The sequence below is a fragment of the Bradyrhizobium sp. BRP23 genome (assembly GCF_020194135.1).
Taxonomy (GTDB): domain Bacteria; phylum Pseudomonadota; class Alphaproteobacteria; order Rhizobiales; family Xanthobacteraceae; genus Bradyrhizobium; species Bradyrhizobium yuanmingense.
This window is the reverse complement of the sequence record NZ_JADYVW010000021.1, coordinates 1-57671: the sequence shown is the minus strand read 5'-3', so window position 1 is coordinate 57671 and position 57671 is coordinate 1. Positions and strand designations below refer to the sequence as shown.

The window sequence follows — 57671 nt, the reverse complement described above, 5'->3', positions numbered from 1 at the left end:
TGAAGCCGTGGCAATATCCAAGGGAAAAATACTCGCCGTTGGATCTTGGGAGGCCGTAAGCCGTCACCGTGGCTCGCAAACAACTCTAGTCGATATCGATGGGCGCACGATGTTACCCGGCTTCGTCGAAGCACACGGTCATCCCCTGCTTAGCGCTTTGTGTTGGGGCGACCCCGTGGTCGATATTCGATCGGTGCACACGCCCACGTACGAGGCGGCTCTCGCTAAGATAAGAAGAAGAGTTAGCAAAGCAAAAGATGGTGAGTTCCTCTGGTTCCTGGGGCTTGACCCCCAGCTCCACGTCGGCGCCAAAGAGCCTAGCAAGGCCGACCTGGACGAACTCTCACCGAACATTCCGATCGCGGTGCAGGTGTCAAACATGCACGGAATTTACCTCAATTCGGCGGCCCTTAAGGCACTTAAAATCACACGCGAAACCCCCGTTGTTCCTGGCGGGAATGTTCGTTGCGATGAGAATGGTGAACCTTGGAAATTTGAGGAGCGCTCGCGCGAATACGTCATCGAGAGTTTCTATGCTCTCTGCGGCGAGCAGCGGGGCGTCGACTCCTTACGGGATTGGCTGTGGAAGTTCTCAAAGTCTGGATATACGACCAGCTCCGAAATGGGCGTGACGCCCATGACCAGCCTCTTCTACAAGAAGACTTTGGAAAGAGAGCAAATGCCCATTCGGGTCTTTTGCTATCAGAGAGCAGTTCCCGAAGGAATCGAGACAATTTCCTTTGAGGGAGGAAACGATCGGTTTGCAATGGCCGGCATCAAGGTGTGGGGTGATGGGTCCGTCCTTATGGGCAACGTGTGGCTGACAAAGCCATACCTCAATAACGAAATCACCCTTACGAGCATGGGTCTACCGCGCGACAGCGTCGGTCACATGAACTACAAGCCCGAAGAGTTGAACCGTATCATACGAGCTTACGCCGCCCGCGGGCATCAAATGTCCGTTCATACGCATGGCGATCGGACTATCGACGCGGTTCTGGATGCATATGAGGCGGCACTCAATGAGTTTCCCGAAGCAAAGCGACCGTTCCGGCTCGAGCATTGCGGAACGTTGCGCGAAGACCAAATTGACCGCTGCAACACGCTCGGAGTGGTGTGTAGCTTCTTCTTACCTTACCTTTATTACTGGGGCGAAGCACTCCGCGACGCGCTCCTTGGACCGGAAGCGGCCGCAAAGTTTGTGCCAGCGGGGAGCGCCGTCCGAAAGGGGATGCGGAGTTCGCTCCACTGCGACCCACCGATGACCTGGCCGCACGCGCTCCTTTGTCTACATCTTGCCACCACTCGCCGAAGCCGCGCAGGAAACGTTATTGGCCCAGATCAGATCATGGATATGGATTCGGCCTTGCGGTCCATAACAATTGACGCGGCCTTCCATCTTAGAAAGCACAACGAGATCGGAAGCATTGAGGTTGGCAAATATGCGGATTTTGTAGTCCTCGACAAGAACCCGCGCGCCGTCGATCCAGAGCACGTGCTTGATCTCAAGGTCCTCGGCACGTACGTCGAGGGAGAAAGAATTTGGGAGTGCTCGGCCGAAGAAGCGCCGAGTGGGCGACAGGCTGCATAGCACAGACGACCATTCCTAGCTGCCGGCCATCAACCCTTCTTCACAGCGAGCAGCTAACCGAAGCAGTAGCGGCAACGATGCGTCGTGAATGGTGGTGCCGGGTGCACGTTACCATCACGAGCAGAATGAACCTTGAGCAGCCGTTGGCTGGCGATCGCATTTGTGACCGCGCATAGTGAACCGGCTCTAACTCGGCGTTGTCATGGCACGGGCTTGGCCATTCCCAACAGATCTTCGGAAGGATTCCAAGGTGGAAAAGACGACCATCTACAGGGCGAAGACCATCCGGACGATGAACCCGTCATTGCCGGTCGCCGACACCGTGGTCGTTCGAGGGTCTCGCATCCTCGAAGTTGGTACGGAAGAGTCAATCCGGCCGTGGTTCCCAGGCCAAACACCTGAGATCGACGACAGGTTTCGAGATGCCGTCCTGATGCCCGGCTTCATAGACCCACATGTGCATCCTGCTCTGGCTTCTATACTCCTTCCCATGCACTGGATCACTGGCGTGGATTGGAAATTGCCTGGGAGATCGCTCGTCTCCGTTCGTGGACAAAACGAATTTCTCAACCGTCTGACCGAGATCGAAAGCCAGCTCTCCGAGGGCGAACCGCTCGTAAGTTGGGGCTATCACGAGTTGTGGCACGGCCCGGTAAGCGGAGGACTTCTGTCACGCATCTCCAATAGACGGCCGATTGTCGTGTGGCACCGCGGCTTTCACTCGCTTTACCTCAACGACGCCGCGATGGCATGGGCCGGAATAACGCGGGAGGATGCCGAAAGGCATCCCCAAGTCGATGCCGAACGACAGCTGTTCTACGAGAGCGGCATGGCCATGGTGCTGGCGCGTTTACGGAGCTATCTCCTCGAACCCGAACGTATCAAGGCTGGATATCGTTCCTTCAAAGACGTCATACGTGCGGGCGGCAACACCACGATCGGTGACATGGCCTTTGGCAAAATCGGCGGCGAAGAGCTGGAATGGCAGCTTTGCCAGGAAGCCTTCGATGAAAACACGCCGTTCAGAGTGCAAATGACTCCCGTTGGAGTTCCCTTCGGAGCGGACTCCGTCGACATCCCTGCGCGTATGGCTCATCTCGAAGCTCTGCGCGCAACGAAAACCGAGCGCGCACACTTCGGCAAATCGGTCAAGTTGTTTGCTGACGGTGGATTCTTCTCCAACCTGATGCAACTTAACTGGCCGGGTCGGATCGAGGGCCAGGATGGCCACTGGATCACATCGCCCGAGATCCTACGCCAGGCTGCCGAAGCCTATTGGGATGCCGGAAACGTCATTCATATTCATACCTCCGCCGACTTGGGTCTAGAACTCGTCCTCGACACGCTCGAGCATCTCCAAGCTCGCCGGCCGCGATTTGGACGCAAGCTCGTCATCGAGCATCTGGGAGTTAGCACACCGGAACAAATTCAGCGTGCGGCCGAGCTGGGCGCCAATGCTTCGGTCAACGTCTACTACGTTCATGAGCTCAGCGACCGCTTTTATAAGCGCATACTCGGTTATGAGAGGGCATCGCAGATGTCCCGGCTAGGCACTTTGACGCGTAACAATATTCGCTTCTCCTTGCACTCAGACTTCAGCATGGCGCCCGCAGCACCACTGGTGAACGCCTGGGTTGCAGTAAACCGCCTGTCTGAAACGGGTAAGGTCATGGGAGAACTCGAGCGCATTTCAGTCGAGCAGGCGATGAAAGCCATCACTATCGACGCCGCCTATATACTCGGAATGGATAGCGAAGTCGGTAGTATCCGCTCGGGCAAAAAAGCGGACTTCGCTGTGCTGGATAGTGATCCGTTCGAAGTGCCGCCGGAGCGCATCCGCGAAATCAAGGTTCTCGGCACCGTTTTTGAAGGAAAGTACTTTCCGAACAGCTTTTAGAGCGCGTCAATGAGTGTGGACGTCATCATAATTGGCGGGTATCTCGGCTCCGGCAAATCAAGCCTTGTCAATCACCTCTTACAAGCGTGGGGCTCCAAAGAGACAGGCGTTATCGTAAACGACCTCGCGCCTATCAACATCGATGCTCAACACGTGATTAGCGAGGCTGGGCTGACGCTCGGCATTCAAGATGGTTGCGTCTGCTGCTCCGTCACCGATCGACTCGGAGAAGCCTTCGATTGGATGACTGCATTTCGTCCGCGACTAAAGCGCATTCTGGTCGAAGCCAGCGGAGTTGGCGACCCTCGCCGCATTTCATATTACAGCCGAGGCCTGCGAGAGTTGAGCCTCAGCGCCATGATTACAGTGATCGACGCTTCAAGTTTCGTCGATCGTTTGAACGACAGGTTCGTTGGCAAACTGGTCCAGCGGCAAATCGAAGCGGCCGACCGGCTGATCCTTAACAAAATAGATCTTGTACACGCAAGTCGGGTGTCCAAGGTCGAAGCGATCTTACGCGAACTCAACCAAGAGGCAGTCGTTGTACGCACCCGTCATAGTCAAGTCGATGCGAGTGCAATCTACTTGCGGGATGGCATACCGATTCTGACGCGCCTTCCCTCAAAAGTTCTTCCTGCCGCGAGCGACGCTGAGCTCTCCGGAACCGCGTTCAGCACCATGGTTCTGCGCACGAAGGATTTGGTCGACCAGTTGGGAATGCGCGAATCTTTGAGCCAGCTGGCAAAAATAACAGAGCGAATCAAGGGTGTCATAGTCACGTCCGAGGAAGCAAACAACAGGTACCTTGTTCAAGTCGCGGCCGGTGACGTTCAGCTAAGCCCCGCCAATCCGTTGGCCGCGTACCCTGAGACTGTGCTGGTGTTTGTCCTCAGCGGTGACAATCCGACTCTTCAAAAAGAAATAATTGAGACGTCTCTCTCCAAGCGCGCCTGTTGGACCAGCTCGGTTATAGGCTAGATTGTCGTGCGAGAGCCTTGCTCATGACGATGTACTTATGATCTGGGCCCATCTTCAGGAGCCGATGCACCGGAATTCCTGGCACCATTTTCCGCATGCGCTGGACAGGCTTTCTCGCTAGGCACTCGTCAGCGACGTTTGCGCTCCCTTCTCGACTGCAATATGAAGTCTAGCCTATTCGATGCATCCGTCTGTGCGTCTGTCCATCTTACTCCGATACGAATGAGGCCCTCTCGGCCTTCACGGATCTAGAGATAAATCGATGCACCTCTTGAACTCGGCGTGTCTCATGCGTATCAGGGTGAGAGGTGATCCAATAATTGCGCACGAATCGAACTGCCGGCAGCACGCGCTTCAACTCCGGATACCGTTGCGCTGCATAGTCGTGAAGGATTCCGACTCCATACCCGGCGCGAATTGCCTCCATTTGCGCGACCACGCTGCCGCATTCGTATTTACGTGACTTAAGGCGACCGAGTACAGAAGCATAGTCTAAGGCGGGGCTGTAGGCCATGTCCTCAACATGCGTTACGAACAATCGGCCGTCCAGTTCGTGCTGGTTTGTGATCGGGCCCTCTCGCGCAAGGTACTTCTCCGCCGCATACACACTTAGTGTGTAATCGGTTAGCTTCGCCAGGATCAGTCGGCCCTGTTTGGGGCGATCCAACGTGATCGCTATGTCGGCCTCTCGCCGCGATAGCGAGAATGTTCGTGGCAGCGGAACCAGTTGGATGACGAGCCTTGAATGTTTCGCAGCAAGCATACCGAGGCGCTCTGCAAGGAAATAGTTGCCAAGGCCGTCAGGTGCACCGACGCGCACTGTACCTGTGATAGCCTGATTCGCGCCGCTGATGCTCGAACTCATTCTGATAAATTCGCTCTCCGCGCGCTCCGCCGCGACCATCAACGACTCGCCTGCCGCAGTTAGAGTGCATCCAGACGTATGTCGTTCAAGCAGCTTAGTGTTCAAACTTCGCTCAAGAGCGGTAAGTTGTCGAGCTACCGTGGAATGATCTAACCTAAGAGTCTTCGATGCCTTCAGGATTTGCCCTGCTCGCGCGACCTCCAAGAACATGCGAACGCGTTCCCAATCCATCGAATATAATTTTTGCACAACGGGCGGCAAATTCGGTCGTCGTTGCACGAATTTATGCGCTGCATACGAACCTCGATCAAGCCCTGTTTAGAGCGATTTTCAATGCAGGTGGCCGTACTGCGGTTGCTTACAATCTCGCGACCGGCGGACAATCGGAAGCACTTGGATTGGCTTCGGCTGAAGACGTCCGTACGGCGGCAGCGGAGGCTCAAGAGCGTTTCCGGCCTCGGCGAACACCCCTCCCTTGCACCGCACGTGAATTCTAGTTGCTTCGCTTAAGTTCTGAAAGATCGGATTGAAGCGCTCGCCGAAGCGAGCGCTGCCGAGCACGGCAAACCGTTCTCGACCGCAAACGAATCCCGAATTGTTCAACCTCAGGATCGACAGCGAAGCCGCGAGAGCCTGCCATCCGTCACGATTTCTAATCGCTTTGGCCGCCGCGCGGCCCTTAGACAAGGTGCGCCGTGAATGGTTTCGCTCCCGGACATTAAGTCGGACTTCCCGAATTGGCCCGACGACGTCGTCGACAATGGCTCCTGAAGCTCGCAAACCAACCGGGGATGGGTTGGCCTCCGCCCGACCCGATGACCGGCCACCGTTGGGAGCTGCTGCTTACGCATCCGATCTCCTGGTGGAAGGACGTGACCTGGACGCGGGAGACCCGAGACTGCAGTTTCGACAAGCTTTCAATCGATGCTCGAAAGACAATGAAGAGCATGTACAAGGCGCTGATCGAAGGCGAGGACAACGGACTCGGCGGCGACAACAGCCTCGCTCGATTTCAACGTCAGCTCGTCATCGTGACACGCACCGGCAAATTCGAAAGGCCCCCGGTGCTCTTTCCGATCGCCAGCGGGTTGAGCCCGCTGGACGGCAGCGGCCACTGCCGGACGGCACGCTGCGGATCGTCGCCCGTGGCGTCAAGGAGGTCTTGTGCAGCTTGGTGATGATGTCGGCGATCGCATCGCCGACGCCGGGGATCTCCGTGAGCCGCTCTTCGGCGATGAGCACATGAAGAGGCATCGCAAGGGCGGCCAGGCTGTCCGCGGCCCGTGAATAGGCTTTTGCCCGGTAGGGATTGCCGCCGCGCTGCGCGTATTCTCGCAGGAGGCTCGCTACCGTGGGACTGTCGAGAGAAGCCACTCAACGAGCCTCCCGACCCGCGCTCGACGATCTCGATTTAGCAAAATGACTTTGAGCGGCCGGGCCATCGCCCGGCGGACAATCGAGGGATCTCTCGAGTTTCTGCGCTGCGCGGAAGTCCTCCAGATGCTGCGTGTTCGGGCCGTAAGCGGCCTCTTTCTTGAGGAGATTGTATATTCGCCCGGCCACGAGCTGCAGATGCTTCATCTTGCCCTGCGGCATAGACCGGGCCCTGCAGAGAGCTCGTACGGCATAGGCCCGGAAGTAGTCGAATGCGTCTGACATGATGTCGGTAAACGCCGGCTCGAGCCTATGGTTCGGTCGAACTCGGTGGGGGGAGGTCCGCGGGCTCAAATAGGAACCTGTGCGCGGCGTTTGGACCGGTTCTCGGGGCAACGCGATGGCCTTGGTGCGCTTCGGAACACGTCACAGCCTCCGAAGTTGGAGGACTCGTTGAGTAAGGTAGGTAGACCGCCCGCCGTCGGCCCAAACCCGGCGGTGGGTTTTTTATGAGTTGTGTAGCGTGGCGAAGCGTACCAAGAAGCCGGCCAGAGAGCCGCAAGCCTCTCGGATGCCGGGGTTCATCTTTCTCCAGCTTGCGGCCCTAAAGCTGAAGGCACCTTCGGGCTCTAGGTGGATTCACGAAATCAAATACGATGGCTACCGTATTCAGCTCCGCATCGACGGGGAGGATCGCCGTGCCTACACGCGCAACGGCCACAACTGGATCAGCAAGTTTTCGAGGATAGCCGGCGCCTTCGACATCGAAGGACAGGCGATCGTAGACGGCGAGGTCGTGGTCATTCACGACGAGCGCACGAACTTCTCCGAGCTGCAGGCAGATCTAGGCAGAGGCGACCAGGACCGGCTGATCTACTTCGCCTTCGATCTGCTGTGGCAGGACGGCAGAGATCTGCGCAAGGAGCCGCAGATCGAGCGGAAGAGGCTGCTCAAGCAGTTGATGGAGGAGCATAAGCTCAATGAGCCCATCCTTTACAGCGAGCATCACGAAGGAGATGGGCAGGCGCTCTTCTCGGCCGCCGGCAAGTTGAATTACGAAGGCATCGTTTCCAAGCGCGTGGACGCGCCCTATCGGTCGGAGCGGGTGGAGGCCTGGCAGAAGATCAAGGTCGTTCAGAAGGGCAAATTCCCTGTGGTCGGCTTCATCAAGGACCCCTCCGGCGTGGCCGCCCTCTATTTGGGCAAGAAGGAAGGCAAGGACTTGGTCTACATGGGCAAGGTCGGCACGGGATGGAGCCGGACCACGTCAGCGCAGATCCGGAAGGCGCTCGATACCGTGGTAAGCCCGAAGCAGAAGCTGACGAAGACCATCAGAAAGCCAAAGGCCACCTGGGTCGAACCCAAGTTCTACGCCGACATCGAATATCGGGACATCACCTCCGAAGGCCTGCTTCGCGCCAGCTCGTTCAAGGGTCTGAGCAAAGGAACGCACCGTTCATAGCTGCGTTTGCCTCCGAGTACGTGGAGTACCGGTCATGGATCCGGAGGAGCGGGTGCCGAGGGCGGTGGCGGAGGCTCAGGCGTCCTGGCTCGCCATATCGAGCCTGGCCCCCGGAGATTGCGAGCAAACCATCGATCGGCTGCTGGGCGTGCCCGATGACGAATGCAGGCCGTCGAGGAATCGAAAATGGAAAAGCCCACCGCGGAACAGCTCGCCGAGCTGAAGAGGCTCAGCGCGATAGCGAGAGCACCTGATGAATCGGAGATCGTGACCTCGAAGGAGGAGGCTGAAACACGAATCCGCGACCTGAAGTACAAGGCCAGGATGGAATGATGCCCGACAAGCCGATGAATGGCGTGGAGCCCGAGCGTTCGGAAGACGATATCCAGCGCGAAGAGCTGGGCCCGCGCGGTGTCCCCGGAATAGAAAGCCCCGCGAGGATGGCGCCTCAGCGGGAGAAGAAGACGCCGAAGGATGTCGATCCCGGACATACCGCATGAACCCGATGGACACCTTCGATCCCGAAATGCCGTGTCGCATGCACGACGGGCTCAACGACCAGATGGTCGAATGGAAGCCTCAATGATCACCAAGGACATGCTCGATCTCGCCCGGCACATCGTCGAACAGAAGTCGGGCAGCTTCGAGCCGGACAAGTTCGAAGACCAGTACGAAACGGCGCTGGTCGAACTCATCAACCAGAAGCGGGCTGGCAAACCGATCGTTCCGAGGACCGGCCGAAGGGCGAGAACGTCGTGGACCTAATGGAGGCGCTGCGGCGGCGCGTCGGCGGCGCTGCGGCCCAGGGCAAGGCTCCGCAGAAGCCAGCCAAGAAGTCGAAGAAGGCCGCCGCGGGTCAGAAGGAGATGCTGATGCCGATCCCCGGCAAGAAACCGGCCAAGGAGGCAGTCGCGAAGCGCGCGCCGGCGGGGGCACGGCGGAAATCGGCCTAGGTCTGCTCCTTCATGTAGAGCAACTCATCGACCCGGCATGCGGCCCGGTAGATGGCTCCCCGACGATTGCTGCTCCGCGGGTCCGATTCCTGAGCCCGGTCCAGGCAGTCGATCAGGATCTTCCGGATCTCCTCCAGATCCTTCGTGTTCGTCGTAGCGGGCAGAGCTTGGACCGCTCCGGCAAAGACGACGTCCTCGTCGACGTCGGTCGGCGCGGTGATCTCGCCTCGGACCAGTTTGGTACGCAGGGCTTCGGCCTTCCCGCTGGATTGTCGGAAAGCCGCGTCCTTGCCCGCGAGCCTGTCGACGAGCGCGTCCCGCGACGACGGGTAGGTCGCGACCTGCTTTCGCAGATCCTCGGCGATCTGCTCGGCCGTCGACTGCGTCTGGTCGATGTAGAACCACACCGGAAACCACTTGCGCTGGGCGTGGGCTTTGAAGAGGATATACTGCATCGGCTCTGCGACCTTCTCGTTCCGCAGGAAATTGCGGACCACCGCGTCGGGCGTCACGTTTTCGCGGATGATTCTCGTTCTCTCCCGTTCGACTTCCGAAATCGGCTCGACGTCGCCGATCAGTCTCAACGCCGGCGCGCCTTTCATTTCGTTGAATTCGCCTTCGCGGACGAACTGGATGCTCGGGAGCAGGGACTTGTCGATGAGAAATTTGCCGCTGGTGCCGGCGAACTCGCCGGAGTCGAGATCAATCGTCGCCTCCTTGCCGACCGCGACGCGATTCATGCGGGCGCTGAACTCCGCGACCGCCCGCTGTTCGCGCGCGGCGATGATCTGCCTGAGCTCTCCGGGTTTGATCAGGCGGGTCTCTCCGACGTACCGGAAATAGATTCCTCCCTCTTTGACGTCCTGACCGACGTTCTTGATGGCGATGACGGGGCCATGATCGTGCTTTTCCACGTACAGCGCGCCCACCTGCTTTCCGCCGAGCTCGATGAGGCCCTTCGTGACGTGCGGGACGAGATCGAGGGCGCCCGCGAGGATCCTGTTGACGAGCGAGATGCCCGATTTCGTGAAGGCGTCGTCCGCAAGTCCCTCCGCTACGAAGGTGGCATCCGCCACACCGAACAGTAGGTAGCCCCCCTTGTTGTTGGCCAGCCCTGCGATTGCGCGGAGAGCCTTCGAGAAGCGATCCTCCGGTCGCAGCCGGAAGCCCGCCTTGCATTCGGTACGGTCGGTCTCGCCGCCGGCCAGCCGCCACGTACCGGTTTCGCGGACGAACATTGAGCGGAGGATGCGCATAGCGACCGGAGACGGCGCAGGGAGCGGCTTGATCTCCGCATCTTGTCGGGCCGACAGGAAGACCTCGAGTTCTTCCGGAACGGCCTCCTCGACGGAAGCCCCGTACACCCCCTTCTTGATCTGCGTAATGCGTCCGGAGCTGATCAACCGGTCGGGCTTGTTGAATTGGTAATGGATGACGTCGTTCCCCCGCCCCGGTCGCCGTGCAGCACGGCCTTGAGGCGGTGCCGCACTCGCAAATTACGTTCGACCGTTGTTGCTATCGGAGGATGTCGGGGCGGCGCAAGGGCGCACATGTCCGGCTGGAAGGCGGGGCCGACGCTAAGCGCCGAATCTGGCGGGCACTCGGGACACGTGTCGCCGATCGAATCCAGGACGTCACGAATCTCCTCAACGGCATCGTCCGCAGAGACCCCGGTTGGCGGATCCTGCGTGGCCACTACGAAGGCCCGTTCGCGCGCGTGCGGATCGGCGCGGTCTTTGACCCAGCCATGCTCCTCGCATTCGTTGATGGCGCCGGCTTCCTGCAGGACGCCCATCGCCCAGCCTCTCAACGTCCGGATCGCCCGCGGTCTTTCCTTCGTCATCAGCATCGAGATCGCTCCTGCCGGGACGAATCCTCATGACCGCCGGCGCGTTCCCGGCGGATAACACGGGACAGGGATTCGAAATCGGGAGAGCTCCGGTTGTCCACCTGTTCCGACCTGCGCGGTCGACGCGTGCCCACACTTGAGCAGACAAACGAGACGTTGGCCTCCGAAGAATTTTGACGCCATCCATCTGCGCCTCCTCGTGCGAAATCCCGGCTCCCAATCCGTCGGGGAGTGGGAGAAGGGGTATTGACTTTCGTTGATGTCTTCGAACAAAAGTAGAACAACCGAATCCCGATGCCTGAAGGTCCGCGTGGCCAAGCTCCCGGTATTGCCCGTCTACTATTACCTCGACCATTTCGTTGAGATGCTGGCGTTCGTCCAGAAGACCTACGGTCCGATACTCGCCGCCGAGCATCTTGCCTTCGTCGCACGCTTCGGAGGTCATTCCAAAGATGCCCAGTGCCTGTTGGTCGGGATGGTCAACCGCCGTGGCGCGATCTTCGACCGGTCGCTGTTCAGCTATCCTGAGATAAAGGACGTCGATCAGGCCGCCGCGGAGCTGATGGCGGCCGGCCACGCTCGCGCGCTCGGGGAAGCCGACTACGCGGCGTTCATCGCCTGCTTGCCGAAGGAGGTCCTGATGACCGGCGCGCAAGCGGCCGGGCGCGGAGACGTGCGCAAGTCTTGGTCGAAGCCGAAATTCATCGACTACTATCTCGAGCGGATACCCTACTCCGTGGCCGCGCAGCATTGCGGCGCCCACAAATTCATCGCTCTCGACGGCACGAGGCCGATCGAGTTTCTGCTCTATCTCTACTTCGGCAAGACCGAGGTGGACCTCAAGAACTTTGCTTTGCGCTACCTCGGGATCCTCCGGACCAACCAGGAAACTGCGTTCAGCGCGCGCTTCACGGACGGCGACGAGGCTTTGGCATCGTTCCACTACAGCCAGATCCTCGATCGGTTGGATGCGAAGTCCGAGTCCGTCCATCGCCGGGCCGCGATCGACGTTCTTGCCGGCCCGACTTGCGGCGGCGAATACGCCGCCGAGCTCCGCAGCCGGGCGGCGCATCAGACGGGACTATTCTTCGAGAAGGCCGGCGAAAAGGACCTCACCCGCCAGCTCTATCGCGCAGGTTCGTCGCCCGAATGCAACGAGCGTCTGGCGCGCCTGCTTTACGGCCAAGGCGAACGCGCCGAAGCCGAAGAGCTTCTGCAGCGGATGATCGACGATCCCGCGAGCGATGGCGAACACCTCTTCGCCACGGATTTCTACGCGCGCAAGTTCGGCGGCCGGCGCACGGGCCTGCACACCGAACTGCTGCGGGCCGGGCGCGTCATCACTGTCGACGACACGCACCGCGGCAACCCCGAAGCGGGCGTCGCCGGCGTCCTGCGGCGCGAGGGCGCCAAGGTCTTCCACGCCGAGAACGGGCTCTGGCACTCGTTGTTCGGTCTTCTGTTCTGGGACGAGCTCTTCGAGCGCTCGCAGCTTCCCAGCGGCTTCGACTGGCTGCCGCAGTGCCTGAAGGACCGCAGCTTCCGTCGGTTGTTCGCGCCGTCGATCGACGAGAAGCTCGAAGCCATCGGCTCGCGACGGGCGCTACCGTCGCTGCTGCGCACCGTTGCGCAGCGCTGGGGACGAGCGAACGGCATCTTCGCCTGGGACCACGTCCAGGTCGAGGCGCTTCGCGCGCTGCTCGATGGTGCCGATCCCGCCGGCGTCGCGAAGATCGTCGGCGCGATGTGCGAGGACTTCCGCGGCATGAGGGATGGTTTTCCCGACCTCTTGGTGGTGCGCGGCGGCAACGTCTCGTTCATGGAGATCAAGACGGAAGGCGACGCCATCCGCCGCAATCAGCTGACCCGTCTCCGCCAACTTGGTGCGGCCGGCATCGTCGCCGAGATCGGGCGCGTCGATTATCGCTTCGATCCCGAGCAGGACTACGTAGTGGTGGACATCGAGACCACCGGCGCTTGGTCGAGCGGGGACCGCATCACCGAGATCGGCGCGGTCAAGGTCCGCAATCACCAGGTCGTGGACGAGTGGCACAGCCTGGTCAATCCGCAGCGCCCCATCCCGGCCAAGATCGTTCAACTGACCGGTATCACGAACGAGATGGTGCGCGGCGCTCCGCTGTTCGTCGAGTTGGCCGACAGCTTCATGAACTTCATGGGCGACGGAATCTTCGTGGCCCACAACGTGAACTTCGACTACGGCTTCATCGCCTACGAATTCGAGCGACTGGAGCGGCGTTTCCGCTTCCCGAAGCTGTGCACGTGCACCGGGATGCGCCGCCGCTTTCCGGGCCTCAAGTCCTACGGACTCGGAAGCTTGTGTGAAATCTACGGGATCGAGCTCGACAATCATCATAGGGCGCTCTGCGACGCGCGGGCCTCCGTTCACCTGCTCAATCTGATCAACCGAAAGCGCGAAGAGGAAGAGGCGCCGGACGCAGTGGCTGCCTAGCGGAGGCGCGGCTTCCGAATTTCTGCTGCGGATCCGGCTGTCCACCTGCAAGCTCGCGACGCGCATTCGACGTCGCCGCACGAGAGCCGGATCCGATGCCGCCGAGCGCACTCGGCGCAAATCCTCATTGCGGTCGATGATTTCGGACGTTGGTCGAGGAGACCGACCTGCGCAGGACGCTACGGCGGCGCGATATCCTCCTTCTGGCCGGTCGCCACGATCTTCAACGCACCGTCGGGCAGCGGGCGCTGCAGCGCCTTTGCTTCCTCCCACGGCGCCCGCATCCAGACCTCGCACTCCTCCGTCGTCGTCAGGATCACCGGCATCGCCTTCGGATGCACGCGCTTCACTTCCTCGTTCGGTTCGGTCGTCAGGAACGCGTAGATGTCGGCTGTGACCTCGCCCTCCTTGGCCTTCTGGACGCTGGTCCAGTTCGTCCACAGACCGGCGAATGCGAGCAGCGGCCGGCTTTCGTCCGGAGCGAACCAGACCGGCGTCCTTTTGCCGTCGATGGTATCGTACTCGCTGAACGAGGTGAAGGGGACCAGGCAGCGGTGCTCCGTACCCAGCCAACGCTTCCAGTGCGCGCTGCCGACGTTGCGGATGTTGGTGGTCCCGGAATCCGGCTCAATTCCTTGAAGTCGACGATCTTTCCCTTGGCCTGCAGCTTTTCGGCGCGCTTCTTGGTCGCGTCCATCCGCACCATTGCGCACGATCGGAGCCGGATAGTCGGGGAAGATGTTGCCGACCTTCTTGACCGCCTTCTTCACCGCCGAGGCCGAGCGGCCGGTCTTCTTTGCTTCTTATCGCACTTCGTAAGCCTGTCCCTTGGCCACGCGGGCCCGATCCTGTTTGCGTCCACGCCCGGTCCTCTTCTTCGCTGCGGCCATCGGCTGCTCCCTTTACCAATCCAATGGTGGAGCAACGTTGAAGGGGTTCGCGCGGTTCCGGAGCGGTCCAAAGAACGACGAAGCGGCCGCAGAAAAGTGAGCGGATACCCGTCTGCTTCACTGTCGAGGATATCGCGGAAGGAATACGTCAAGTCCGCGAAAAACGGTCGATGGCCGCTGGGATGCCCTTGCTGGAAGCCCATCCGTCGAGCCGCAGACCGTCCCAAGCAACGACGCCTTCATCCCATTTCACGCCGAACTCGCGATAGATCGGAGCCACAGAAGGATTTGAACAGTGGTCGCCCGCGAATTACGGCGCTGAGCTGATCCCGATGCTGTTGCGTGTCGTTGACACCAGGCAGAAGCAGATAACTCACATGAACTTTGCCGAACTCCTGTTCCGCGTAGCGGGTCATTTCAGCTAGTAGCTCGTTGAGCGGGTAATAGCGAGCAATCGGGATTACCTGCCGACGCGTTGCGTCATCGGGGCCATGCAAGGATACGTAAAGCCGGTCTTTACGGCGATCTCTCCGCATACGGCTGATCTGTCGGTTAGAGGAATGGCGCAAGCTATTTTCCTTCATGGGCATCGATCCATTGCAATGGCGTCATCGAGACGCAAGAAGAGAGGATCGCCTTTCGCGACGGACTTCCGCCCTGCGTCGTCGACCACTTCTTCGTTCCTCTGCCGATCCACACCAATGGTGCGAATGGGCCGCCGAGCGCTTTCGCGGCAAGCTCTAAGCGCGCAGATACGCACGAAAGTTCGCTTCGGGAGTGACATGACGGCATTCGACAAATCCAAGTTCACCTGGGATGGCATGTATCTCGAGTACGAGGGACGCTTCGTGGCCAGGTTCAAGTACGTGCGATCGAACGCGGCGGGATTCAGGAGGTTCCTGATCAAGAATTTCACCGTCGAGGAGTACTTCGCGCGACGCGACCGAGACGAGCAACATATCTTGGAATCCAAGGGGTACGTCCCAGGTCATATCCGGAAATGGCTCATCGAGGCCGGGCTCCCTCCCACTCCCGAAGGCAGGGCTGAATTTTCTCGACGTCAGCGTTGAAGCCCGCGAGGCCAGGCGGGCAGACGATTGGATCGGGACCACTGTCGAAGCAGGCCCGCCCCGCGAATGCGCGTGGACTTCTTGATCGCGGTTGGACGCAGTTCGCGCGTTCGCCGCAGATTGCGGTAGACGAGTGATCCTGACATCATACATCTCCCAGTGGAAAGGACGACGGCATGGCGGGGCAGGAGCGAAATTGGGGTTCTCTACAGGCAGTCGAGGACCTAATTGGCTGCCACTTCGACGTTGATGAAGCTGAAAAACTTTCTGGAGCTCCAGACGACCAACTGAGCGATTTCCTCGCCAGATTCGCTCCTGCTTGGTACGATTGGCTGGAGAGTGACGGTATCGCGGCGAGGGCGATTGCGGACAAGCCACTCTACTTGCCGTCTGGCGCGGACCAGTTTGGCGAGGAAGGTCCGCTCCTGATGTCCAGTGCCTCATATAAGCGAGCGGCACTTTGTTTCAGTTCAATCGCCGTTCCCGATCTACTTGCCGCTGCGATGCACCCGTCCGTAGAGACTGGACAGCTGATTGGTTCTTTCTCGCTCGAAGAAGCCCGGACCGGCTTTCGCGCCGGCTTGATGAGACTGGCTGAGATAGCCCCTCTAGTCCGCGCTGGCGCCTTCGCTGTCGTGCCACATGGCTTCGGAGGATTGCACCCTATCTTGCAGGCGCACGCTCGCGAAGAGCTGAAGAACGTGTCTAGCGAAGATACGGAATTTTGGGCCAAGCTTGTTCGAGATGCCAACCCGGGGGCTCCGGAGGACAGCATAAACTTCGGAATCCGGTTCCTATCCGATGAAGTTGCGCTTGCCTTAGCCTGGGTCGCGACAACCGGCGCTTGGCCGATCACTACCGCGCCTCATGTTTTTGAGCGTATCGAAAAGGGTTTGGCTCAAACGGCGGACAAGGGAAAGAGCATGGGCATTGAAGTAGCCCGCGCGATCACTACGTTCCAACTGCTCGATGCCAGCGGTGTCGACTGGGAGCTACTATCAAAAATCCGGGCTGACGATCATCGCTTCGCCGATTTTCGCGCGAATTTGGACCTTGCTATCGTGCAAGCATCTAAAAATGCAGGTCAAAGTCCGCAACTCTTTGCGGCTTTCCTGAAAGATCTCCTGCAGGATTCTGCCGACGAGTGCAGCAAGGCAGGCGGGTTTTCTTCGTCATGGGACGGAATGTGGGGTCCGACCTTCGCATCGCTCAGTATAGCCACGATGTTCGCTATCGTCTGCGATTTAACGGTGCCCGGCGGGCCTTGGATGACGAGGTTGCGGCCCTTCATCGCATCGATGACGGCGCTGTGCTGCGAAGCGTCCGCATCGTGGATCAGGAAAGGCGCCGCCGCTTCTATATGCGGATCGTCGATCAGATAGTCGGTAGGTTCACTCGGGATGAGAGCGCCGTCGCCTTCGAAGCCCTTTTCTGCCCCCTGCAGGATCGATCCGACGAGGGGATGCGCAGCAGGATCGACTTGCCAGTTCGCAGGATTCAGGTCGGCGTATACTGCGAACCGACCGAAGGCGAAATGACCCGGGACGAGCCATCGGCGTATCTGCCATCGTCCGAGATCCTTGATGGCCTCCTGGACCAGGTCGAAATATGCTTCGATAGAGGCCAATCCTTCGTCATCGCTGCCTTCGAAGGACGGCAATTTCCGGTGGAACTCCGTCTCCAGAAGCTTCTGCAAACTGAGATTTGACTCGGCGGAAGATTCGGTGGCCGACAAATGGAAAGAATTTCGGCCGTACGCCTTCTTCACGTCGAGTGCGACGGGCAACAGAAGCAAAGCGCGAACGCCTTCTTGTCGCAGTTGTCGGATTCGTACCATCCAAAAAGCCGAACGACAGGAACAGGGTCGAAAGTTCCATTTCCTGTTCCGATAATCGTGCATCAGCGGCGATCTTCTCCAGCACGCGCTCGAGTTCGTCCGGAAATTTCAAGGTCTGTAGGGCGGCGTCGCTATGCGATGGCTTCGACTTGACGCGTCCGAGCTCCGGATTCGGATCGATGTTCGACCGGCGGGCGTGTTCTGCACGGTTGATTTCGGCCTTCTTGGGCCGAGGCGGCAATTCGAATTCGTCGCGGATGTGATCGCGAAGCTCGCGCTCGAGCTTTCCCAAGGAGAACTCGTCATCGCGCCCGGAGCTTTCCAGAGCCTGAAGCTTCGTCAGATACTCCAGGTTCGAGACTTTCGCATGCTCGAGCGCGGCGATGAACTCCTCCGTCTTCTCCTCCGGCGGAATATCTTCGGGCTCTTCCAGAGGGTCGATTCTCAAGGAGGCATCTTCGCCGGCGAGCTTCCTGTAGACCTCCTCCATCACCTCGTCGACGATCTGAAGATGTCGCTTGGATCTCGCACCGAGGCTGTAATTCAGCATTCAGTTCTTTTTGGACAGATCCAGAAGCTTCAGCCTGAGGCGATCGTACACCCCAGCCAACCGGAGCTCCTCGTTCGGCTCGTCGAGAACGGTCAACGAATTTCCCCCCGAAAAGTCGACCATTACCAAGAAGAATCCTCTACGGACAACCGCTTCGTGCACATCATAAGGTCTACAACATCCCCAGCAGATCTCTCTATGTCGGCCTATCCGTTTTTTGCGCCGCCGACATCTCTGAATTGCCGGTCTTAGGTTTCTTAGTCGGTGTTGTAACGCCCATCGCGAGGCGGGATAAGAAGAGCAGCGTTATTCCGAGCTTCGACTAGCGGGGGTAATTTCTGCTGGCTGGATTACCCCCCCGGATGGCATACTTAAGGGGATCACGGTGCTCCACCGTAGTGCTCCACCGCAAAAAGTTCGGCGGCTCGGGAAGCACCTGATTTTGAAGGACTTTTTCGCTACTGAAAATCGGTGGCGGAGAGAGTGGGATTCTACACCAAGCTAAAGACCATCACGAAACGGTGGCCAATAGGGATTCGCTCTGGCTGAGAGGACGGTGGCGAAAGCGAATCCCGCAATCTTCGCAGCTGTGGAAGCGAGTCCCGGAGATCGCAATGCAGTGTCCGACCGGTGGACCAGATCGCATCTATACGACCTTTTCGCATATCCTCGCTTTTTCCGCCTGTTCTTGCAGTACAAAACCCACTTATGCCGCGGCTTGAGCAGCTAACGAGGGCGCCCTTGCTGGTGCAGTCGAACAAGGTGGTTTCCATTTTTGTCGACCTGATTGGGTGCGCTTGCTCCGTCATCGCCAGGAGCGTAGCGACGAACCATCCGGCTGTCTCTCGCCGAAAGGGTCTGGGTTGGTTCGCTTTGCCAGGAACGAGAAGACTGGCCCCGCGCTTGCGAGATCCAGGATGACGGCTGTGTATTAAATTAAGCTATCCCCATCACGCGAGACTGGTGATAGTCGACATCGCCAAACGAGTTCTCGATCATGGTGAGGCGCTTGAAGTAGTGGCCGATCTTCGCCTCCATGGTCATGCCGATGCCGCCGTGGAGCTGAATCGACTGCTGACCGACGAATTTCAGCGACTTGCCGATCTGCGCCTTGGCCGCGGCGATGGCATTGCTGCGCTCCCTGGCGTTCTCGAAATCACCAGCCATGGTCGCGAACATCGACATCGAGCGCGCCTGCTCGGCCGCGACGAACATGTCGGAGGCGCGGTGCTGGAGCGACTGGAACGAGCCGATCGCGACGCCGAACTGCTTTCGGGTCTTGATGTACTCGACCGTGGTCTTGAGCGACTCGTCCATCAGCCCGACCGCCTCGGCGCAGAGCGCGACGCGGGCCTCGTCGACCACGCGCTCGACCAGCGCGAGGGAATCCTCGGGATTGCCGAGCACCGCATCCGGGCCGACCTCGACGCCGGTGAAGGTGATGTCGGCGGCGTGCAGGCCGTCCTGGGTCGGATAGCCCTTCGTGCCGACGCCCTTGGCGTTGGCCGGCACCAGGAACACGCCGATGCCGCCATGATCGCGGCGGTCGCCCTTGGTGCGGGCGGTCACTACAAGCGTGTCCGCGTTCTCGCCGTTGAGCACGACGAATTTCTCACCGTCGATGACCCAGCCGTCGCCCTTCTTCTTCGCGGTCGTGGTGACGTCGAACAGATCGTAGCGCGAATTCTTCTCGAGCTGGGCGAACGCCAGCGTCTTGCTGCCGTCGATGATGCCGGGCAGGTGTGCCGCCTTCTGAGCGTCGGTGCCGGCATGGCGCAGGAAGCCGCCGCCAATCACGACCGTTGCCAGATACGGCTCGAGCACCAGCGCCTTGCCGAGCGCCTCCATCACGATCATGGTCTCGACGCCGCCACCACCGAAGCCGCCATCGGCCTCGCTGAACGGCAGGCCGAGCAGGCCCTGCTCGGCGAGCTTGAGCCAGACCGCCTTGCTCCAGCCGCCCTTCTCCTTCATATACTTCTTGCGCTGCTCGAAATCGTAGGAATCGGTCAGCAGGCCGTCGATGCTTTCCTTGAGAAGCCGCTGCTCCTCGTTCAGGTCAAAATCCATGTTTCTCAACTCTCCCGGTATCTGATTTCGTCATGCCCGGCCTTGTGCCGGGTATCCACGTTCTTCGTGCCGCTAGCGTGGATGGCCGGGTCATTCGTCGAAGACGCGCTTCGCGCTTTTGCCCCGGCCGTGACGTCGAGTGTGTTTGTGACGGGCAGAATTCACAGCCCCAGCACCGCCTTGGCGATGATGTTCCGCTGGATCTCGTCGGAGCCGCCATAGATCGAGAGCTTCCGGTTGTTGAAGTAGCTCGGCGCGATTTGGGCGGTCCAGTCCATGGCCTCACTGGAGCCGTCGTCGCCGCGCACTTCGAAAGGAGCAGCGAACGGGCCGATCACTTCCATCAGCAGCTCGGTGGTGGCCTGCTGGATCTCGGAGCCCTTGATCTTCAAGACTGAGGAGGCCGGGTTCGGCTTGCCCTTGCCATGCTTGGTTTCGTCGGCGACGACGCGGAGCTGGGTGAGCTCGAGCGCCTTCAGCTCGATCTCGCAGGCCGTGAGCTTCTGGCGGAACGCGTGATGCTCTATAATGGGCTTGCCACCGGCTTCCACCTTGGAGGCGAGATCGCGAATGCGGCGCAACCGTGCTTTGGAGAGGCCGACGCGAGCTAGGCCGATTCGTTCATGGCCGAGCAGGAATTTTGCATAATCCCAGCCTTTGTTCTCCTCGCCGATCAGGTTCTCGTAGGGCACCTCGACGTCGTCGAAGAACACTTCGTTGACCTCATGACCGCCGTCGATGGTCTGGATCGGTCGCACGGTGACGCCCTTCGATTTCATCGAGAGGACAATGAAGGAGATGCCCATCTGCTTCTTCGCGGACGGATCGGTGCGGCACAGGCAAAAGATCATGTCGGCGTGCTGGGCGAGCGTGGTCCAGGTCTTCTGGCCGTTGATGATCCACTTGTCGCCCTTCCGCTCGGCCTTGGTCTTCAGCGAAGCAAGGTCCGAGCCGGAGCCTGTCTCGGAGAAGCCCTGGCACCACCAATCGTCGACATTGGCAATGCGCGGCAGATACTTCCTCTTCTGCTCCTCGTTGCCGAAGGTGTAGATGACGGGGCCGACCATGCCGACGCCAAAAGCGAGCGGAGGCTGCGCCGGATAGCACTGCAATTCCTCATTGAAGATATAATGCTGCACGGATGTCCAACCCGTACCGCCGTACTGCTTGGGCCAGTGGCTGACGCCCCAGCCTTTCTTGTTGAGGATGCGCCACCAGGTCACCATCTCGTCCTTCGAGAGGTGCCGCTCCTCCACAAGCTTGCGCCGCGTATCCGGTGGCACGTTGTCACTCAGGAATTGCCGCACCTCCTCCCGAAACGCCTGCTCTTCCTTTGTGAACGCGAGATCCATGAGATCCTCCTGTTAGCTTCCTCGTCCTCCGGCCTTGCGCAAACAGGCACAGGGGCCGGGACCGTAACAATCGGCCTTCGTAAGAAAGCCACTCGTCTCCGTAGCCGTCACTCCGTCTGCGGAATACGGTTCGTGCCGCGCGTGCGCAATTGCGCAACTCGGCTGCGAGGTGCGATTACTGCAACACCTCGAACAAACCCGCCGCGCCCATGCCGCCGCCGACGCACATGGTGACGACGGCATATTTGGCCTTGCGGCGGCGTCCCTCGATCAGGGCGTGGCCGGTCAGGCGCGCGCCTGACATCCCGTAAGGATGGCCGAGCGAGATCGCGCCACCATTGACGTTGATCTTCTCGGGGTCGATGCCGAGCTTGTCGCGGCAATACAGCACCTGCGCAGCAAAGGCTTCGTTCAGCTCCCAGAGGCCGATGTCGTCGACGGTAAGGCCGTGGCGCTTCAAGAGGCGCGGCACGGCAAAGACCGGGCCGATGCCCATCTCGTCCGGCTCGCAGCCGGCGGAGACGAAGCCGCGGAAGATGCCGATCGGCGCAAGACCGCGCTTGGCCGCTTCCTTGTCGCTCATGATGACGGAAGCGCTGGCGCCGTCCGAAAGTTGGCTGGCATTGGCGGCGGTGATCGAAAATCCTTCGCCCCGCACGGCCCTGAGCCTTGCGAGGCCTTCAGCGGTGGTTTCGGGGCGCGGACCTTCGTCCTGCGACAGCGTGACCTCCTTCATCGACACGGCACCGGTCGCCTTGTCGGTCACCGCCATCGTGGTGGTGATCGGCGCGAGCTCGTCCTTGAATTTGCCGCCCTGCTGCGCGGCCGCGGTGCGGCGCTGGCTTTCCAGCGAATATTCGTCCTGGCGTGCACGCGAGATGCCGTAGCGCTTAGCGACGACTTCTGCCGTGTCGATCATGGACATGTAGGCTTCGCTCTTGATTTTTAGCAGCGCGGGATCCCGTACGTGGAACGAATTCATCTTGTCGTTCTGCACGAGGCTGATCGACTCGCCGCCGCCGCCGACCGCGATCTCGACGCCGTCGAAGATAACCGAGCGCGCGGCGAGCGCGATCGCCTGCAGGCCCGAACCGCATTGCCGGTCGATCGTGGTGCCGGAAACGGTCACGGGAAAGCCGGCGCGGAGCAGCGCCTTGCGAGTGATGTTGCTGCCGGTTGATCCCTGTTGAAGGGCTACCCCCATTGCGACGTCCTCGACCTCATTGGGCTCGATCTTGGCCCGGGCGACGGCTTCGCCGATGGCGTGGCCGAGCAGGGTTGCGCCCTCGGTGGCGTTGAGCATGCCGCGATAGGCCTTGCCGATGGGCGTGCGGGCGGTTGAAACAATGACGGCGTCGATCAAAACGACCTCCTGATGCGAGATGAGATGGATTGTGACGATTTCTGCTGTTGGCGCGCCCGACCATGGCCGCGAGTTCGGTGAGCTGATCCGCTGGTCGCCAGATTCGGCATGCGCGCCATAATCAGCGGCAGCTTCCGACAGGTGGTCGGGCGGCGCGCATTGCAAGATGGTGTCGTCTGCCGCACGGTCTCGGAATAAGCCTGGTCACCGGGAGGGGTCATTTTCTGCAATTAGATCAGACTCATTCCGGGATTGGACAAGTCGCGAGCCGCGGAATCAATCGACCCGCGCTTTTCACGGCGAAATGGATTCCCGGCCCGCCCCTTCGGCGCTTCCGGAATGACAAGCGGAGAGGCTGAGGCCATCACGCCGCTTTCGCCGCGGCCGCGAGCGACGCAAAGGTCTTGCCCTCTGCGGCGAGCTTCTTCAGCAGCGGGGCGGGCTCGAGGCTGGGGTCGTTGGTCTCCTTGGCGTAGAAGGAAAGGCGATCGGCGATGTGCTTGAGGCCGACGGTGTCGGCCCAGAACATCGGACCGCCGCGATAGATCGGCCAGCCATAGCCGTAGAGCCAGACCACGTCGATGTCCGAGGGGCGCGCGGCGATGCCCTCTTCGAGGATCTTCGCGCTCTCGTTGATCATCGGGTACATCATGCGCTCGAGGATCTCCTCGTCGCTGACGACGCGCTTCTTGCGCCCCAGACGCAGCAGCGTCTCGTCGATCAGCTTCTCGACATCAGGATCGGGCAGCGCTGCGCGCGAACCGGCTTCATACTTGTAGTAGCCCTTGCCGGTCTTCTGGCCAAAGCGGCCGGCCTCGCACAGCGCATCCGCGATCTCGGACTTGATGCCGCGGTCCTTGCGCGAGCGCCAGCCGATGTCGAGGCCGGCAAGGTCGCCCATCGCGAACGGCCCCATCGGCATGCCGAATTTTGTCACGACCGCGTCGACCTGCTGCGGCAAGGCGCCTTCGAACAGCAGCTTCTCGGCCTGCTTGCCGCGCTGCGCCAACATGCGGTTCCCGACAAAGCCGTCGCAGACGCCGACCACGGCCGGCACCTTCGCGATTTTTCGCGCGATCGTCACCGCGGTCACCAGAGCATCCGGCGCGGTCTTGTCGGCGCGCACGATCTCGCACAGCTTCATGACGTTGGCCGGCGAGAAGAAATGCATGCCGAGCACGTCCTGCGGACGCTTGGTCGACTTCGCGATCTCGTCGATGTTGAGATAGGACGTGTTGGAGGCGAGCACGGCGCCAGGCTTGGCGTACTGGTCGAGCTTGCCGAACACCTCCTTCTTCACCGCCATGGTCTCGAACACGGCTTCGATGACGAGGTCGGCATCGCCGACATTCTCGATGCCGACCTTGCCGTCGATCAGCGCCATGCGCTTGGCGGGCGCATCGGCCGGGATGCCGCCGCGCGCGGCGGTCGCCTCCCAGTTCTTCTGCATCACGCCCATGCCGCGCTTGAGCTGCTCCTCACCGGTCTCGATCAGGGTGACGGGAATGCCGGCATTGGCAAAGGACATCGCGATGCCACCGCCCATGGTGCCGGCGCCGAGAATGGCAACACGGTTGACCGGACGCGGCTTGGTGCCTTCAGGTACGCCCGCGATCTTGTTGGCCTCGCGCTCGGCGAAGAAGGCGTAGCGCTGCGCCTTGGACTGGTCGCTGGCGACGAGCTTGAGGAAGCCCTCGCGCTCTTTCTTCAGGCCTTCGTCGAACGGCAGGTCGATGGCATAGCCGACCGCGTCGGCGGCGGCGAACGGCGCCTCCAGGCCGCGCGACTTCTTGGTCATGGCCGCAACCGCATTGGTGAAGATCGAGCGGTCGGCCTTGGCCGCCGCGAGCTTGGAATCGTCGTCACGCAGGCGCCGCAGCGGGCGCTTCTCGGCGATGAGCTTGCGCACGAAGGCTTCGCCGCCCGAGGCCGGCCCCTCGATGATCTCCTCGATCAGGCCGTTCTTGAGCGCTTCCGCCGCACCGATCGGGTCGCCGCCGACGATCATCTTGACCGCGAGCTCAGGCCCGACCGCGCGGGGCAGACGCTGGGTGCCGCCAGCGCCGGGCAGAAGTCCGAGCTTCACCTCGGGCAGGCCGAGCTTGGCCTCTTTCACCGCGACGCGGAAATGACACGCCAGCGCGACCTCGAGGCCCCCGCCGAGCGCGGTGCCGTGGATCGCGGCAACGACCGGCTTGGGCGAATTCTCGATCTCGGACAGCACGTCATTGAGGGCGGGCGGCTTCGGCGGCTTGCCGAATTCGGTGATGTCGGCGCCGGCGATGAAGGTGCGGCCGGCGCAGGTCAGCACGATGCCCTTGATGGCGGGATCGGCGATCGCGGCCTTGATGCATTCGAAGATGCCGCCCCGGACTGCGGCACTCAGCGCGTTGACCGGTGGACTGTTGACCGTGACGATGCCGACCTCATCATGACGCTCAAGCTTCACCACTTCGCTCACAGTGGGCTCCTCTTGGCGCTCTTGTCTGTGTCAGACCGCAGTACGACAAGTGCATCAGCCGCGAGACCTTTCTTGGTCGTGACGAGAAATGGATTGACGTCAATAGACGTGATCTGACCATCCGCATCGGCTATCAGGTTGGAGAGCCCGACGAGCGCCTTGACAACTGAAGCCTCCTTCAAGGCGGGCTTGCCGCGGTAGCCCCCGATCTTAATGCCCGCTTTGGTGCGACGTATCAGCCTTCTGGCCTCGGTCGCGTCAATAGGCGCTCCGGCGAGTGCCACGTCTTTCATCAACTCGACGTCGACACCGCCGGTGCCAAATAGCACCACCGGCCCCATCTCAGCATCAAGCGAGGCGCCTATCAGTAGCTCGAGATCGGCTTCGAGCTGCTGAGAAATCAAGATACCTTCCAGCCTCGGCTTGCTCTTCAACTTCTTCACGCGTGTGACGATTTCGTTGAAGGCAACCTGAACCTCGTCCGCACTTTTGAGGTTGAGCATGACGCCGCCGACATCGGATTTGTGAAGGATGTCAGGGCTGACTACTTTCGCCACGACTGGAAAGCCGATCTTCATTGCGAGTGCTGACGCCTCTTTGGCGGTTCGCGCTATCGCCTCCTTTGGGATCGGAATGCCATAGGCCTTGAGCAGCTTTTTCGAGGCGACTTCGTCGAGCGCGGCGCCGTTGGTGCAGTTCAAGGTCTTTTTTAGTACGGCCCGAGCCCGGGGTTTTGAGCAGGAAACGATATCGGGCACGTCATTTTTGAGCATCGCATAGTCGATTAGCGCCTTGATCGCGCTGACGGCACGGTCCATGCCCTGCACAACAGCAATGTAAGGCAAGGACTTACGCAGGGCCTTTGAGTGCTCGGTAAATCCGATGGACATCCCGCTAATGTAGATCACAGGCTTCGATGTGGTGCTCGCCATCTCGTTAACGATGCGCAGATTTTTCTCGCGCAACTCATGCGGCGCCTTAGGCAATTCCGCGTCAATGATGACGATGTCGGTGTCCGGATCATCGATCATGATCTTGATTGACTTGAGATAAACGGATGGATCGACCACCGCAGCAAAACCGGCATCCAGCGGATTGCCAACGAGCGAACCCGGCCCAAGCATCGTCGCGAGCTTTCCGCTAATGTCCTTACAGAGCGGGGGAAAATGGAGTCCCGTCGAATGGAATGCGTCAATCAGAAGCCCGCGCTTGCCACCCGATAGCGTCACCGCGGCAAGCCGCCCGCCCCTAGGTAATTGAGCATGAACGAAACATTCGGTCGTTTCGATCAGCTCATCAAGCCCGCGCACCCGGATCACGCCCTCGCGGCTCGATATCGCGTCGAAGGATTCGATGGAGCCTGCCAGCGCCCCGGTATGCGCCATAGCGGCAGCGCGCCCCCCCGCAGAGGCCCCCAGCTTCAACGCAATGACAGGTTTTCCGGCGTCACGCGCTGCCCTGCAGGCACGCCGAAACGCATTGGTATTGCGCACGCCCTCCAGATAAACCACGATGACTCGGATCGAGGGATCGGCGGCGAAGTACTCTATCAAAGCCGGCGTTTCCAGCCCGACCTCGTTACCGGTCGATACCATATAACCGACACCGACACCGCGCTCCTCGAGCGCCTGCCGGATCAGCATCACGATAGCGCCCGATTGGCCGGCAATCGCGACCGCCCCCTGCTCCATCGTGACGACCCGGTCATCGATATTGGTGAACAGTCTTTCGCCTGCACTTAAATTGCCAAGGCAATTCGGGCCCGTTACGAAAATTCCCGTCTCGCGCACCGCGGCCTTAAGTTCAGCCGCAAGCCGCTGACTTTCCTCATCTTGCAACTCGCTGAATCCCGACGTCACGATAGTTGCTGATCGCGCACCTGCGCTGGCTGCCTCCCGTAATACCTGAACGACGAACTTCGCCGGCACCAGCACGAGCACATGGTCGGGCGCTTCGGGAAGGGAGGCGAAATTCCGATAGCAGGTCACGCCCCAGATCGTGTCGCGCCCGGGGTTCATAGCATAGAGCCCGCCAGCGTATTTATACTTGATCAGATTGTTCCAAATGCGCTCGGCATAGTTGCCCGGCTTGTCTGTGGCACCGACGAGCACGATGTTGCGGGGATGCAGCATCGCATGAATGCCGCTAATGACGTCACTCGCATCGACTGCAGGCGACCAATCACTTGAGGCGACCGCGGCGGTCGGAACGCGTGCTTCCATAGCTCCAATTCTTCCTTTAGTTATTCCGCCGAGACGCGATGCTCGATCGTCTCAGCCTTAAAGCCCATCATCTGCGAGCGAGGTAGCGGAACGCACGTCAAGACATTGTTCAGCCGACCACACTCGTCGCAGGCCCTAGACTGCAGTGGGGCCGCATCTCGTACACCGATGCGCTACATCGAATACTCACCAGGATGACAGATCGCCATCATCCGATCGCTGGAGTCCCTGGTGAACCGGAGGCCCAGCGCGGCGATGTACGGGCAGTCAATATTCCGAGCAGACGCGAATCGACGCTGCATCAGCGCCGCATCGCGTGCAGGATCAATGCAAACAGCAATCAGAACTCCGAGCAGTCAGGGTAATTCGAAAGGGCGATAGACAATGAACCTCTGCATCGCGCCCGGGTTAATGTGCAGCGCTCAGGCGGTTCACTGCGTTGTTCAAATAGACTAGCCGTCTCGCCGGCCGAATTTCTTCAATCTGGGCCGTCATATGTTCGAAATTCAACGCGGAACTGGACAACAGCGCGGCTTTTCATTCGATCGAAACGATACTCAGCTCGAGCACGACGACAGTAGGGGGAATGAGGCCGCTGCAAAGGAAAAGACGGCTTGACCCGACAACAATTGGCTCCGACCGGGACAACCTGCCGAGCAGTTCGGGGAGGGCCGGCCATCCTTGCTCTCCAGAGCAAGGTTTGTCATCTCGAGGTGCCCCAAAGAGGGCTGTTCAGTCAGGAGACCGCCTCTCAGGCCGTCCCCCCCATCAGGAAGCCGGCCATTACTAGCCTCGTTGAGCCAGCAAAGCTTGGCCCGCTGCAAAAGGCATTCAACAGCATTCATATAGGATATCGTCCAGGATTCATGTAAGATTCGTCTCGCGGCAAGCCTAAGCACGCCATCGATTGGAGACGCCCATGCGGCGGCACGTGGGGCGAGCGAACCGAATCTTCTGCCTGGCTCCCATCGAGGCTCAGTAACCGCGTCGCAGGTCAATTACGTTCCTCAGCGGGAGCCCTTTCAGGTAGCGTTCGACGTTCTCTGTGACGATGTCAATTGCTCGCTCCACATAATCTGTGAGAATACCTGCAATATGGGGCGTCATGATCACATTCGGCATTTCCCAAAGCGGACTGTCCTGCGGCGGCGGCTCACGCTCGAACACGTCGAGCATTGCACCCCCGAGTGAGCCCGCCTGCAGGGCACTGATCAATTCGGACTCCACGACGACGCTGCCCCGGGCGATGTTGATCAGGAATGCATCACTTCGCATGCATGCTATCTCGTCAGCGCCGATCAGACCGACCGTCTCCGGCGTGGCCGGCACGGCCAAAACCACGAAATCACAGAGTGGCAGCAAGTCCTTCAGCTGATCGGAGCCGAACAACCGGTCTACGTCTTCCGCCGGGACAGAAATATCCCGCTTCGCACCCAAAACGATCATCCCCGCGCTCTTCGCGCGCCGAGCAATAGTCGAACCGATCGAACCCAACCCAACAATGCCAAGCGTTTTGTTGGCCAAAGGCGCCACGGATCGATGGATCCATTTGCGCTCCGCTTGCTCGGACAAAAGTTTTCGGAAATTCCAATTCAGTATCGTCACGCCGCCCATCACGTAATCAGCGATGAGGCCGCCCTGCATTCCGCGAACATTTGTCACGATGATATCACCCACTCTGTCGCGGATCGGAAGCATGGAACTGAAACCACTTCAGCTTCCGCGCCCGGCCGTGCAGTTCGACCGGGAAATGGTAAGCAAGCAATGCCTGGGCCTCACCTATGTGTTGCTCTAGCCGTTCGGCATCCGGCGCCACAATGATTCGGACTTGCGGAAAACGTTCACCCAACACATGTGCAAACAATTCCGCCTTATCGTGGTTGACGACAATGGTGAGGGCGGGACTTTCACTTGACATGCTACCTCATGTTTGTGCGTAGGATGGTGCCTGGACACCAATTCTTGTTTGCTCAAAACACCTGCTGAATGGGAGCGAGGATCTGCACACATCGCATCGTGCGAGCCAAGGTGTGCGCCTTCTTGAACTCACCGAACCGCCTGGGGCGCAGAAATCGTTTCCTTTTGCAGTTGCCGGAAAACCGCTATCAAACGACCGACTTTCGATTCATTCGATGTAGCGCCGCTGCTGTTTGAAATTCTGCGTCCTTGCATTGATTCCGGCGAATTCGCCCACGTCTCGCCGTTTGTTCTCCCCTATGCTCGAGTTGAGGCGACAAGGTCATCGCGAAACTGGCCAATGTGGACCGTGAGGCGCATAGAGAACGGGATCGCCTGCGCCTCGTCTCCAGTCTCTGTCACATCGCTCGGAACGAAACGATCTGCATTACCAAGGTGGTGCCCCGTCCACCTTTGTGGACCACCAAGCGGGAGCGCTTGGCGTAAAGTGAGCCAGCTCTGGCGAAACCGCACACGATCATGGCCGCCGAAAGAACAGGCAGCAAATCTCGCTATGTTGCCGCCATCGATGTTCTTTGGCAGGCAAAACAGCAAAGGGGGGCGCGTCCGTCAGGCCAGGAGAGTTGCGACACCGGCAGGGTGGCAATGAAAGACTTGAAGACGACGGCAGCCCGAATATAGCGATCGCCACTTTTGGATTCTCGGCGCATCGATCCTGCTCTGAAGGATAAAGTGGGTCTTCAGCTGGCCTGGCACGGAGCGTCAAAGCCCCATTTCAGCTTCCAGCGGCCGTCAAGCGCAACATCAGAGGCGCTGAACCGGCGGTTTGCGGATGCAGTATGCCAGGTCCGAAAACCCCGGGGACCGCTGTCATTACACTCCCGCCAGTGGATTTGGCAGCTCGTGCTCCACTCGAAAGTCCCGATAGCGCTCCAAGTGCATCCGTAGCACCGAGCGGCTTCGCCAGGGATCCTCGAGAAACGCTTTGCGTTCTTCCAACCAGAGCGCATCCGACATCATGCGTGGCCTGAGGGCGTCAAAGACGGCCTCGGTCTCTTCCCGTAGGATGTACCAAAGGCTTGGGCCTGACGGCTCATAATGTTCATCGAGGCACAGTGCGACCTCATGTAAATGACAGACGAAGCACGCGTCGATGACGAATGAGCGCACGAGACTGATGTCGTCGTAAAAGGCCGTGGGTAAGATCCCCGTCCGAGTGAACGGCTTGAGATCGTACCCTCGCTCCTTGAGCAGGGGAACAAAGGTGCGGGCGTCGCCGAAATCCCGGAGTAGGAGTTTTTGGGGACGACCGATCTCGTCGAACAAGATTGTACTGTTTTGCTGATGCGCCTCAAGTGCCAGTCCGTAAAGCAAATACATGGTGAGGATCGGCGTGATCACGGTCCTCACATAGGCACGGAAGAATGCAGATTCGCTTTGACAGCCGCCCCGCGCAATCAGTTCGCAAATGAGCGGGCGGCCGTCGACCGGGCTTGCAGCAAGGAGCGCTGCAACAGTGACCGAAAATAGTCCATCATTTCGTGTCATTGCATCAGGGTTGCGGTAGACAACCGAAAGAAATCGACCCCGATGCTCGTCGTCTGTTACGGGGTGGTGAAGGATTGCCCCCAGCTCCTCTGGGAAGATCTCCAATTTTTCTGAGAGATGCCTCTCATTTGATATGATTTCTAGAATCAAGGTGCTGAGACGCGGTCCCATGTGAATCGACTTTGCCTGCAGAATGCGCTGTTCGCTGGTCATCCAAATCGCCACCGGTAATTTGATAAAGGGTCTCGGCTCCCGTGTGTCTGGCAGCATTGTGCGGAACGACATTGCCGGCAGCGTTATGATTTCCGGGCCGTTGGGATCGAAAATTCCAGACGCGATCTCTGAGGCGAGTTCACGTCGCAGAAAATTGTCTAGGTGCCAGATATGGATAGGTAGCGGCAGCCAGTCCTCAGAGGATTTGCCCCTTTTTTTAAGTCCTTCAGTCCAGTCGTACCAGAGCTGCGGGAAGTTTTGGGAGAACCATTCCGAATAGGTGCCCACATGCGGCATCTTCTCCACATAGGACCATTCTTTGCGCAGTGCGGCGATTCGGACGCGCACGCGAGCCCCGAACTCAGGCGACAATGCAGTGACGTCCTCGGTCGACAGATCGGATTTGGCCTTCCATGTCGGGTAGAAGGGATGCCCCTCCAGTGCTCCCCACTGATCGAGAGTAATTGCCGCCAGGTGCGGCGGCAGATTCCTTTGGAGATATTCGATGAAATCCCGGGCTCCAGCTTCGGCTATTTTACCACGCAACTCTGCGCTCCAATGCTCCCGGTGATCACGTGCGAGGACGTCGTTACGCATGCTGTCCTCGACGTCGCGGATGAGACGCTGAACGCCGTCCGTTGCTGGCGCGATTGTCAAAGACGGCGCGACCTCTCTGATGAGGTCGCAGGGACTATCGATCAGGTAACGAGCGCCGGTCTCGTCTATTACTTCGATTGAACCTCGATTTTGAAGTACTCCGGCAGGCGCACGGTGCAAATCCGTAAAGTGTAGGACTTCGCGTGATCGCCAAAGGGGAAGCCATGCTTCGTTGCCTTGGCGAGCCCACATTAACCCCTCCGGCTCGAGAAGACGCTCGGCGAATAGGCAGCGGACCAAGCGGCAGACGGCATTGCGCGATGCGCTTAGGCAAAGCTGCGAGGCACACGCCTTAGATTCAGCATATGCCCAGGAGGACATTCTCTCGTTCATTTCACCTCCTCCACGAGAACGGCGAGCAAACAGGCCTGCGCGCCCTCCGTGAACGCCGCGTTCGAGCTGGGCGTCCAACTAACTTTGCGGGGATGCCCCTCTCGCGTTGCGCGGTCAATTGCGTGTTCTGCGACTTGAGAGAGCTTCGAGCCGTCCGTCCCGATGCCGTGGGGAATAAACGAACTACCTTGCATGGCATCATTCGAAAGGAAACATGAGTGACAAAGCTTCGATCGGAACCGCTCCCAACTGCTTGACCTCCTCGATCATTTTCATTAGATCCTTCGCGCCAATCACGCGTAGCAAGCCCTGCTCCCAGCAAACAGTATGCCACAACGGTGTGCCCGGATGTTGCTGAGATAAGAGGAGGGCACTCCGCCTTTTTCCTCCGTCGCTGAAATGCTTGCACAGTGAGATGCCGAGTCTCGCTTGTCTGGAACCGGACATGCGCAATTTTCGGGAGCCTCAGCGCAAGATGTGAATGGTCAACTATTTCCAGCGCGAAGTGGCCAACAACTGAGGATTCGGGTTACTTGCATGAATCAGGCGATTGATTTCATAGCAATCGCGAGGGATCGACTTTTTGCAAGAATGTGATCTGAGGCGCGGTAAGCACTATTTGAGCTGCAATGTTTCGCACTGATTCCCAGGCTGGAACGAGCGAAGAATGATGAACGCCCTCGGCGTTTCGGCTGCCAGAAGACGTTTATCCGTTTGCTGTCGGACATCGGTGGCAAGGCCCGCATCAGCCAGGTGACTTCCCTATTTTAATTGGAAGAAGAGTATGACGGCGGTTGCCGACCGAGAAACGGCGGTTAAAGCAGCTCGAGGACGAGAAGATCAAGCTGAAGAGCTGTCGTCGGATCTATCGCTCGACACAAGGAGACGCTGCAGGACGTGGTCCGCAGAGAGCTAAGAAATCGGGCTGAAAGAGCAAGCTGGCCCGACCGTCAGAACTCCGCGTAACGCATCTCTGCGATGCAGCTGTTGCACTCCTTACACCATGCTTGGACTACCTGATCTCAGTTTACCTCCTCGTAGTCGAACTCAGTCCTGTGACGACGATCATTTTGAAGACATCGACAAGAGGTGCGGCAGCACGAATTGCCCTATTCGTTGCAGGTATTCGCCCTGGTCTCCCTCCAGTAAGTATCTGTATCCAGCGATAAGCCTGGGAGGCTCACAGCATCGACACAAGAAGCTCTCAGCAAGAGAGTATTCGGAGCAGTTGTAATTGATCGTCACTTCATCTCTGTCACGACCAATTTCCTCCATCGCAATCAGTACAACGCCACCATCGTCGATCTGAAGGCGGGCATTCGGACGACAACAGTGATTTATGAAGTCTATGTATTCACTACAAAGATGCTTATCGCGATCAATTTGTATCGTCCTCTTGGTCGCCAGCGGACAGATCTCACCTTCGAGCCGTTCTATGACATTTCCCCTCGATATAGTTCTTCTTGAAAACAAGCCGGACCCATTTATCTCGGATCGTCCGACGTAGATGCGATCTGACGGCTTACAGGCGAGGTTGGTTTTGTTCATAACGTTATCTCTCCGACTCGATTTGACCTGTGCTCTCATCTTGTTTAGCTGTTGACACGGTAGCTGTGACTCATCGGCATCATGCGATCTAGACGCTCTGCCTCTGGTCTTGCCAACTGCCAATGATGATAGTCTCGGCTCGTTGAGCTCAAACTTGAACTCAACTCAAGCAGAAGGCGTTTAGTAAGTTTGTTCGCGCCGCCTCCAAGGCGGCTGCCGCCGTAGATCAAGCCAGTCACGACAATTCTCCGCGTTGACAGATGTCGCCTCTGCCTATGTTAGGCGGCCACGCGGATCGGGCGGAGAGGTGAAGCAGGCTTGGTGTGCTGCGGTCGAAGCTCGAATAGGGGCGTCTCTGTGGAATCGGGATATGGCCTATGATCGTGAGCCCCCACTGCCGGTCTCGCAGACCCGACGATATACCTCCTCGTAGTGGCGCTGCGCTCCCACCGCTCAGACAAACACGTTTATCGCGCCGGGCGCCCTTATCGTCCGTGCTGACGGCGACGTCGTTGCCGGCACGTACAGTTATGAGGGGCTTACCCGTGAATTGTGAGGCCAAACCTGTGGAGGGGTCCGACCCGCTTTGACGATCAGGGTATCCTCAAAAGATGTTTTAGCGCGAAAGGCTGTTCCATGGTGATCCGACCACCGCCACAACAGAAATTGGCGTGCTACCCGATCCAGTACCCTGGCGAGATAGACGAGCTGTAAGACCCTATGTCCGCCTGTGTTGAGGCGACCGGCCGACACAGCGAGTCCGAGTGATGATCGGGCAGCCGATCCGATCATCATGATCCAGGAAGGAGTTGTGGTAGCTGATTGCTATGCATGTGTCGGAGCAGACGTCGCGAGGTGAAGACACTGCGCGTTCGTGGAAACATGCCGGCAAAGGAGACGCTTGCCTCTTGCGAGGTCGACGCGCCTGCAGCCAGTATGCGCTACGGATCGGTGCCGATTTGATCGTGTGCATTTTGGTTATGAGGCCTGTCCGGCCGGCTATGCCTCATGAATGCAGGCTAGCTCGTCACTGGCCTCAAAGAAGGCAGGTGATCGGGCCAAGACTAACCGCCAGGCGCCGCCTTTCTCGCGTGGCTGCTACGCGTGGGCGCCGACGGCGGTATGGTCTCCGATGAATGCCGCGAGACGATGCGCGGTCTCGTTCACGTCCGAGTGGCAGCGGTTGAAGCGCTGCCGCCCACTGGCAGAAGGCGCGCGCCTTGATGCTCAAGCACGGCCTCACCTATCCCCGCAGAAAAGGCTCGACAATTCGTTATCTCGCTGGCCTCAGGAACTAGAGGTTAAATCACTCCGGCACATGGCCGCGCTTCAGGAAATAGTAGGGCGGTTTGGGTCGCCAAGGCCTGGATCGACCGGCTTGAGCGCGTGATCGAAGAGTTTGTCTCGGTACGGCTTCTCCCCGTCTGCGGGCGCTTCGAACATTGGGAGCTATCGACCTAATCGTCGCGATAACATTCAACACCGAGCTTGGGAGGCGGGTGTTTTTGAGAGTTTTGGTCGCATCATGCATTATCGCCGTGTGATGCCCGGCGAGCTAACGGCGGGACTGTCCGTCAGGTCGCCGGATCACTAGGGCGGCCGACGGCCGCGTCCGGGAGCTGGTGGGCGAGATCGCCTGGATGCCTATCGACAATGTCTAAGATCGGGTAGACAAGGTTGCCCGCGCTGCTAGACGTCAGCGCACGTGTACCACGTGGGGGACCCTCGAGCAGACATCAGGCGTACGGTGGAAAAGGGCTACTTGCCTTCTACGTTGCGGGAGCCCACCGAGGTTGAAAGGGAACAAAACTTGTCTACGGCTCGGGACCATTCTTCATTTGACGTCGCGTTCGTTAAAGCCCTGCATCATTCCATCGTCCCTCACCTCAAGTCGTCTAGGTCGACTGAGCAGCTGTCCACAGGGACGAGTAGCTGATGGCGCGTCGTTTTATAGTCCATAAGGTCGCCGGAAAGCCCGGCCCGGATGATCTGATCCACAGCGACAGGCGCCGAATTGGACCAGTAGGTCACCTGCAGGTTGGGATCATCATAAGAAAGCAAGACGCACGGGACAAACGAGAGACCAAGCGCGTTTGCACAGAAGTAGCGATGATGACCGTCCATGATGACAGAGTGACGGTGCTCGACCAAAATAGGTCGCTTCCAACGTTTCTCCTTCCCGATTATATTCGTCAGTTTACGCGCATCTTCAATGTTGATTTGCTCTGTCGGTCGCAATTGCCTGACAGGCAGTTTGATTACGGCGTAATTCGATACGGGATTGGCCGTTGCGCACATTCTTTTGTCCCTGATTCTTTGTACACCTTGCGCATTCAGACGACTGAAATGCACCAGCAGCTCGCGACAAAGGCTCGCCTGTGACTCGTGTACGGACAACAAGCACGTACCATGCCAAACGCATCAAAGCGTTGGGTGAAGATTGTCGTATGGAACACCTCGCATCACCCAGCCGAAACACTTCGCTGCATCGACGCTCGCATGGGGATCGGGACAACAGGGCTTTGCTTGATGGGTGCCAAGCGAGCCACCGAGCTACGTGCGGTCGCCGCGCCTCTACTGAATCGCTTTGCCGGGATCGCTTAAGCTTGGCGATAGATCAATTCTCAGCTCCAGTTACGTTCGGCTTTGGAGGACCTCGATGGAGCCATTGCGGCTCTCGAGCTAGCGAAAGATCGGGCCAGAAACGCATGCGCGAAGAGAGCTGCTGAACGCAGGCCAGCCGTAATCAACCACCGGGTACATGCCCGCGTCCAGCCGAACTGCTGATGCGGGCTTATCTGAGGCGCTCAACGCCAACTCTCGGTTCACGCTTTGGTAGCGGTTTCGTTCGATGCAGTCGCGCCAATCGAACGAACACTTCTGCCACACTTTTTGCTAGTTATCTGCTTCTACCATAAGGCCAAATAGTGCATCCCCAATCGACGTAAGCGTTGGAAAGCGCCGGAAGCTGACGATGCCTGCTGCAGCAAAAGTGAGTTCAAGCGGTTGCGCGAGCGGGTCATCTAAGCGATAGATGCATCCAGCCTTTTGACCGACGGCAACCTGGTCGCCGGGCCTCACATGAGGTTCGAAAAGACCATCAGTAGGCGAATAGATTGTACTTGTTGGCCCGAGTGATCTCGCGAGCCGAACCGGCGGCGCCTCTGGAGCGATAATATCGGGCGCGATACCGTAGTCACGCAGCACGCGGCGAAGGCCGCTTTCGGCGATTGCGAGGCCAACTCTTGATATCGTTGGACCGCTGCCGAGCTCCGTCGTCAATGCTGGAATGCCCTGCTGTTCGGCGAACCCATAGAGTGTGCCGCTTGCTCCGCCTCCCGCTCTGTCCGTAAGGATGCCATAGGGCGCACCGAAACTCCTCAAAAGACAGCGGATTTTTTCGGCTTCGCCGTCGGTGCGCCCGGGTCGGGCCAGCGCCACAGGCAAGTATTCGAGCGATGTCCCGCCCGAATGCAGATCAATGATAAGATCGGCGCGAGGAAACAGTTCCGTGGCTACATAATGTGCGATCATGGCCGTTGGGCCGCCATCAGGCATACCAGGAAAAACGCGATTGAGGTTGCTTCCATCGAGGGGCGAGTTGCGATGGCCCGCGGCGACCGCGGGCCTGTTGAGAGCGGGCAGGATGATGACCCGACCCTGGAGATTGGTACTCGTAAGTTCTCGTGCTAGCTTGCGAAGTGCGACTTGGCCTTCATACTCGTCCCCATGGGTACCCGCAGTAAATAGGGCCGTTGGCCCGTCAGCACCTTTGAAGCAAAGCATCGGGATAGGGATCCAACCATAGGCGGAGGTGTCCGAGGAGTATGGAACGCGCGCGAAATCGGATTGCATTCCGTCCGCATCAAAATTGATAGTAGTCCACACGCGGGTTCTCATAGATCTTACACCTTTGGTTGACAAACGGCACTCGAGCACGGACGCTTGCGGTTTCGATGCAACTCTCCCTCAGACGCCTTTCAACCCAGATAGGAGAAGCTCTCTCAACGACAGAATAGGACAAACGATGATCAACAGAGCTGCTCCTCGTGATTGCGGCGCGGTCCCCGCAAGTATGGCGTAAGTCACGCATGATCTCGAGCTCGAGGACCCAGACATAGGTTCATCCAAAACATCGGTTTGGTAAGGTATACGCCCCTTTCCAACACGTTCTTGTCCTCGCCAAACATCGCGATGCCCTTTTTACGCTCGGACGGATGCAGAACTTGGAGCGTCATCGGATGCTTTTGCTCTCAATGCTGGGGCAAACGTCCCTCCTAATCGGCAGCAAGAGCTGCGCCTGCATCGGCTCTCCGCGAGCGAGCTCAGCACATCGTTATATGCGCGCCACGCCCATGCCCACATTCGCTGAGGCAAGCTATGAAGCATGTTACCCCTTCACGAGATCAAGCAGCAAAGTCATCCGGCTTTAAGGCTTAAGCCGGCAGGAGGCTGACCGATAATCAGCCTACTCAAGTTCTCTCGCCCAGTCGGCCTTCATGACGATCCTCTCAACCTGTCTCAAGACCATTATCCTCGCGAGTTTCCCACCTCGATGCATTCGCGCCTACTGAAGATAAGCAGCGACGCATTATCGAATGGGGATGCGTGCCCAGCTACCGTTGCCTTACGTGTCATTCCCAAAGAGCCACTTGTCCAATTGGGCAGCGACTGTTGGATCTAGCAAGCTACGCTTTTCCATCCAGTCATCGTCGAAAATCGTGCTCAGATATTTTTCACCGCCATCAACGACCAAGCTTACGACCGTACCGGTCAGCTTGCCTGCGTCGATGAACTCCAAGGCTTTGTAGATAGCGCCGCCGGACGACCCGCCGACTAAAAGCCCTTTGCGCCGAGCGATGTAGCGCGCCGTCTCGAAAGCGTGAGCATCGGTCACCTGGACGCCCTCGTCGATGCAGCCATAGTCCAGGACGTTGCCGACCTGGTCACCAGTAGGCATGCCGGTCCCTGATTGATAATAGGGGTGCGCGGGTCTTCCGAAAATGATCGATCCGGCCGGCTCCACGCCGATTGTGCGCACCGTCGACTTATGGCGCTTGAGCCGTTGCGCAATACCTGTCATGGACCCGCCGGTCCCAACGCATCCGACAAACGCGTCGATGCCCTGAGGAATTTGCGTGATCAGCTCTTCGACGAGAGTTGCATAGCCGTCCGGATTTGCAGGATTGTTCGATTGGTTCATGAATAGCGCGCCGCTAAGCTCTGAGGCAAGCCGTTCCGCTAGGCGCTGCCTCGCGACGACGGCGACTTCGTCTTCCGCAAACTCGCCTTCGACGTAGCGGATCTCGGCGCCGAGCGCCCGCATCATCCGGACTTTATCGGGGGCCGCATGGTGATCTACCACCGCGATGAAGTGCAGGCCAAAGTCCAATGCGGAGAGAGCTAAACCTATACCCGTATTGCCGGAAGAGGACTCAACGATGGTGCCGCCAGGAGCGAGTCGCCCATCCTGGAGCGCAGCCATAACCATGCTTCGCGCCATGCGGTCCTTCATCGAACCGCCCGGATTGTTTTTTTCGATTTTTAGCATCAAACGGGCATCACGATTGGGAATGTCAACTGACATTACCGGCGTCTGCCCGATCAATTGAGTTACGGTCTTGTGCAGCATAGCATGCCTTTTTGATGCTTCTGTAATGAGTGGACCGCCGTTGTGCGCCTCCTCCGCGGAGCGGGCGGGCCTCAGGTTGTGGTAGATTTTCTGCTTCGAGATGACCATCTGGTGACGACCTCGACTGGCGAGTTAAGCTAGTCTCCAATTTGTGGCTCGGGACGAGGATCAGAAATTTGCTGGAACATTCTCCACCGAGCATTCTATGACCGAATCGCGAAAACCATGCAGGCTTCACTCAGAGAAGACGTGCCGCGAATGCCACGCCGCCCGAGGGACTAATCGAGAACAAGGCACTCTTACCCTCCCGGACGGATCTCATGTTTAAGAATGTTTTGAAGGCCGCTTGGGCCGTAGTGAGTAGCGCCCGTGTCCCGAAACCCCGACTCCAGATAAACAGCTCTAGCTGTCACATTGCGTACGTTGACGCCGAGCATGAGACTGCCGATAGAAGGACGGTTCCTAGAGATCCATCGAGCAGCAAGTTCAATCGCTGCTTTACCGTATCCATTCCTTTGGCATGATCGGTCCACGCAAAGGGTGTGCAAGGTCATGGCATTTGGGAGCGCCCATTCGGGCAATGCCGCTCTTTCACGCAGAACAAAGAAGCCAACGGTCTTCTCGCAGACCTCAATCGAGAACGCGTGCTCAAAACCGGGACATGCGCTATTTCGAAGCTCCGAAAACACTAAATCCAATGGGTCCACAAAGTCTTCTTGCTCGGGCTCCACCCTCAGGTGGGCGACCAGCGGGTAATCAAGATGAGACAGGCTTTTCAGCGCCGCGCGCATGCTAACTCTCCGTATCAGCGTCGATTCAGGCCCTTGCTGAAGAAAACGAATGAATAGCTCCGACACAACGTCGATCTGCGTTGGTAGCTCCTCGAGCTCCGACGAGAGACTCACAAAACTCGTGCCAACAAGCGCAAGAGCGCCGAGATCGGATTAGAATTGACAATTCAACGGCTTAGATGAGTGGCAGCAAGAGGCGAGGTGCTGGTAGTCTCTTGTCGCGAACTCGACAAACCCAACAGCGTCGATTGTCCTGCGTTCGGCGGTAGTATCGCTGTGGTCTCGGTACGTAGGTCGAGCGCATGGACCTACGGGTTGCGTAGATCCAAACCGGTTGCCCGAAACTGCTGGTTTTGCTTCTGTGAATTGATTTCAAGAGCAACGTCTGGCGCACCGAACGAAGCGCCAATTCCAAAACTGGTGGGGTGGTCGTTCCAAGATCAAAATCTAAGATAAGTCGCACGGGATCTAAGATGAGTCACGTTTTCACTAGCGTCTGTTGAACGCACCTCAGCTCCAGAACTGCAGCTCCGGAATGGGCAAGGACGCCATATCGCAATGACGGCCGCATATGACGCCGTTACGGCACGTGTTGCCGGGTGGACAATGATTGTCGACAAAGCGTCGGCAATTTACGCTTGGAGTCGTGGTAGGAGAGAGCCCGGACGTCGTTCCGGCGCAATATCGGGCGGTCGTGGCTCACCGGCCCAATCTGGCGTGGCGGCGGATTGTCATTGTCTTCCTCTAGTATGCTGCGTCAGAACGATTGATCAAGGGGTCTGCTCGCTGAGCGGCTCGGCGCGATTGGAACGAGGCCAAGTACAATAAGCTTCTGAGGCTTTATCGCACCCCGCGAAATCGACGGCGCCGACCAGAGGAGTTTCAGCTCTGCTGCAATCCGCACGTGCTTGCATGATTGATCCGTAAAGGAGCGTCGCCGCCTCTCACAGGCAAGTTCGAAGAAGCCAGTCGATCCATCGAGCGAGGTCTGACAAAGGGCACTTGATGTTGGCGCGGCGGCGGACGGCTGAGTTGATGATCTGCACATAGCTCTGACGAACATGAGTCTAGATATCTTGCCACTTGCCTCGATACGACTAGATTGGTTGAGCCGAGATGTATTAATCCTCGGGGGCATCGTGGGAGATGCGCCATTTGCCTCTCCTTTCATTGTCGAGAGTCTCTGGTCCTGCGCATCCGTGCACGTACAAGCTCTTCTATGCCAAGCTCACCCTGCCCTACCAGATTGCGTACGGCAGCTCTGCTTGCCGCGTCAATGCCGCTCTTCAAAAACGGCCTTTACGATGGTTAGGTCGGTCGTGTGTGGCGTTATTGACGTTGCAACGTTTTCACCAGCCCTTCAAGATCTGCCCACAGCTGGTCAATGTTTTCCAAGCCAATGCTAATCCGCAGATAGGTTGTTGAGGCGCTTGAAGCCATAACATCGCGGTCACTGGCGATGATCATTGGGGCCACAAGGCTGCGGGTCCCGCCCCAAGAGGCTCCTATGGCGAATGTCTGGAGACCATCTAACGCGCGATTGATACCTTCTGAAGAAACGCCGTCCACTTGGAGGCTGAAAACACCGGAACTGCCCTTGAAATCACGCTGCCAGATTTCATGATTAGGAAACCCAGGCAGGCAAGGGTGTAGCACCGGGAAGTTCCAACTTTGAGCCAATTGGAGGGCAAATTCTTCTGAAAGTTTGCCAACGTGTCGCAATCGGAGGCTCATTGTCTGCATGCCGCGCAGGGCAAGAGAACATTCGTCGGGCGACACGCCGATACCAAGTGACCCCAATGTGAGTCGTGCACGCTGGTAGAGGTCCATATTACGGAAAATAATCACGCCCAACAGAATATCGGAATGCCCACCAACATATTTCGTGAGTGCTTCCGCAACTATATCAACGCCCAGGTCCAAAGGTTTGCACAATAGTCCCGTTGCCCAGGTGTTGTCACATCCAAGGAGCGCGCCGTTTTCCTTGCTCAAGCGAGCAATAGCGGGAATGTCGCAGATCTCCATGGTGGTCGATCCGGGGGACTCGATCCACACGAGCCGCGTGCGTCGGGAGCGAAGCCGCGCCTCGAGTTCTGTGAGCCGAGTAGGATCGAAGAACTCTGTCTCTATACCTAGATCGCCAAGTATCTTGCGCGTGAATTGCTTTACAGGCGGATAAACGTTATCCGTTACGAGCAGAAGATCGCCGTTTTTGACCACGCTTAATATGGCGGCTGAGATCGCAGCTTGACCAGACGGCACAATGATTGCCCGCTCCGCATTGTGCATGGCGGACAGCTGCCGCTCCAAAGTCCGTGTGGTCGGCGTCCCCGACAGTCCATAGGTGTAACCATCTGGTGCACGAGTAGCCCGGCCGCGATAAGAGGCTGCGTCCGGAAATACAATTGTCGATCCCCGATAGACGGGAATGGCAAGACTCGCGAAGCCTTCAAGCGGTGTTTCAGGCGGAATAACGCAAAGCGTCTCATCTAAACGGGTGTTCTTGCGCATCTTGCCGTCTCATAGATCTTTCGTGAGGAATTCCCGCGTCCCGCTCGTGGGGAGCTCCAGAGATTCGCGGGAAAACTCACCATGATAACGGCCACCCGCGGCAGTCTCCAAAACTCTTTTCTTTAGTGGCGATCACTCATCACGCCATCCCGTGCGAACTTACGAATAAACATCGAGAACTTCTCACACCATTGTCGGATCAAGAGCGCTGCAGTGGGCTCGCCTAGCAACATAGGTCCTCGCTTCCTGGCAGCCGTGCACAATCGCCCTCCTGCTTCTGGCCATCTGGCAGCGTGCCGGGACATTCTGTCAACGCGATCAGTCAAGCTCCAGAGAAGCCATGACGCTTCGATGCATTTCAGCCTTTGTTTGCTATCCCGTTTGATGCAGATCGGGGCAAGTGAGATATTGCCCAGCACGGATTGGTAAGCTTGCCAGCCAAGGGGGCTGTAGCGTTCTACATGGAGAAGGCAAGGGCTTGTGTCCAACGCTCAACGATCACCTTCATGAGTTCGCATAGATCCAGTCAGTGCTGATCAAGGCCGCGCAATCGCGCGGTCTGAGTAAAACATTTCGAACTTTTGACTCTTTCGCAGACCCGATACGCTGCGATGGCGACACGTCTTTTCTTGCACTCAAGAGAGTTATGCTAATTAGTAGAAGGATTCAGAATTCTTGGCCATATTTTCCAAGAGCTGCGGCGGTGTAAACCGATCACCGTACGTAGCTTCGAGCTTGCGGCAGCGCTCAACAAACCTGTCCGCGCCTACGAGGTCGATATATGATAGTACGCCGCCGGTAAACGGTGGATAGCCGAAGCCTAAAATTGAGCCGACATCGGCGTCGCGCGGATCGGTTATGATGCATTCGTCGATCGCGCGCGCAGCTTCCACCGATTGCACAATCAAGAACCGCTGGCTCAACTCCCCTGTATCAACCCTGTCGGAATCAATATGCCTTGGTTGCAGATTGGCAAGACCCTGCCAAAGATGCTTTTTTCCGTTGCCTTTCTCAGGATAATCGTAAAAGCCACGGCCGTTTTTTCGTCCAAATCGACCCTGGTTCTCGACTAGCTCTACCATCAGTTTCTTTTGGCCTGGGTCGATCGCGTTTGGGCCCAAATCGGCTTCTGTCGCTTTCATAATCTGCAAGCGAAGGTCGAGAGCAACTTCATCAGCTAACGAGAGCGGTCCTATCGGCATGCCTGCCATCTTGGCGCAGTTCTCGATCGCAGCCGGAGGCACCCCCTCCAGAAACATCTCTATTCCTTCAGAGACATAGCGCCGCACGCAGCGATTAGCGAAAAACCCGCGGGAATCTTTTACGAGTATCGGGGTCTTCCCGATCTGGGCAACGTAGTCTAGGGCGGTGGCAAGCGCGAGCTTGCCTGTGTTTTTGCCTAGAATAACCTCGACCAGCCTCATCTTTTCAGCGGGCGAGAAGAAATGAAGGCCAACGAATATGCCCTGATTCCCGAAGGTTTCGGCCAGAGAACTGATCGGCAGCGACGAAGTGTTCGAGGCGAAAATAGCACCGTCCTTCAGAAGCGGCTGTGCCTTGGCATACACGTCGGCCTTGGACTTCCGGTCCTCAAATACCGACTCGATGACCAGATCGCATTGCGGAAGCGCCGCATAATCAGTGGCTGCCGTGATGCGCGAGAGCGCTTCGTCGCGCTCATTTTCGTTGGCACGCCCCTTCCGAATTAGATCGTCGAACGCAGATTTTGCGTACGCTTTGGCTTTAATCGCGCTCTGTTGGTGCCGGGTAATTAGAACCACTTCGATTCCGGCGCGCGCCGAAACGTAACCAATGCTTGCACCCATGAAACCAGCGCCAATGACAGCCAGCTTTCTGACCTTGCTGGGCGGCACGTCCTGCGGACGGCAACGCCCTTGCTCCAGTTCGCGCATCGAGATTTGACTGCGAATCATAGCCCGAGCTTCCTTGGACCGTAGGACGCTCGTAAAATATCGCGACTCCACGCGCAGCGCCGCGTCGATTGGCAGCTGTAAGCCTTCATAGACACAGCTCATTACTGCGCGGGAGGCAGGATAATTGTCGTAAGTGTCGCGCCGATAGAGCGCATTGGCAGCCCGAAACGCCGATTTGCCTGCCGGCGAATATATCGGCCCAGCGGGGAACCTAAATCCCTGCTTATCCCAAGGTGAAACCGCGTCGCCGCTCCCTTTTATCCAGTCTTTCGCCCTCTTGATCAGATCGGCCGCCGGCACCACCGCATCGATCAGCTTCAGTGCTTTGGCGCGCGGCAGGTTCACGGGCTGGCCTTTTAGCAAGATCTGAATCGCGTCTTCCAAAGCTACGATGCGAGGCACACGCTGGGTCCCACCAGCGCCTTGGAGCAGACCAATCTTTATCTCGGGAAAACCAACCTGCGTTACCGGGTTATCGGCCGCAACGCGATAATGGCAGCATAGCGTCAGTTCAAATCCGCAGCCTAGCGCGGTCCCATTGATGGCAGCCACCCAGGGCTTGCCCGACGTCTCGATCGACCGAAAGGCGAGCGACAATCGACGGCTTCGATTAAACAGCATCTGGGTCGCGGCAAGCTCCCCCTCTTCCTCCATCGCCTTGATGTATTCCCTATTCGTGCTTTCGAGCAACGGGAGATCGCCTCCCGCGCAGAAGTTCTCCTTGCCCGAGGTGATAACAACGCCCTTCACCGAGTCGTCCGCTATGATCTCCTTAACAATCTGCTCGAGTTCGCTAGTCGAAGTCTCGTCCAGCACGTTGGTCGAACGACCGAGATTGCTCCAAGTCACGAGAGCTACGCCATCCGAGGCGACTTCAACTTGAAAGTTCTGAAAAATCATATGCTGCTCCTGCCGCCTTGCCTTCACACCCGTTCGATGATTGTGGCAGTCCCCATGCCGCCGCCAACACATAGGGTCACTAGGGCGGTTTCTTTATTGCTGCGTTCGAGCTCGTCGAGCACGGTGCCTAAGATCATCGCGCCGGTGGCGCCTAGTGGATGGCCAAGCGCAATCGCGCCACCATTGACATTGATCTTGTCGTGATCGATCTCGAACGCTTCGATATAGCGCAAGACGACTGAAGCGAACGCCTCATTGACCTCAAAGAGATCAATGTCCGACTTATTCATGCCGGCGCGTGCGAACAATTTATTTGTGACATCGACTGGACCGGTTAACATGATCGCGGGCTCCGAACCGATACTGGCGAAAGCTCTTATTTTTGCGCGCGCCCTGAGCCCGTGTTTCACACCGCACTTTTTGCTCCCGAGTAACACTGCTGCAGCGCCATCGACGATGCCCGACGAGTTGCCGGCGTGGTGCACATGGTTGATGCTCTCAAGTTCGGGGTGTGACTGAATGGCGACGGCGTCGAAGCTGCCCGTTTGCCCACCTTCCTCAAAAGCCGGTTTGAGCTGTGCCAAAGACTCCAGAGTTGTGTTTGGGCGAATGTGCTCGTCCCTGTCCAAGAGCGAAAGCCCGTTGATATCTTGTACCGGCACGACCGATTTGTTGAAACGACCCAGCTCCCATGCTTTTGCTGCCCGCTGCTGGCTCTGCACGGCATAGCTATCAACCTGGTTGCGCGAAAAGCCATACTTCGTTGCGATCAAATCTGCCGACAGTCCCTGCGGCATGAAATAGATGGGTATTGCCACGGTGGGATCCATCGACGAGGCGCCGCCGGATGAGCCCATGCCAACCCGACTCATAGATTCAGCGCCGCCGCCGATGACGAGTTCATGCTGACCGCTCATAATCTGGGCGGCTGCAAAATTCACGGCATCAAGACCTGAAGCGCAGAACCGATTAATCTGTACGCCGGCTACTGCATCGCCGAGCCCAGCCTTGAGCGCCGCGAACCGAGCGATGTCGCCACCGGCTTCGCCTATGGGATCGACGACGCCGAGGATAACATCGTCGATCATATCGCAAGCAATGTTGTTCCGCCGCCTAAGTGCGTTGAGTGGCACGGAGGCTAGCCGAAGTGCGGTTACCTCATGTAGCGCGCCGTCCGGCTTTCCACGACCTCGTGGAGTACGAACGTGATCATAGATGAATGCCTCAGGCATGATACCTCACCTAAAATGGGACCAATATCGGACAGCGGATTTCAAGGTGGCTTGCCGGGCGAAACAGCCATCGGCGGTCAGTATCCATGCGTCCGCCAGGCTCCGATACCGCGACGCAGGAATACACTCCGGGCGATGCACCTCTCCGGACTTCTGCCACCCCAATGTCATGCGACTTGAGAAACGATCTCTCTAAGCGGAAGGTACTTCTCTTTAACATAAGGACGCACCTGACCAACTGATATTCTGCACGGGCTTCTATCTCTCGTCCTCTCGTACTTAAGGCTAGCTCGGAAACTAAGAGCACTGCGCTTTGCGCGTGCTAATGCGCTAGGCCACTCTCAGTGTCGTTACCCCTCAATTGCGACGTACAGCAATAGTCATGCCAAGACTGATCCAGCGTGTGGACCTGACGACCTTACACTATCTGGCTTCGCGGAAAGAATTTTCACTTACCGCCGTTCCAGATCCCTTGTCGAATACCGAACAACGATGCGCCGAATGTCGTATGTTTCTCTTGACTGTCGCTCCCGCTTACAGAGCGCAGCTCCACTCATTGAAAGTAAGCGGTACGAGAGGGCCACGGACTTGGCGCGGACGGCCTACGTGCCACGCTTGAAGCGTATAGGCACCCAGAACTGCCACAGGGCCTCGACGGTTGCTGGAATGTCGCGCCAGGCGTTTTGGACAATGGGTTGTGTTCCCAGTGTGCGCCGGGCCGGGGGCAGCAAGGGCCGACCGGCGTCATCGATGCAATGGACCAGGATCGGCCGCAGCATAAGGTGTTCGGTTCCGTTCTGGGAGAGAAGCCGCGACCAGACGAGAAGCCGAAGCTTCATGACGGCGTAGAAGCCCATGCACCAAGGCTGCGGGTCGACGTCGCCGTCCGGCGATCGCACGAACAGCGGCTCGAAGCTCTCCGGTCTCGTCGACAGCGTCTCGCTGATCGCGTTGTGGCGCATCAGCGTGGCAGCGATCGCCGAGAACCCCTCGGTGTTGTGATTGAAGGCGTCGGGATCGACGCCGAGGAGTGGGCACACCCATTCCTCGGAGGCCATCGAGACCGGCCCGGCGACGACAGCGGCCACTGCGCCGTCGAGCATAGAGAGCGACGTCGCTCGCGGATGCCGAAGCGTCGGCGACCTGGCGCGCTCGCTCATCCATTGCCCGAGCCGCTCGAATGACATGGCATAGTCCGCCATCGTCGTCTTGACCGGCTTACGCGTTACTCGCCGTTGCTTCCGCTTCGTCATGCCACGGCACGCTTTTCGGCTTCGCGCGCGGCCTTCCAGTTCCAGGCCAGAAGTTCGTGAAGCTGGTGGGTCTTCGTGGCGCCGCTCACCATGCGTTCGAGAACGTCGACGAGATAGGCCTCGGGGTCGAGGCCATTCAATTTCGCCGTGTTAAGAAGCGAAGAGAGTACCGCCCATGTCTCGCCCCCGCCTTCCGAAGAGGCTGCATAATGCAGGGATTCCGGGCAACGAAGTTCGAGTAACATATCCATTCCATCCTGACGCTGGCCGAGACCTGGTCGTGCTCGGCGAACAAATCCACGATGCCACCGCCACTTCACGGTTCGCCGCGAGAACGGCCGCCTCCATCTTCTGCCGGCATGGATGACGGAGCTCAAAGCAGCATCGGCTAAAATTGTAGCTGATCCGTGTCTCCCGGTGGATCGACTTCTTGAGCTTCGCATGTTCCTTGACGTCCTCGTAGCCTCGCGTTGGGAGGAATCGCCTCCCGTCGAGGGAGGAGCCCATGTCCAAGACGATGCAAAAAAGGCGGCAACCGGATCTGTTCGCGACGGCGCGAGCAGAGCATCTGCCTCAGGTGGTGCAAGCCGAGGCCGCAAAGTTGCTGTCGCTTCTGCTAAACGAAGCTGTCGCAAAGGCGCCCGCAGCGCCAGCCCAGTCAGGTCAGGAGGCGGGTCATGACGAAGATCTCCGCCCTGGCGCGTAGCGCCGTGGTTTACGTTCGACAGTCATCGGTCGATCAGGTCGTACACAACCTGGAGAGCCAACGTAGGCAATACGGCCTTGAGGCTCGCGCCCGTGCACTCGGCTGGAGCGAAGTCGAGGTTATTGATGATGACCTTGGCAAATCTGGTGGCGGCACTGCAAGACGTGGATTTGAGCGGTTGTTGGCGCTAATCTGCGAGGGCCGCGTCGGCGCAGTATTTTCGATCGAGGCTTCCCGCCTCGCTCGAAACGGTCGAGACTGGCGCACGTTGTTGGAGTTTTGCGGCTTGGTCGGCACGCTCATTGTCGATGAAGATGGCGTCTATGATTCGCGGTCGATCAACGATCGATTGCTGTTGGGGATGAGGGGAACGATGAGCGAGCTGGAACTCAGCGTCATTCGACAGCGATCAGTTGAAGCCGTCAAACAAAAGGCTCGGCGCGGCGAGCACTTCACGACGGTCGCCATCGGGTACGTGAAGACGAAAGATGACCGAATCGAGAAAAACCCGGACGTACGTGTCCACGAGGCGCAGGATCTCGTCTTTAGGAAATTTGTGGAGTTGCAATCGATCCGGCAGGTCTTGCTCTGGTTGACCCAGGAGAAGATCGCGCTACCCTTCGCCGTTGGAGGTTCGAGCGATCCGAAAATCGAATGGCGTACGCCAAGCTACACGACCTTGAATCACATGCTCACCAACCCTGTTTATGCCGGTGCGTACGCGTTCGGACGACGGGGTGTCAGGACGACGATTGAGAACGGCCGGAGGAAGGTGAAGCGAAATCCCCAACGAGATTGGAAAGCCTGGGACGTGCTGCTCCGCGACCATCACGAGGGCTATATCTCCTGGGATGAGTTTGTTCGAAACCAGCGGCTCATTGCGGACAATGCCAACGGCAAGAGCTATCTGGGTCGAGGAGCCGTCCGACGCGGCGAAGCACTTCTCCCTGGGCTTCTGCGCTGCGCGCGATGTGGTCGGCGGTTATACGTTCAGTATTCTGGTAGAGGCGGTGACACGCAGAGATATGTCTGCCGCGGAGACTTCAACAAAGCGGCCGTCGCAGCCTGTCTTGGCTTCGGTGGAATGCGCCTCGATCGGATGGTGGCGCGAGAGGTGCTGGAGCGGCTTCAACCGCTTGGCGTTGAGGCTGCGCTAAATGCAATGAAAACTCAGGGCGCCGAACAGTCGGAAAAATTGCGTCAGCTCCAAAGGTCTCTCGAACAGGCGCACTACGAAGCGAACCGGGCGTATCGCCGATACGACGCGGTCGACCCCGACAATCGTCACGCCGCTAGTGAACTTGAGCGTCGCTGGAACGAGCGCATCCAAGCTGCACGTGTGATTGAACGAGAAATCGAGGGCTTGACCAGTTCGCCTTCTCCTGGACTCAGCGCCGGCGATCGCAAAGCGCTGCTCACACTCGGGGACGATCTGATCCGAGCCTGGCAACGCCCCGGTGTTACGTCCGAGATCAAGAAGAAAATCCTACGCACAGTTCTGTCGGAAACCGTTGTCGACGTGGATCAGGACAATGAGCATCTTGACCTCGTCATCCACTGGCAAGGTGGCGATCACACCCGCCTGAAGGCTAAGAAGAACCGTGTCGGCGTGACGCGTTGGACGACCGACACCGAGGTAGTGGATCTTGTACGCGTGCTTGCACGTCAAATGCCTGACTACGCAATCGCTGCCTTGCTCAGTCGCTCCGGAAAAACAACCGCGCACGGGGCGTCCTGGACGAGGACCAGCGTATGTTCATTGCGCAGAACCCGAGAGATCGCCCCTTATCGTGAAGGAGAACGTCGGGATCGAGGTGAGCTCTCGTTAATCGAGGCAGCGGAGATGCTCGACGTCAGTCCGTCAACGATACGTCGCATGATCATTGAGGGACGATTGCCCGCGGAGCATTTATGCAAGGGCTCGACATGGATCATCAAACAATCTGATCTCACGCAACCAGATGTGCGCCAAGATGCCTCTCGCAGGCGATCGCGCCGTCCGCCGTCTTGCGACGCCAACCAGAAATGCCTTCAACTCTAGGGAGATAGGCAGATGGTAGTATGAAGCACCCTCGTCGCTGCCGCTGAACAACGAGTTGCGTCTTCGATCGGGCGCATGGAACGCTCAACCGTGTTGCTGTCCGGCTCGATCCGCCCGTCATCCAGGAACGCCATCAGTCCCTGCCAACGTTCGAGCATGTAATCGATCGCCTTGATGAGCGTCGAGCGGCGGGAGATCCCGTCCTTCACCGCGATCAGACGAGCCTTCAACGCCTCCATGAGCGGCTTCGTCTCGGCCTGTCGCGCCGCGCGGCGTTCCCCGGCGCCGAGACCGCGGATCCTCTCCTCGATCGCGTAGACGGCCGCAACGCGCTCGATGACCTCCGCGGCGAAGGGTGAGTTCGTCGTCTTGTGCACCCTCAGGAAGTTGCCGCGCGCGTGAACGAGACAATACGCCAGCTGGATCTGGCCCGACACCTTCGCATCGCCGGCCAGCGAGGCGTAGGCCGCATAGCCGTCGACTTGCAGCACGCCTTCGAAGCCGGCCACCTGCGCCACGATCTCCTTCTTGCCGCGATCGCCTGCGAACACATAGGCGACCGCGGGCGGCGCCGGACCCTTCCACGCCCGATCGTCCGTCGCATGCGCCCAGAACTGGCAGATCCTCGTGCGGCCGCGTCCCGGGTCGAGCACCGACATCGGCGTCTCATCCAGAACAGCCGCTCGAAGCCGTGCATGGTCTTCAGTTGCAGATCGTAGAGTCCCCTGACCAGCCACGCCGCGCTCTCCATCCAGCGCGCCAGCGTCTGACGGTCGACGACGACACCCTGGCCCGCCAGGATCTGCGTCTGGCGGTAGAGCGTCGATTGCCAGGCATATTTGGCCGCGGCGATATGCGCGATCAGCGCCGTCGTCGCCATGCCGCCCTCGACCAGCCGCGCCGGTGCCGGGGCCTGGACAATCGGGCCCTCACAGGCCCGGCAGGCATATTTGGGACGGATCGTGCGGAGTACACGCAACCACGCGGGAACCCGATCGAGCGCTTCGCTGCTCTCCTCGCCGATCCGATGCATCTGTCCCGTGCAGCACGGGCACAGCGTGGACGTCGGCTCGATCACCCGCTCGACCCGGGGCAGATGCGCCGGTAGCGCGCCGATGTTGCGCCTGGGTTTGCGCCGCTTCGGTCTCCGCGCGTCCGGTTTGTCGTCATTGGCCGGAGGCCGCGCGCCCGCAGTCCGTTCCAGATCGAGCGCGATCTGTTCGGCGCAGACGATCGCCGAGCGCTCCGATCGCGCGCCGAAGATCAGGCTCTTCAACGTGGCGATCTCTGCGCGCAGATCGTCGTTCTCGCCTTCGAAAGCCAGCACCATCTCGGCGAGAGCCGCAGGGTCAGAGGGGAGATCTTCAGGGCGAAGCGCCATATCGCAGAGCTACACGAACACACTCGCAATCGCCAGCAAAACAAGACGATTCAGGCAACTTTCGTCGGCCGGTTCGTCACCTTCGGGACCACACGCGACCACTCCGCAAGACCTTCGATCAGCATCGCCATTTGTGCCCCCGTCACCGGCATCGTACCCTCGCGAACAGGTGGCCAGGCGAAGCCCCATTCTCAAGCCACTTCGTCGCTAGAACCATTCCCGAGCCGTCAAAAACCAAAAGCTTCAAACGATCCGATCGCTTCGATCGGAAGACATACACGTCGCCGCTATAGGGCTTGCCGCCTAATCCCTCCGCTACCAGCGCGACCAGGCCATGAAGCCTTTGCGAAAGTCAATCGGCTGCGTCGCGACGAACACACGGACCATTGGACCGAACGAGATCATCGCGTCTACCTTACCGCCGCCAGCACGCGCTCCAACGTCGCGGCGTCGACGCCGACGCGCACGCGCACCGTCGCGCCCGCGATCATCACCTCGATCCGCTCGGCCGGACTCACCAGAACATGCGCCTTATCGATCGCGTTCGGCTGCGCCTCGACGGCGGCGCCGAGCCTGACCTGCACGAACTGCGGCGCTTCGCTCGACGCGAGCCGCGCCTGGCGCCGCCACACACTGAGCAGTCCCCGGTTGACCCCGTTGCGTCGCGCCACCTCGGAAATGCCCGTCTCCGGATCGGCGCTCTCGGCCACGATCCGCGTCTTCTCCGCATCGCTCCAACTGCGCCGTCGCCTCTCCCCCGTGATCACTTCGATCCGCTGATAGGAGACGGCATCATGCCTGTCTTGATGTCTGTCTTGATGCATGGAATGAGCGTCCCTCACGTTGTCTATCCACGCACGAGTCTCGCTCGTCTCGCCCACCTAAACGAGGTGGGGTCGTCGTACCGCTATCCATTGAAATGTTCGAGAGTGTGTTGAAAGATCCCACACTCGTTGAACAGATCTACCGCGAGCCAATAGCCTTACGCTTTTCACAAATTAGAACGGGCGCTCATATGTCCGGTTCTTGCGCTCGGCAATCTGCAGCCGCTGGCCGTTACGACATCTGCGAAACAAAGGAGCTAATACAAATTTTTGCGCTTGAGTGGATCAGAGGAAATAGCTTCACTCGGTTCGGGATTTCGCGCCATGGGTCACCAACACTTCACCTTGTCATCTGCCGGCCCGCGCCCGTTAGATCGTTTTAATGTCACTGCGTTATCGCTGTGATCGCCAGTGAGCCAGGCGCCGATAATTCGGCCATTGTTCAGGGGCGCCCATATAATCTGCGGCCGTCTTAATCGGAACGAAGCGCATTTTCTTCCGGGCCACAGGTTCGCTAACGCCACCGCGTCCGTCATCCGCCTTGCCGGGTTGGGGAAGGGTTTAGCATCGCGGAATGAGCCGCATCTCATGCCGAGAGCTGCGATTTCGGGCGCCCGATAGTGGGCGCTACCGCATGGTTCCATCCCCATGCCTGACGCCTAAGCAGAAATCCAGTGCGGGAGACCGGCTTGGTTGCAAAACGGGGCGACAGATCAGCCGCTAGCTTGTCATCGGAGCACGTAACGTCATCCGATACACACAGGCCGCTCCCTCGACGGTGGCCGTAAGTGTGCGGGGAAAATGAAAGCACGATGGAAAACAGCGGAGCTGGGAATCGAGAAAGTTGCAGGATCTTTAAGCGCAACGACCGGCCCGTTAATGAGATCAGCACCGTATTTCCCGGACCCGTTGTTGTTGAGCAGACCGGCAATATGCGTTAGCTTTGAAGAACACGGTTTGCATATGTGTCGAGCGTATTGTCGCGCGCATTTGGTCGGCGGCGCTGGAGCGCCGAGGTCCACGAGGGACGGATCGCGGAAGCCTTTGTTTGCGGTGCGATCGTCTCTGACTTCGCGCGGCACCGCGCTCTGTCACCGCAGCATTTGGCGACCTGGCGCAAGGCTTGTGCGACGACTTGTTTGCGTTGTCGGGACACATCGAGCAGCCTATGGCGAGAAAGGCCGGCTTGAGCAGTCGCGATCAAGACTGGACAACACTTGGAGCTCGCACAAGAACGCGTCGCGCCATTGTTGATCGACGACCAATGGAACGCGCTATGGCTGTAGCCGCTTCCACGGGCCGGAGAGCTGGCTCTGGAAATCTGGACAGGGCGATAAGTGGAATTTCTGCCTGACGGCGGGCAAGATTGTCCCGTGAATCAGGAGAGACGATGAGCAGACGAGTCCGCCGGCACCACGCACCGGCATTCAAGGCCAAGGTAGCGTTACCGCGATCAAGGGCGAGATGGCGCTGGCCCAGCTGGCTGAGCATTTCGACGTGCACCCGAACCAGATCACGCAGTGGAAGTCCCAGCTTCAGGAAGCGGCGGCCGAGGTATTTGGTGCTGGCGGCGGCAACAGAACGAGCGAGCCGGCGGTAGACGTGAAAACGCTGCACGCCAAGATCGGGGAGCTGACGCTGGAGAACGATTTATAGAAGGCGCGCTCAGCAAAGCCGGCCTGCTGAGCCAAAGCGATGTGCTGTGGGGAAGCATGAGCCCAAGCGGCGGTGACCTGCTGTCAACTGGCAGGGTGACGTAGCCCGCAGGTAAAGGGAATTGAGGTGAAACCGTTACACCGAGATGGTTCCCGAGGCTGAGTATCGGAAGGTTGAGGAACACGAACCGGTTTATCCGCGTCTGTGGGCTGAAATGTCGCCTCCGCCTACACGGTTTAACAGGCGGAATGCTGAATGGTGTCGATGGAAATGTAGCCGGAGACACTCGAACGCGAGCGTAGATGTATGGCGTCTTGCGTGGGCCGAGGGGGAGAACATAGCCAGACCGAGGCAACGGCATCGACTTGCGGCAAGCAAGGGAAAAGACTGCGACCGGCAATCTCACCGATACGCTGGAGTCCGACATATGAACGAGGGAAGGCATGAGCGGAATGACAAGGGAGTTGACTCCAATGTCCGTCATGCTGGCAGAGCTTCCGTAGTAGTCCGAGGCCGGGAAAGCCGGCCACATGGCGAAGGGGAGCAGCTTGAGTTGCTTGGAGTGCACGTGATCTGACCCAACGAGGTGAAGACCTTTGATAATCAGTGAAATGCAGCACAAGCTCGCGACATGGGCCTCAGCCGATCAAACCCGTCGGTTTGATCGATTGCTCAGGCTCATCACCGACAGGAATTGGCTTGCCGAAGCGGCCCGGATCGTACTTGCGTCGAGCGGCGCGGGCACACCGGGCCTTGACGGAATGGACAAGCGACGTCTTGCAGCTCATCTGGAGCATCATCTGGAGCGGCTGCGCGTGGCCTTGCTGGACGGCAGCTATCGACCGACGCCAGTCAAGCGAATCCATATCCCGAAGGCCAATGGCAAGCTGAGACCATTGGGTATACCGATCCTGCTGGACCGCATCGTCCAGCGGGCGATGCTGATGGCCATGGAGCCGATCTGGGAGAGCGACTTCCACTCCGGCTCCTACGGCTTCCGTCCTGAACGCAGTGTTCATCATGCGGTTCGCACAGTTAGGATGCAGTTGCAGGATGGCTCTGACTCGAAGGGCCGCTGGATCATCGAAGGCGATCTGGCGAGCTACTTCGACACCGTCCATCATCGGCTGCTCCTGAAATGCGTGCGTCGTCGCATCAGGGATCTGCGATTCATCGATCTGCTTTGGCGAATCCTCAAAGCCGGTCACGTTGACCGTGGCTTGTTCTCCGCAGCGAGTGAAGGCGTTCCGCAAGGTGGCGTTCTGTCGCCGCTCCTGTCCAACATCATGCTCCATGAGTTTGACCGCTGGCTGGAGGCGAAATACCTGAACAAGAAAGCGAGGAAAGATCGCTGGGCGTGGAACTTCGGCATTCAACAGGGGCGTCCGATCACGGTTCGAGAGAACCGTGAGTGGAAACCTGCCGTAGCCTATTGTCGCTATGCCGATGACTTCGTCGTCATTGTCAAAGGGACGAAGGCCCATGCCGAGGCCATCCGCGAGGAATGCCGTGCCTTTCTGGAAGGCAAGCTGAAGTTGACGCTGAATATGGACAAAACCCATATCACCCACGTCAATGACGGCTTCGTCTTTCTGGGGCACCGGATCATTCGCAAGCGGGGATCACACGGACGAATGGCGGTCGTCACGACCATACCCAAAGAGAAGGCCAAGGCATTTACTCACAAAGTGTCGAAGGCCCTCTCCGGTGAGCATGATCTTGCCAAGGTCGACATGGTGGACCGCCTGAACCGCCAATTGCGGGGCTGGGCGGCGTTCTACAAATACACGGACTTCACCGCGACCACGTTCCGACACATCGATCACGTTGTGTTCTGGAAAATGGCGCATTGGCTGGCGAGGAAGTACCGGAGTCGCATCAAACCACTGATGCGGAATTGGTACCGACCGCCGGCCGCTGGGCAAGCCAAGACCTGGTTTGTCCACGGGGTCAGTGAACGAGGCCATCATGTCGGGAAAGCACTGCATCGATTGGTGTCCAGTCCAAAGGGGCAGTTCCGATGGAGAACTCCGGAGGCAAATCCCTACATCTTCAGGGATGAGCCCCGGAAGACCATCACCTCGCGATATCGAGATGTCGCAATGGCCATGGGCCAGACTTGAGTGGAGAGCCGTATGCGCTGAAAGGTGCCCGTACGGTTCGGGGAGGAGAAGCGCCTATGCGCTTCTTACTCCATCCCCGATGGCGCGCGGCTTCGTCTATCTCGCGGCGGTGCTTGTTTGGTTCAGCCGCCGGGTGCTGTCGTGGCGCGTCTCGATCACGATGGAAGCCGCATTCTGCATCGAGACGCTGGAGGACGCTATCGCTTGCCACGGTAAGCGGGAAATCTTCAATACCGATGACCTTGCCCCCCAAGTTTTACCCAGTCCTGAGTTCGCCCCGGCTGTTGGATTTGCCCGGTTGGGCGGTGGCAGCGGCGCGAGCTGGCGCGGAGCCCTCGGCATAGCGCAGCGCCAGCTCCCGGCGCGGGTGGCAGGTGAAGGCGAACTCGGACGGCGTCTTCCATCTGAGCTGCGGGTGTGGTAGTGCCTCGTTGTAATCGGTCCGCCAGCATCGGAGCGCGACGCGGGCCTGGGCCAACGACGTGAACAGCGTCTCGTTCAATAGTTCATCGCGCAACCGGCCGTTGAAGTTTCGATGAAGGCATTCTGCATGGGCTTGCCCGGCGCGATGTAGTGCCATGCCACGCGGCTCTGATCAGCCCATGTCAGGATGGCGTTGCTGGTGAGCTCGCTGCCGTTGTCGCTAACCACCATCTTCGGCTTGCCGGGCTCCATCACCAGCCTGTCCAGCTCCCGCGCCACCCGGGTGCCCGAGAGCGAGGTGTAGGCTACCAGCGCCAGGCACTCGCGGGTGCAGTCGTCGACCACGGTGAGGATACGGAAGCGGCGACCATCGGTGAGCTGATCCGATGCGAAGTCGAGCGACCAGCGGTCGTTCGGCGCCATCGGCAACGTCATCGGCGCCCGGGTCCCGATCGCCCCTTGCGGCCGCCACGACGACGCACCGCAAGCTTCTCTTCGCGGTAGAGCCGGAACAGCTTCTTGTGGTTGATCACATAGCCCTACCGCTTGAGCAGAACGTGGAGGCGCCGATAGCCAAAGCGCGGCGCTCCTGCGCGATCACCCTCATGCGTTGGCGAAGGCCGGCATCGTCCGCCCGGATCGTCTGGTATCTCATGGTCATGCGACGGCAGCCGATGACTTTACACGCCCGCAGTTCGCTCATCCCGAAGGCTCCACGGAGATGGGCGACAGCTTTCCGCTTGGCCGCTTGCGTCACCATTAATGGGATGGTCCGCACCGTCCTCCTCCCTCAT

At 58.8% G+C, this 57671-nt stretch carries 36 protein-coding genes and 11 pseudogenes (1 of these 47 running past the window's edge); 16 read left to right on the top strand and 31 right to left on the bottom strand.

The window, feature by feature from the left end; translation table 11 throughout:
* The 3 genes from I6F24_RS34215 to I6F24_RS34205 all read left to right on the top strand — a co-directional run.
* Positions 1 to 1591, top strand: partial view of an amidohydrolase gene (locus I6F24_RS34215; RefSeq protein WP_225130653.1) — the 3' portion only. The gene continues 65 nt to the left of window position 1, outside the view; only the last 1591 of its 1656 coding nucleotides appear in the window; its start codon lies off the left edge, out of view; it ends in the stop codon at positions 1589 to 1591.
* Between the two features lie 250 nt (positions 1592 to 1841).
* Positions 1842 to 3488, top strand: a complete 1647-nt coding sequence (locus I6F24_RS34210) for an amidohydrolase (protein ID WP_225130651.1) — start codon at positions 1842 to 1844, stop codon at positions 3486 to 3488.
* A gap of 9 nt (positions 3489 to 3497) precedes the next feature.
* On the top strand, positions 3498 to 4466 hold the full coding sequence (locus tag I6F24_RS34205) for a GTP-binding protein (protein WP_225130649.1): 969 nt from the start codon (positions 3498 to 3500) through the stop codon (positions 4464 to 4466).
* Between the two features lie 208 nt (positions 4467 to 4674).
* On the opposite strand, the gene I6F24_RS34200 is transcribed toward I6F24_RS34205, so the two are convergent.
* Both I6F24_RS34200 and I6F24_RS34195 read right to left on the bottom strand, forming a co-directional pair.
* Entirely contained in the window at positions 4675 to 5562 is an 888-nt protein-coding gene (locus I6F24_RS34200) for a LysR family transcriptional regulator (protein ID WP_225130647.1), read from the bottom strand.
* A 927-nt stretch (positions 5563 to 6489) separates the two neighbouring features.
* A pseudogene (locus I6F24_RS34195) lies at positions 6490 to 6705 on the bottom strand (helix-hairpin-helix domain-containing protein); the annotation flags it as partial.
* A gap of 523 nt (positions 6706 to 7228) precedes the next feature.
* On the opposite strand from I6F24_RS34195, the gene ligD reads away from it, so the two are divergent.
* The 4 genes and pseudogenes from ligD to I6F24_RS34175 all read left to right on the top strand — a co-directional run.
* Positions 7229 to 8167 (top strand): non-homologous end-joining DNA ligase, encoded by a 939-nt coding sequence (ligD, locus tag I6F24_RS34190; protein ID WP_225130645.1) that lies wholly within the window; start codon positions 7229 to 7231, stop codon positions 8165 to 8167.
* Between the two features lie 186 nt (positions 8168 to 8353).
* A complete protein-coding gene (locus I6F24_RS34185; RefSeq protein ID WP_225130643.1) occupies positions 8354 to 8500 on the top strand; it encodes a hypothetical protein in 147 nt (48 codons plus the stop codon).
* Positions 8500 to 8667 (top strand): hypothetical protein, encoded by a 168-nt coding sequence (locus tag I6F24_RS34180; protein ID WP_225130731.1) that lies wholly within the window; start codon positions 8500 to 8502, stop codon positions 8665 to 8667. The genes I6F24_RS34185 and I6F24_RS34180 overlap by 1 nt, the downstream gene beginning before the upstream one ends.
* An 85-nt stretch (positions 8668 to 8752) precedes the next feature.
* Positions 8753 to 9120: pseudogene (locus I6F24_RS34175) on the top strand (Ku protein); the annotation flags it as partial.
* On the opposite strand, the gene I6F24_RS34170 reads toward I6F24_RS34175, so the two are convergent.
* Both I6F24_RS34170 and I6F24_RS34165 read right to left on the bottom strand, forming a co-directional pair.
* Positions 9117 to 10523 (bottom strand): ATP-binding protein, encoded by a 1407-nt coding sequence (locus tag I6F24_RS34170; protein ID WP_225130641.1) that lies wholly within the window; start codon positions 10521 to 10523, stop codon positions 9117 to 9119. The pseudogene I6F24_RS34175 and the gene I6F24_RS34170 overlap by 4 nt on opposite strands.
* A gap of 185 nt (positions 10524 to 10708) precedes the next feature.
* Positions 10709 to 10969 (bottom strand): annotated as a pseudogene (locus tag I6F24_RS34165) (hypothetical protein); the annotation flags it as partial.
* A 310-nt stretch (positions 10970 to 11279) separates the two neighbouring features.
* Between I6F24_RS34165 and I6F24_RS34160 the strand changes: the two are divergent.
* The gene (locus I6F24_RS34160) at positions 11280 to 13439 is read left to right on the top strand and encodes a 3'-5' exonuclease (RefSeq protein ID WP_225130638.1); all 2160 of its coding nucleotides are present in this window, start codon (positions 11280 to 11282) and stop codon (positions 13437 to 13439) included.
* Positions 13440 to 13618: 179 nt separating this feature from the next.
* Here I6F24_RS34160 and I6F24_RS34155 read toward each other — a convergent pair whose 3' ends face one another.
* From I6F24_RS34155 to I6F24_RS34145, 3 genes and pseudogenes are all read right to left on the bottom strand, one after another.
* Positions 13619 to 14152, bottom strand: coding sequence for an SOS response-associated peptidase family protein (locus tag I6F24_RS34155; RefSeq protein WP_345944135.1), 534 nt, complete (start codon positions 14150 to 14152; stop codon positions 13619 to 13621).
* Positions 14153 to 14179: 27 nt separating this feature from the next.
* A pseudogene (locus tag I6F24_RS34150) lies at positions 14180 to 14329 on the bottom strand (DUF3606 domain-containing protein); the annotation flags it as partial.
* 239 nt (positions 14330 to 14568) lie between these two features.
* Positions 14569 to 14913 (bottom strand): hypothetical protein, encoded by a 345-nt coding sequence (locus I6F24_RS34145; protein WP_225130636.1) that lies wholly within the window; start codon positions 14911 to 14913, stop codon positions 14569 to 14571.
* A 198-nt stretch (positions 14914 to 15111) separates the two neighbouring features.
* Here I6F24_RS34145 and I6F24_RS34140 point away from each other — a divergent pair, with 198 nt between their 5' ends.
* The gene (locus tag I6F24_RS34140; RefSeq protein ID WP_225130634.1) at positions 15112 to 15399 is read left to right on the top strand and encodes a hypothetical protein; all 288 of its coding nucleotides are present in this window, start codon (positions 15112 to 15114) and stop codon (positions 15397 to 15399) included.
* Between the two features lie 176 nt (positions 15400 to 15575).
* The gene (locus I6F24_RS34135) at positions 15576 to 16781 is read left to right on the top strand and encodes a hypothetical protein (protein ID WP_225148629.1); all 1206 of its coding nucleotides are present in this window, start codon (positions 15576 to 15578) and stop codon (positions 16779 to 16781) included.
* Positions 16782 to 17033: 252 nt separating this feature from the next.
* Here I6F24_RS34135 and I6F24_RS34130 read toward each other — a convergent pair whose 3' ends face one another.
* From I6F24_RS34130 to I6F24_RS34080, 11 genes and pseudogenes are all read right to left on the bottom strand, one after another.
* Positions 17034 to 17786 (bottom strand): DUF4011 domain-containing protein, encoded by a 753-nt coding sequence (locus I6F24_RS34130; RefSeq protein ID WP_225130630.1) that lies wholly within the window; start codon positions 17784 to 17786, stop codon positions 17034 to 17036.
* 936 nt (positions 17787 to 18722) lie between these two features.
* The gene (gene pimD / locus I6F24_RS34125) at positions 18723 to 19856 is read right to left on the bottom strand and encodes a pimeloyl-CoA dehydrogenase small subunit (protein WP_225130628.1); all 1134 of its coding nucleotides are present in this window, start codon (positions 19854 to 19856) and stop codon (positions 18723 to 18725) included.
* A 161-nt stretch (positions 19857 to 20017) separates the two neighbouring features.
* Positions 20018 to 21208 (bottom strand): pimeloyl-CoA dehydrogenase large subunit, encoded by a 1191-nt coding sequence (gene pimC, locus I6F24_RS34120; protein ID WP_225130626.1) that lies wholly within the window; start codon positions 21206 to 21208, stop codon positions 20018 to 20020.
* 175 nt (positions 21209 to 21383) lie between these two features.
* On the bottom strand, positions 21384 to 22571 hold the full coding sequence (locus I6F24_RS34115; RefSeq protein ID WP_225130624.1) for an acetyl-CoA C-acyltransferase: 1188 nt from the start codon (positions 22569 to 22571) through the stop codon (positions 21384 to 21386).
* A 364-nt stretch (positions 22572 to 22935) separates the two neighbouring features.
* Positions 22936 to 25032, bottom strand: coding sequence for a 3-hydroxyacyl-CoA dehydrogenase NAD-binding domain-containing protein (locus tag I6F24_RS34110; RefSeq protein WP_225130622.1), 2097 nt, complete (start codon positions 25030 to 25032; stop codon positions 22936 to 22938).
* Positions 25029 to 27254 (bottom strand): acetate--CoA ligase family protein, encoded by a 2226-nt coding sequence (locus I6F24_RS34105; RefSeq protein WP_225130620.1) that lies wholly within the window; start codon positions 27252 to 27254, stop codon positions 25029 to 25031. The genes I6F24_RS34110 and I6F24_RS34105 overlap by 4 nt, the downstream gene beginning before the upstream one ends.
* 975 nt (positions 27255 to 28229) lie before the next feature.
* Entirely contained in the window at positions 28230 to 28952 is a 723-nt protein-coding gene (locus I6F24_RS34100; RefSeq protein ID WP_225130618.1) for a D-2-hydroxyacid dehydrogenase, read from the bottom strand.
* A complete protein-coding gene (locus I6F24_RS34095; protein ID WP_225130616.1) occupies positions 28924 to 29172 on the bottom strand; it encodes a hypothetical protein in 249 nt (82 codons plus the stop codon). Before I6F24_RS34095 ends, I6F24_RS34100 begins: the two co-directional genes overlap by 29 nt.
* Before the next feature lie 344 nt (positions 29173 to 29516).
* Positions 29517 to 29672, bottom strand: a pseudogene (locus tag I6F24_RS34090) (antirestriction protein ArdC); the annotation flags it as partial.
* A 372-nt stretch (positions 29673 to 30044) separates the two neighbouring features.
* Positions 30045 to 31910 carry an IucA/IucC family protein gene (locus I6F24_RS34085; protein ID WP_225130723.1) on the bottom strand — a complete coding sequence of 622 codons (1866 nt, stop codon included), beginning with the start codon at positions 31908 to 31910 and terminating at the stop codon, positions 30045 to 30047.
* A gap of 1077 nt (positions 31911 to 32987) precedes the next feature.
* The gene (locus I6F24_RS34080) at positions 32988 to 33470 is read right to left on the bottom strand and encodes an SET domain-containing protein (protein ID WP_225130614.1); all 483 of its coding nucleotides are present in this window, start codon (positions 33468 to 33470) and stop codon (positions 32988 to 32990) included.
* A gap of 1935 nt (positions 33471 to 35405) precedes the next feature.
* On the opposite strand from I6F24_RS34080, the gene I6F24_RS34075 reads away from it, so the two are divergent.
* Entirely contained in the window at positions 35406 to 35852 is a 447-nt protein-coding gene (locus I6F24_RS34075; protein ID WP_225130612.1) for a hypothetical protein, read from the top strand.
* A gap of 513 nt (positions 35853 to 36365) precedes the next feature.
* Here I6F24_RS34075 and I6F24_RS34070 read toward each other — a convergent pair.
* The 8 genes and pseudogenes from I6F24_RS34070 to I6F24_RS34035 form a co-directional block, all read right to left on the bottom strand.
* Positions 36366 to 37325, bottom strand: coding sequence for a succinylglutamate desuccinylase/aspartoacylase family protein (locus tag I6F24_RS34070; protein WP_225130610.1), 960 nt, complete (start codon positions 37323 to 37325; stop codon positions 36366 to 36368).
* A gap of 772 nt (positions 37326 to 38097) precedes the next feature.
* Positions 38098 to 39102 (bottom strand): cysteine synthase family protein, encoded by a 1005-nt coding sequence (locus I6F24_RS34065; RefSeq protein ID WP_306469177.1) that lies wholly within the window; start codon positions 39100 to 39102, stop codon positions 38098 to 38100.
* 299 nt (positions 39103 to 39401) lie between these two features.
* Positions 39402 to 39893, bottom strand: a complete 492-nt coding sequence (locus I6F24_RS34060) for a GNAT family N-acetyltransferase (RefSeq protein ID WP_225130606.1) — start codon at positions 39891 to 39893, stop codon at positions 39402 to 39404.
* A gap of 1329 nt (positions 39894 to 41222) precedes the next feature.
* Complete coding sequence (locus I6F24_RS34055; RefSeq protein ID WP_225130604.1) at positions 41223 to 42404, bottom strand: PLP-dependent aspartate aminotransferase family protein; 1182 nt, start codon at positions 42402 to 42404, stop codon at positions 41223 to 41225.
* 653 nt (positions 42405 to 43057) lie between these two features.
* Positions 43058 to 45238: a 3-hydroxyacyl-CoA dehydrogenase NAD-binding domain-containing protein gene (locus tag I6F24_RS34050; RefSeq protein WP_225130593.1), complete on the bottom strand. Its 2181-nt coding sequence runs from the start codon at positions 45236 to 45238 to the stop codon at positions 43058 to 43060.
* Positions 45239 to 45261: 23 nt separating this feature from the next.
* Positions 45262 to 46470: an acetyl-CoA C-acetyltransferase gene (locus tag I6F24_RS34045; protein ID WP_225130591.1), complete on the bottom strand. Its 1209-nt coding sequence runs from the start codon at positions 46468 to 46470 to the stop codon at positions 45262 to 45264.
* 602 nt (positions 46471 to 47072) lie between these two features.
* Positions 47073 to 47672, bottom strand: coding sequence for a UPF0149 family protein (locus I6F24_RS34040; protein WP_225130589.1), 600 nt, complete (start codon positions 47670 to 47672; stop codon positions 47073 to 47075).
* A 47-nt stretch (positions 47673 to 47719) separates the two neighbouring features.
* A pseudogene (locus I6F24_RS34035) lies at positions 47720 to 47911 on the bottom strand (transposase domain-containing protein); the annotation flags it as partial.
* Between the two features lie 317 nt (positions 47912 to 48228).
* Here I6F24_RS34035 and I6F24_RS34030 point away from each other — a divergent pair.
* Positions 48229 to 48429 carry a hypothetical protein gene (locus I6F24_RS34030; protein WP_225130587.1) on the top strand — a complete coding sequence of 67 codons (201 nt, stop codon included), beginning with the start codon at positions 48229 to 48231 and terminating at the stop codon, positions 48427 to 48429.
* A complete protein-coding gene (locus I6F24_RS34025) occupies positions 48401 to 50470 on the top strand; it encodes a recombinase family protein (protein WP_225130585.1) in 2070 nt (689 codons plus the stop codon). Before I6F24_RS34030 ends, I6F24_RS34025 begins: the two co-directional genes overlap by 29 nt.
* On the opposite strand, the gene I6F24_RS37710 is transcribed toward I6F24_RS34025, so the two are convergent.
* From I6F24_RS37710 to I6F24_RS34010, 4 genes and pseudogenes are all read right to left on the bottom strand, one after another.
* Positions 50467 to 51129, bottom strand: coding sequence for an IS66 family transposase (locus I6F24_RS37710; RefSeq protein WP_275945349.1), 663 nt, complete (start codon positions 51127 to 51129; stop codon positions 50467 to 50469). The two genes, I6F24_RS34025 and I6F24_RS37710, sit on opposite strands and share 4 nt — an antisense overlap.
* A 101-nt stretch (positions 51130 to 51230) precedes the next feature.
* Positions 51231 to 51800, bottom strand: a pseudogene (locus I6F24_RS37705) (IS66 family transposase zinc-finger binding domain-containing protein); the annotation flags it as partial.
* A 101-nt stretch (positions 51801 to 51901) separates the two neighbouring features.
* Positions 51902 to 52256, bottom strand: a pseudogene (tnpB, locus tag I6F24_RS34015) (IS66 family insertion sequence element accessory protein TnpB).
* 5 nt (positions 52257 to 52261) lie between these two features.
* Positions 52262 to 52675, bottom strand: coding sequence for a transposase (locus I6F24_RS34010; RefSeq protein WP_225148627.1), 414 nt, complete (start codon positions 52673 to 52675; stop codon positions 52262 to 52264).
* A 1390-nt stretch (positions 52676 to 54065) separates the two neighbouring features.
* On the opposite strand from I6F24_RS34010, the pseudogene I6F24_RS34000 reads away from it, so the two are divergent.
* The 3 genes and pseudogenes from I6F24_RS34000 to I6F24_RS33990 all read left to right on the top strand — a co-directional run.
* Positions 54066 to 54362 (top strand): annotated as a pseudogene (locus tag I6F24_RS34000) (transposase); the annotation flags it as partial.
* 565 nt (positions 54363 to 54927) lie between these two features.
* Positions 54928 to 56454: a group II intron reverse transcriptase/maturase gene (ltrA, locus tag I6F24_RS33995; RefSeq protein WP_345944134.1), complete on the top strand. Its 1527-nt coding sequence runs from the start codon at positions 54928 to 54930 to the stop codon at positions 56452 to 56454.
* 55 nt (positions 56455 to 56509) lie between these two features.
* Positions 56510 to 56692, top strand: a pseudogene (locus I6F24_RS33990) (IS3 family transposase); the annotation flags it as partial.
* 18 nt (positions 56693 to 56710) lie between these two features.
* On the opposite strand, the pseudogene I6F24_RS33985 reads toward I6F24_RS33990, so the two are convergent.
* Positions 56711 to 57637 (bottom strand): annotated as a pseudogene (locus I6F24_RS33985) (IS3 family transposase); the annotation flags it as partial.
* Positions 57638 to 57671: the final 34 nt, after the last annotated feature.

What these genes read in the sequence shown, in the direction of transcription:
- I6F24_RS34145 (WP_225130636.1), bottom strand. Translation starts at nt 14,913, where the DNA reads ATGAAGGAAAATAGCTTGCGCCATTCCTCTAACCGACAGATCAGCCGT.
- I6F24_RS34205 (WP_225130649.1), top strand. Translation starts at nt 3,498, where the DNA reads ATGAGTGTGGACGTCATCATAATTGGCGGGTATCTCGGCTCCGGCAAA.
- I6F24_RS34055 (WP_225130604.1), bottom strand. Translation starts at nt 42,404, where the DNA reads ATGCGCAAGAACACCCGTTTAGATGAGACGCTTTGCGTTATTCCGCCT.
- I6F24_RS37710 (WP_275945349.1), bottom strand. Translation starts at nt 51,129, where the DNA reads ATGTCGGTGCTCGACCCGGGACGCGGCCGCACGAGGATCTGCCAGTTC.
- I6F24_RS34025 (WP_225130585.1), top strand. Translation starts at nt 48,401, where the DNA reads ATGACGAAGATCTCCGCCCTGGCGCGTAGCGCCGTGGTTTACGTTCGA.
- I6F24_RS34065 (WP_306469177.1), bottom strand. Translation starts at nt 39,102, where the DNA reads ATGCTGCACAAGACCGTAACTCAATTGATCGGGCAGACGCCGGTAATG.
- I6F24_RS34075 (WP_225130612.1), top strand. Translation starts at nt 35,406, where the DNA reads ATGGCGCGTCGTTTTATAGTCCATAAGGTCGCCGGAAAGCCCGGCCCG.
- I6F24_RS34010 (WP_225148627.1), bottom strand. Translation starts at nt 52,675, where the DNA reads ATGCATCAAGACAGACATCAAGACAGGCATGATGCCGTCTCCTATCAG.
- I6F24_RS34140 (WP_225130634.1), top strand. Translation starts at nt 15,112, where the DNA reads ATGACGGCATTCGACAAATCCAAGTTCACCTGGGATGGCATGTATCTC.
- I6F24_RS34105 (WP_225130620.1), bottom strand. Translation starts at nt 27,254, where the DNA reads ATGGAAGCACGCGTTCCGACCGCCGCGGTCGCCTCAAGTGATTGGTCG.
- pimC (WP_225130626.1), bottom strand. Translation starts at nt 21,208, where the DNA reads ATGGATCTCGCGTTCACAAAGGAAGAGCAGGCGTTTCGGGAGGAGGTG.
- I6F24_RS34030 (WP_225130587.1), top strand. Translation starts at nt 48,229, where the DNA reads ATGTCCAAGACGATGCAAAAAAGGCGGCAACCGGATCTGTTCGCGACG.
- I6F24_RS34070 (WP_225130610.1), bottom strand. Translation starts at nt 37,325, where the DNA reads ATGCAATCCGATTTCGCGCGCGTTCCATACTCCTCGGACACCTCCGCC.
- I6F24_RS34080 (WP_225130614.1), bottom strand. Translation starts at nt 33,470, where the DNA reads ATGAACAAAACCAACCTCGCCTGTAAGCCGTCAGATCGCATCTACGTC.
- I6F24_RS34130 (WP_225130630.1), bottom strand. Translation starts at nt 17,786, where the DNA reads ATGCTGAATTACAGCCTCGGTGCGAGATCCAAGCGACATCTTCAGATC.
- I6F24_RS34100 (WP_225130618.1), bottom strand. Translation starts at nt 28,952, where the DNA reads ATGCTTCCGATCCGCGACAGAGTGGGTGATATCATCGTGACAAATGTT.
- I6F24_RS34045 (WP_225130591.1), bottom strand. Translation starts at nt 46,470, where the DNA reads ATGCCTGAGGCATTCATCTATGATCACGTTCGTACTCCACGAGGTCGT.
- I6F24_RS34040 (WP_225130589.1), bottom strand. Translation starts at nt 47,672, where the DNA reads ATGGCGGACTATGCCATGTCATTCGAGCGGCTCGGGCAATGGATGAGC.
- I6F24_RS34085 (WP_225130723.1), bottom strand. Translation starts at nt 31,910, where the DNA reads ATGTCCTCCTGGGCATATGCTGAATCTAAGGCGTGTGCCTCGCAGCTT.
- I6F24_RS34135 (WP_225148629.1), top strand. Translation starts at nt 15,576, where the DNA reads ATGGCGGGGCAGGAGCGAAATTGGGGTTCTCTACAGGCAGTCGAGGAC.
- I6F24_RS34095 (WP_225130616.1), bottom strand. Translation starts at nt 29,172, where the DNA reads ATGTCAAGTGAAAGTCCCGCCCTCACCATTGTCGTCAACCACGATAAG.
- I6F24_RS34185 (WP_225130643.1), top strand. Translation starts at nt 8,354, where the DNA reads ATGGAAAAGCCCACCGCGGAACAGCTCGCCGAGCTGAAGAGGCTCAGC.
- pimD (WP_225130628.1), bottom strand. Translation starts at nt 19,856, where the DNA reads ATGGATTTTGACCTGAACGAGGAGCAGCGGCTTCTCAAGGAAAGCATC.
- I6F24_RS34060 (WP_225130606.1), bottom strand. Translation starts at nt 39,893, where the DNA reads ATGCGCGCGGCGCTGAAAAGCCTGTCTCATCTTGATTACCCGCTGGTC.
- I6F24_RS34200 (WP_225130647.1), bottom strand. Translation starts at nt 5,562, where the DNA reads ATGGATTGGGAACGCGTTCGCATGTTCTTGGAGGTCGCGCGAGCAGGG.
- I6F24_RS34180 (WP_225130731.1), top strand. Translation starts at nt 8,500, where the DNA reads ATGCCCGACAAGCCGATGAATGGCGTGGAGCCCGAGCGTTCGGAAGAC.
- I6F24_RS34050 (WP_225130593.1), bottom strand. Translation starts at nt 45,238, where the DNA reads ATGATTTTTCAGAACTTTCAAGTTGAAGTCGCCTCGGATGGCGTAGCT.